This window comes from Christiangramia aquimixticola, from assembly GCF_048285835.1.
GTDB classification, from domain to species: domain Bacteria; phylum Bacteroidota; class Bacteroidia; order Flavobacteriales; family Flavobacteriaceae; genus Christiangramia; species Christiangramia aquimixticola.
Genome location: NZ_JBLVTL010000004.1, coordinates 65,160 through 122,582 on the forward strand (window position 1 = coordinate 65,160; position 57,423 = coordinate 122,582).

Annotated in this window: 58 protein-coding genes and 1 pseudogene (1 of these 59 cut by a window edge); 39 read left to right on the plus strand and 20 right to left on the minus strand. The window is 37.7% G+C overall.

The genetic code is table 11. The features are described from left to right. From ACNKXV_RS09495 to ACNKXV_RS09535, 9 genes are all read left to right on the plus strand, one after another. The coding region (locus tag ACNKXV_RS09495) for an acyl-CoA dehydrogenase family protein (protein WP_417907489.1) at positions 1-1,202 on the plus strand (1,202 nt) is incomplete at its 5' end. 20 nt (positions 1,203-1,222) lie between these two features. Next, the gene (locus tag ACNKXV_RS09500; RefSeq protein WP_417907490.1) at positions 1,223-2,152 is read left to right on the plus strand and encodes a 2-hydroxyacid dehydrogenase; all 930 of its coding nucleotides are present in this window, start codon (positions 1,223-1,225) and stop codon (positions 2,150-2,152) included. A 16-nt stretch (positions 2,153-2,168) separates the two neighbouring features. Next, the gene (locus tag ACNKXV_RS09505) at positions 2,169-2,615 is read left to right on the plus strand and encodes a universal stress protein (RefSeq protein ID WP_417907491.1); all 447 of its coding nucleotides are present in this window, start codon (positions 2,169-2,171) and stop codon (positions 2,613-2,615) included. A 75-nt stretch (positions 2,616-2,690) separates the two neighbouring features. Further along, on the plus strand, positions 2,691-3,611 hold the full coding sequence (locus ACNKXV_RS09510; protein ID WP_417907748.1) for a threonine ammonia-lyase: 921 nt from the start codon (positions 2,691-2,693) through the stop codon (positions 3,609-3,611). Between the two features lie 215 nt (positions 3,612-3,826). Continuing rightward, complete coding sequence (locus ACNKXV_RS09515) at positions 3,827-5,632, plus strand: SLC13 family permease (protein WP_417907492.1); 1,806 nt, start codon at positions 3,827-3,829, stop codon at positions 5,630-5,632. Between the two features lie 2 nt (positions 5,633-5,634). Next, positions 5,635-5,970, plus strand: coding sequence for a DUF202 domain-containing protein (locus ACNKXV_RS09520; protein WP_417907493.1), 336 nt, complete (start codon positions 5,635-5,637; stop codon positions 5,968-5,970). Positions 5,971-5,973: 3 nt separating this feature from the next. After that, on the plus strand, positions 5,974-6,327 hold the full coding sequence (locus ACNKXV_RS09525; RefSeq protein ID WP_417907494.1) for a DUF6122 family protein: 354 nt from the start codon (positions 5,974-5,976) through the stop codon (positions 6,325-6,327). Positions 6,328-6,531: 204 nt separating this feature from the next. Then, positions 6,532-7,146 carry a deoxynucleoside kinase gene (locus ACNKXV_RS09530; RefSeq protein WP_417907495.1) on the plus strand — a complete coding sequence of 205 codons (615 nt, stop codon included), beginning with the start codon at positions 6,532-6,534 and terminating at the stop codon, positions 7,144-7,146. 13 nt (positions 7,147-7,159) lie between these two features. Further along, positions 7,160-7,828 carry a sterol desaturase family protein gene (locus ACNKXV_RS09535; RefSeq protein WP_417907496.1) on the plus strand — a complete coding sequence of 223 codons (669 nt, stop codon included), beginning with the start codon at positions 7,160-7,162 and terminating at the stop codon, positions 7,826-7,828. 58 nt (positions 7,829-7,886) lie between these two features. Here ACNKXV_RS09535 and ACNKXV_RS09540 read toward each other — a convergent pair whose 3' ends face one another. The 4 genes from ACNKXV_RS09540 to ACNKXV_RS09555 form a co-directional block, all read right to left on the minus strand. Beyond that, a complete protein-coding gene (locus ACNKXV_RS09540) occupies positions 7,887-8,924 on the minus strand; it encodes an App1 family protein (RefSeq protein ID WP_417907497.1) in 1,038 nt (345 codons plus the stop codon). Between the two features lie 82 nt (positions 8,925-9,006). Beyond that, positions 9,007-11,427 (minus strand): DNA ligase D, encoded by a 2,421-nt coding sequence (gene ligD / locus ACNKXV_RS09545; RefSeq protein ID WP_417907498.1) that lies wholly within the window; start codon positions 11,425-11,427, stop codon positions 9,007-9,009. Between the two features lie 3 nt (positions 11,428-11,430). Next, positions 11,431-12,207, minus strand: a complete 777-nt coding sequence (gene ku / locus ACNKXV_RS09550) for a non-homologous end joining protein Ku (protein WP_417907499.1) — start codon at positions 12,205-12,207, stop codon at positions 11,431-11,433. A gap of 1 nt (position 12,208) precedes the next feature. Then, positions 12,209-12,457 carry a DUF7218 family protein gene (locus tag ACNKXV_RS09555; RefSeq protein ID WP_417907500.1) on the minus strand — a complete coding sequence of 83 codons (249 nt, stop codon included), beginning with the start codon at positions 12,455-12,457 and terminating at the stop codon, positions 12,209-12,211. A gap of 253 nt (positions 12,458-12,710) precedes the next feature. Between ACNKXV_RS09555 and ACNKXV_RS09560 the strand changes: the two genes are divergently transcribed. Further along, positions 12,711-13,178: a hypothetical protein gene (locus ACNKXV_RS09560; protein ID WP_417907501.1), complete on the plus strand. Its 468-nt coding sequence runs from the start codon at positions 12,711-12,713 to the stop codon at positions 13,176-13,178. Positions 13,179-13,218: 40 nt separating this feature from the next. Here the strand turns inward: ACNKXV_RS09560 and ACNKXV_RS09565 are convergent, their stop codons facing one another. From ACNKXV_RS09565 to ACNKXV_RS09575, 3 genes are all read right to left on the minus strand, one after another. Continuing rightward, positions 13,219-15,633, minus strand: a complete 2,415-nt coding sequence (locus ACNKXV_RS09565; RefSeq protein WP_417907502.1) for a sodium-translocating pyrophosphatase — start codon at positions 15,631-15,633, stop codon at positions 13,219-13,221. A gap of 132 nt (positions 15,634-15,765) precedes the next feature. Further along, positions 15,766-16,278: an inorganic diphosphatase gene (locus tag ACNKXV_RS09570; RefSeq protein ID WP_417907503.1), complete on the minus strand. Its 513-nt coding sequence runs from the start codon at positions 16,276-16,278 to the stop codon at positions 15,766-15,768. A 296-nt stretch (positions 16,279-16,574) separates the two neighbouring features. Further along, the gene (locus tag ACNKXV_RS09575; RefSeq protein WP_417907504.1) at positions 16,575-17,552 is read right to left on the minus strand and encodes a pyruvate dehydrogenase complex E1 component subunit beta; all 978 of its coding nucleotides are present in this window, start codon (positions 17,550-17,552) and stop codon (positions 16,575-16,577) included. A gap of 304 nt (positions 17,553-17,856) precedes the next feature. Between ACNKXV_RS09575 and ACNKXV_RS09580 the strand changes: the two genes are divergently transcribed. The 5 genes from ACNKXV_RS09580 (at position 17,857) to ACNKXV_RS09600 (ending at position 23,105) form a co-directional block, all read left to right on the plus strand. Then, positions 17,857-18,603: an electron transfer flavoprotein subunit beta/FixA family protein gene (locus ACNKXV_RS09580; RefSeq protein ID WP_417907505.1), complete on the plus strand. Its 747-nt coding sequence runs from the start codon at positions 17,857-17,859 to the stop codon at positions 18,601-18,603. Positions 18,604-18,650: 47 nt separating this feature from the next. After that, positions 18,651-19,619: an electron transfer flavoprotein subunit alpha/FixB family protein gene (locus ACNKXV_RS09585; RefSeq protein ID WP_417907506.1), complete on the plus strand. Its 969-nt coding sequence runs from the start codon at positions 18,651-18,653 to the stop codon at positions 19,617-19,619. An 84-nt stretch (positions 19,620-19,703) separates the two neighbouring features. Next, positions 19,704-20,330, plus strand: a complete 627-nt coding sequence (locus tag ACNKXV_RS09590; protein WP_417907507.1) for a bifunctional nuclease family protein — start codon at positions 19,704-19,706, stop codon at positions 20,328-20,330. Positions 20,331-20,336: 6 nt separating this feature from the next. Beyond that, positions 20,337-22,043, plus strand: a complete 1,707-nt coding sequence (locus ACNKXV_RS09595; protein ID WP_417907508.1) for a NupC/NupG family nucleoside CNT transporter — start codon at positions 20,337-20,339, stop codon at positions 22,041-22,043. 99 nt (positions 22,044-22,142) lie between these two features. Further along, positions 22,143-23,105, plus strand: coding sequence for a YihY/virulence factor BrkB family protein (locus ACNKXV_RS09600; RefSeq protein ID WP_417907509.1), 963 nt, complete (start codon positions 22,143-22,145; stop codon positions 23,103-23,105). 57 nt (positions 23,106-23,162) lie between these two features. On the opposite strand, the gene ACNKXV_RS09605 is transcribed toward ACNKXV_RS09600, so the two are convergent. Then, a complete protein-coding gene (locus ACNKXV_RS09605) occupies positions 23,163-24,914 on the minus strand; it encodes a hypothetical protein (protein ID WP_417907510.1) in 1,752 nt (583 codons plus the stop codon). Between the two features lie 209 nt (positions 24,915-25,123). Here ACNKXV_RS09605 and ACNKXV_RS09610 point away from each other — a divergent pair, with 209 nt between their 5' ends. From ACNKXV_RS09610 to ACNKXV_RS09635, 6 genes are all read left to right on the plus strand, one after another. Next, on the plus strand, positions 25,124-25,948 hold the full coding sequence (locus ACNKXV_RS09610; protein ID WP_417907511.1) for a thymidylate synthase: 825 nt from the start codon (positions 25,124-25,126) through the stop codon (positions 25,946-25,948). Between the two features lie 28 nt (positions 25,949-25,976). Continuing rightward, positions 25,977-26,387: an energy transducer TonB gene (locus tag ACNKXV_RS09615; protein WP_417907512.1), complete on the plus strand. Its 411-nt coding sequence runs from the start codon at positions 25,977-25,979 to the stop codon at positions 26,385-26,387. A gap of 10 nt (positions 26,388-26,397) precedes the next feature. After that, on the plus strand, positions 26,398-27,156 hold the full coding sequence (locus ACNKXV_RS09620; RefSeq protein WP_417907513.1) for a hypothetical protein: 759 nt from the start codon (positions 26,398-26,400) through the stop codon (positions 27,154-27,156). Positions 27,157-27,250: 94 nt separating this feature from the next. Continuing rightward, positions 27,251-28,414: an ergothioneine biosynthesis protein EgtB gene (gene egtB, locus ACNKXV_RS09625; RefSeq protein ID WP_417907514.1), complete on the plus strand. Its 1,164-nt coding sequence runs from the start codon at positions 27,251-27,253 to the stop codon at positions 28,412-28,414. An 8-nt stretch (positions 28,415-28,422) separates the two neighbouring features. After that, positions 28,423-29,391, plus strand: a complete 969-nt coding sequence (locus ACNKXV_RS09630; RefSeq protein ID WP_417907515.1) for an L-histidine N(alpha)-methyltransferase — start codon at positions 28,423-28,425, stop codon at positions 29,389-29,391. Positions 29,392-29,402: 11 nt separating this feature from the next. Beyond that, positions 29,403-29,684: a DUF427 domain-containing protein gene (locus tag ACNKXV_RS09635; RefSeq protein ID WP_417907516.1), complete on the plus strand. Its 282-nt coding sequence runs from the start codon at positions 29,403-29,405 to the stop codon at positions 29,682-29,684. A 12-nt stretch (positions 29,685-29,696) separates the two neighbouring features. On the opposite strand, the gene ACNKXV_RS09640 is transcribed toward ACNKXV_RS09635, so the two are convergent. Together ACNKXV_RS09640 and ACNKXV_RS09645 are read right to left on the minus strand one after the other, a co-directional pair. Continuing rightward, positions 29,697-29,987, minus strand: coding sequence for an isoamylase early set domain-containing protein (locus ACNKXV_RS09640; RefSeq protein ID WP_417907517.1), 291 nt, complete (start codon positions 29,985-29,987; stop codon positions 29,697-29,699). 191 nt (positions 29,988-30,178) lie between these two features. Further along, positions 30,179-31,255: an aminotransferase class V-fold PLP-dependent enzyme gene (locus ACNKXV_RS09645; protein ID WP_417907518.1), complete on the minus strand. Its 1,077-nt coding sequence runs from the start codon at positions 31,253-31,255 to the stop codon at positions 30,179-30,181. 62 nt (positions 31,256-31,317) lie between these two features. Here ACNKXV_RS09645 and ACNKXV_RS09650 point away from each other — a divergent pair, with 62 nt between their 5' ends. The 5 genes from ACNKXV_RS09650 to fabD all read left to right on the plus strand — a co-directional run bounded on the left by ACNKXV_RS09650 (position 31,318) and on the right by fabD (position 34,689). Beyond that, positions 31,318-31,785: a 2TM domain-containing protein gene (locus tag ACNKXV_RS09650; protein WP_417907519.1), complete on the plus strand. Its 468-nt coding sequence runs from the start codon at positions 31,318-31,320 to the stop codon at positions 31,783-31,785. 6 nt (positions 31,786-31,791) lie between these two features. After that, positions 31,792-32,280, plus strand: a complete 489-nt coding sequence (locus ACNKXV_RS09655; protein ID WP_417907520.1) for a dihydrofolate reductase — start codon at positions 31,792-31,794, stop codon at positions 32,278-32,280. Then, entirely contained in the window at positions 32,261-33,118 is an 858-nt protein-coding gene (locus tag ACNKXV_RS09660) for a fructosamine kinase family protein (RefSeq protein WP_417907521.1), read from the plus strand. The genes ACNKXV_RS09655 and ACNKXV_RS09660 overlap by 20 nt, the downstream gene beginning before the upstream one ends. Before the next feature lie 97 nt (positions 33,119-33,215). After that, positions 33,216-33,716 carry a pyridoxamine 5'-phosphate oxidase family protein gene (locus ACNKXV_RS09665; protein WP_417907522.1) on the plus strand — a complete coding sequence of 167 codons (501 nt, stop codon included), beginning with the start codon at positions 33,216-33,218 and terminating at the stop codon, positions 33,714-33,716. A gap of 91 nt (positions 33,717-33,807) precedes the next feature. Further along, on the plus strand, positions 33,808-34,689 hold the full coding sequence (gene fabD, locus ACNKXV_RS09670) for an ACP S-malonyltransferase (protein WP_417907523.1): 882 nt from the start codon (positions 33,808-33,810) through the stop codon (positions 34,687-34,689). An 81-nt stretch (positions 34,690-34,770) separates the two neighbouring features. Here the strand turns inward: fabD and ACNKXV_RS09675 are convergent, their stop codons facing one another. Then, a complete protein-coding gene (locus ACNKXV_RS09675) occupies positions 34,771-36,054 on the minus strand; it encodes a metal-dependent hydrolase family protein (RefSeq protein ID WP_417907524.1) in 1,284 nt (427 codons plus the stop codon). Positions 36,055-36,057: 3 nt separating this feature from the next. Continuing rightward, positions 36,058-37,191, minus strand: coding sequence for a DegT/DnrJ/EryC1/StrS family aminotransferase (locus tag ACNKXV_RS09680; protein WP_417907525.1), 1,134 nt, complete (start codon positions 37,189-37,191; stop codon positions 36,058-36,060). 98 nt (positions 37,192-37,289) lie between these two features. Between ACNKXV_RS09680 and ACNKXV_RS09685 the strand changes: the two genes are divergently transcribed. The 3 genes from ACNKXV_RS09685 to ACNKXV_RS09695 all read left to right on the plus strand — a co-directional run bounded on the left by ACNKXV_RS09685 (position 37,290) and on the right by ACNKXV_RS09695 (position 39,193). Then, a complete protein-coding gene (locus tag ACNKXV_RS09685; protein ID WP_417907526.1) occupies positions 37,290-38,534 on the plus strand; it encodes a 3-deoxy-D-manno-octulosonic acid transferase in 1,245 nt (414 codons plus the stop codon). A gap of 87 nt (positions 38,535-38,621) precedes the next feature. Beyond that, positions 38,622-38,861, plus strand: coding sequence for a hypothetical protein (locus ACNKXV_RS09690; protein WP_417907527.1), 240 nt, complete (start codon positions 38,622-38,624; stop codon positions 38,859-38,861). A 50-nt stretch (positions 38,862-38,911) separates the two neighbouring features. After that, positions 38,912-39,193, plus strand: a complete 282-nt coding sequence (locus ACNKXV_RS09695) for a hypothetical protein (protein WP_417907528.1) — start codon at positions 38,912-38,914, stop codon at positions 39,191-39,193. A gap of 49 nt (positions 39,194-39,242) precedes the next feature. Here the strand turns inward: ACNKXV_RS09695 and ACNKXV_RS09700 are convergent, their stop codons facing one another. From ACNKXV_RS09700 to ACNKXV_RS09715, 4 genes and pseudogenes are all read right to left on the minus strand, one after another. Next, positions 39,243-40,010: a LexA family transcriptional regulator gene (locus ACNKXV_RS09700; RefSeq protein WP_417907529.1), complete on the minus strand. Its 768-nt coding sequence runs from the start codon at positions 40,008-40,010 to the stop codon at positions 39,243-39,245. Between the two features lie 92 nt (positions 40,011-40,102). Beyond that, positions 40,103-42,082, minus strand: coding sequence for a heavy metal translocating P-type ATPase (locus tag ACNKXV_RS09705; RefSeq protein WP_417907530.1), 1,980 nt, complete (start codon positions 42,080-42,082; stop codon positions 40,103-40,105). A gap of 71 nt (positions 42,083-42,153) precedes the next feature. After that, a pseudogene (locus tag ACNKXV_RS09710) lies at positions 42,154-42,571 on the minus strand (Fur family transcriptional regulator). A gap of 368 nt (positions 42,572-42,939) precedes the next feature. Further along, entirely contained in the window at positions 42,940-43,281 is a 342-nt protein-coding gene (locus ACNKXV_RS09715) for a hypothetical protein (protein ID WP_417907531.1), read from the minus strand. 303 nt (positions 43,282-43,584) lie between these two features. Between ACNKXV_RS09715 and ACNKXV_RS09720 the strand changes: the two genes are divergently transcribed. After that, the gene (locus ACNKXV_RS09720) at positions 43,585-43,962 is read left to right on the plus strand and encodes a hypothetical protein (protein ID WP_417907532.1); all 378 of its coding nucleotides are present in this window, start codon (positions 43,585-43,587) and stop codon (positions 43,960-43,962) included. Between the two features lie 78 nt (positions 43,963-44,040). On the opposite strand, the gene ACNKXV_RS09725 is transcribed toward ACNKXV_RS09720, so the two are convergent. Continuing rightward, a complete protein-coding gene (locus ACNKXV_RS09725) occupies positions 44,041-46,479 on the minus strand; it encodes a zinc-dependent metalloprotease (protein WP_417907533.1) in 2,439 nt (812 codons plus the stop codon). 169 nt (positions 46,480-46,648) lie between these two features. Beyond that, positions 46,649-47,440, minus strand: a complete 792-nt coding sequence (locus ACNKXV_RS09730; protein ID WP_417907534.1) for a DUF3575 domain-containing protein — start codon at positions 47,438-47,440, stop codon at positions 46,649-46,651. 508 nt (positions 47,441-47,948) lie between these two features. On the opposite strand from ACNKXV_RS09730, the gene ACNKXV_RS09735 reads away from it, so the two are divergent. The 9 genes from ACNKXV_RS09735 to ACNKXV_RS09775 all read left to right on the plus strand — a co-directional run bounded on the left by ACNKXV_RS09735 (position 47,949) and on the right by ACNKXV_RS09775 (position 54,088). Then, a complete protein-coding gene (locus tag ACNKXV_RS09735) occupies positions 47,949-49,226 on the plus strand; it encodes a phage integrase SAM-like domain-containing protein (RefSeq protein WP_417907535.1) in 1,278 nt (425 codons plus the stop codon). 3 nt (positions 49,227-49,229) lie between these two features. Continuing rightward, the gene (locus ACNKXV_RS09740) at positions 49,230-49,919 is read left to right on the plus strand and encodes a hypothetical protein (protein WP_417907536.1); all 690 of its coding nucleotides are present in this window, start codon (positions 49,230-49,232) and stop codon (positions 49,917-49,919) included. An 88-nt stretch (positions 49,920-50,007) separates the two neighbouring features. Next, positions 50,008-50,274 carry a helix-turn-helix domain-containing protein gene (locus ACNKXV_RS09745; protein ID WP_417907537.1) on the plus strand — a complete coding sequence of 89 codons (267 nt, stop codon included), beginning with the start codon at positions 50,008-50,010 and terminating at the stop codon, positions 50,272-50,274. A 2-nt stretch (positions 50,275-50,276) separates the two neighbouring features. Then, a complete protein-coding gene (locus tag ACNKXV_RS09750) occupies positions 50,277-51,059 on the plus strand; it encodes a hypothetical protein (RefSeq protein WP_417907538.1) in 783 nt (260 codons plus the stop codon). Beyond that, positions 51,052-51,732, plus strand: coding sequence for a P-loop NTPase family protein (locus tag ACNKXV_RS09755; protein ID WP_417907539.1), 681 nt, complete (start codon positions 51,052-51,054; stop codon positions 51,730-51,732). Before ACNKXV_RS09750 ends, ACNKXV_RS09755 begins: the two co-directional genes overlap by 8 nt. 66 nt (positions 51,733-51,798) lie before the next feature. Next, positions 51,799-52,251 (plus strand): SprT family zinc-dependent metalloprotease, encoded by a 453-nt coding sequence (locus tag ACNKXV_RS09760; RefSeq protein WP_417907540.1) that lies wholly within the window; start codon positions 51,799-51,801, stop codon positions 52,249-52,251. After that, complete coding sequence (locus ACNKXV_RS09765) at positions 52,229-52,519, plus strand: helix-turn-helix domain-containing protein (RefSeq protein WP_417907541.1); 291 nt, start codon at positions 52,229-52,231, stop codon at positions 52,517-52,519. Before ACNKXV_RS09760 ends, ACNKXV_RS09765 begins: the two co-directional genes overlap by 23 nt. A 161-nt stretch (positions 52,520-52,680) precedes the next feature. Further along, complete coding sequence (locus ACNKXV_RS09770) at positions 52,681-53,178, plus strand: hypothetical protein (protein WP_417907542.1); 498 nt, start codon at positions 52,681-52,683, stop codon at positions 53,176-53,178. A gap of 19 nt (positions 53,179-53,197) precedes the next feature. Continuing rightward, on the plus strand, positions 53,198-54,088 hold the full coding sequence (locus tag ACNKXV_RS09775; protein WP_417907543.1) for a DUF6602 domain-containing protein: 891 nt from the start codon (positions 53,198-53,200) through the stop codon (positions 54,086-54,088). 89 nt (positions 54,089-54,177) lie between these two features. Here the strand turns inward: ACNKXV_RS09775 and ACNKXV_RS09780 are convergent, their stop codons facing one another. Further along, complete coding sequence (locus tag ACNKXV_RS09780) at positions 54,178-56,754, minus strand: DEAD/DEAH box helicase (protein ID WP_417907544.1); 2,577 nt, start codon at positions 56,752-56,754, stop codon at positions 54,178-54,180. Positions 56,755-56,819: 65 nt separating this feature from the next. Continuing rightward, positions 56,820-57,423 carry the 3' portion of a M48 family metallopeptidase gene (locus ACNKXV_RS09785; RefSeq protein WP_417907545.1) on the minus strand. Its footprint extends 80 nt past the window's final position, so the window shows 604 of its 684 coding nt (coding positions 81-684); its start codon lies off the right edge, out of view; its stop codon occupies positions 56,820-56,822.

The following is a 57,423-nucleotide window of genomic DNA, read 5'->3' on the forward strand; positions in this document are numbered from 1 at the left end:
CAAAACGGAAAAAGGGTCAACATGACCTCCCTCCCATCGACGGTGATTTTTATAATTTAGACCTTAAGCTAACTCCAAAGCAACGCGAAATCCAGTTAAAAGTCCGCAATTTCATGGAAGATGAAATTCGACCTCTGGTTAACGAATACTGGAAAAAAGACCAGTTCCCTTTTGAGGTCATTGAAAAATTCCGTGATCTTAATATTGTAGGAGTACCTTATGAAGGTTACGGCTGCCCTAATCTTCCATTTTTGATGGAAGGTATCATCGCTCAGGAAATAGCCCGGGTAGATGTTTCTATCTCTACTTTCTTTGGGGTGCATAGTGGTTTAGCTATGGGTTCCATTTATTTATGCGGAAGTGAGGAACAAAAACAGGAATGGCTTCCAAAAATGCAACAGATGGAGAAAATCGGTGCCTTTGGCCTTACCGAACCTAATGTAGGTTCTGGAGTAGCCGGCGGGATGGAAACCACCTGCAAATTTGATGGAGAGAACTGGGTTATTAACGGCCAGAAAAAATGGATAGGAAATGCCACTTTTGCCGATGTTACCATTATATGGGCACGCGATGAAGATTCAAACAGGGTTAAAGGATTTTTAGTTAGAAAAGAAAATCCCGGTTTTAAGACCGAGAAGATCAAAGATAAGATGGCACTAAGAATAGTGCAGAATGCCATAATCACTCTTACCGACTGTAAAGTCCCGGAAAGCGACAGGTTACAAAACGCAAATTCGTTTAAAGATACCGCCAATGTATTGCGCATGACCCGTGCAGGCGTTGCCTGGCAGGCCGTTGGCTGTGCGAGGGGAGCTTATGAAAGTGCCCTGAAATACACTAAAAAAAGGGAACAATTTGGCAGACCTATAGCCTCATTTCAGTTGATCCAGGATCATTTAGTGGAAATGCTTTCAAACTTAACTGCAATGCAAACTCTTTGTTTCAGGCTTTCTGAAATGCAGGACGAAAACATGCTTACAGATGAGCATGCCAGCCTGGCCAAGGTTTATTGCAGCATGAGAATGCGGGATGTGGTAAGCCGCGCCCGGGAGGTTTTAGGCGGTAATGGAATCTTGCTTGAATACGATGTAGCCCGCTTTGTGGCAGATGCTGAAGCGATCTACAGTTATGAAGGAACAAAAGAAATAAACTCACTAATCGTTGGCCGGGCCATTACCGGATACAGCGCTTTTGTGAATTAATAAATGAAAAAGAAAAATTTATGTCAGTACTAATTGTGTCTCCGGAAAGAGATCCGGAGAATTGGGTAAAAGCTTTAAGAAACAGACATCCCGGGATGAACATTTATGTTTATCCTGAACCTCATGATCAGGAAGAAGTAGAATTCGTAGTTTCCTGGAATCACCCCCGGGGATTATTTAAAAACTACCCGAATGTAAAAGTTATCGCCAGTATGGGTGCAGGAGTGGATCACATTTTGAGTGATGAAGCTCTCCCGGAAGGAGTAAAAGTCACCAAAGTGATCGACGACACACTTACTGAAGATATGGGAGACTTCGTACTGAGTCAGGTAATGAACCATATTAGAGGATTACATCATTATGTAAAAAGCCAGAAGAGAAAGGAATGGGATAAGTTTCAATACAAACGCCCGCAAGACACCAAAGTTGGAATTATGGGACTTGGAGTGCTTGGAAATGCCGTGGCAGAGAAACTCCATAAAAACTTTTTCAAAGTTTACGGATGGTCCAGAACCCGTAAGGATTCAGACAATATCACTAATTATCATGGCAAAGATCAGTTAGAAGAATTTTTAAGTAACTCAGAAATCCTGGTTTGTTTATTACCTTTAACTGAGGATACTGAAAATATCCTGAATGCCGATTTATTCGACATGCTTCCTGAAGGAGCCTATGTTATTAATGTCGCCAGAGGCCAGCATCTTGTGGAACATGACCTTATGGAAATGATCGATAACGGCCATTTATCTGGTGCTTCTTTAGATGTGTTCAGGGAAGAACCATTACCAGATGAGCATCCTTTCTGGGAACATGATAAAATTAATATTACCCCTCATATCGCCAGTGTAACCAAACCCGAATCTGTAGTTCCGCAAATTGCCGAGAACTATGACCGGATGATGGAAAATGAACCTTTGCTTAATGTTGTGGAAAAAGACAAGGGTTATTGATTTAAAATAAAACGGGATGGATACATTTAAAAACATCATGGTAGCTGTAGATTTTAATGACAGCATAGGAGAGTTAATGTTATTTGCAGACAGTCTGGCGCAAAAATTCGAATCTAAGGTTTGGGTATTGCATGTAGCCGATCCTGAACCGGATTTCGTTGGCTATGAGCCTGGACCACAATATATACGGGATATTAAAGCCGAAGAATACCGGGAAGAGCACAGAAATTTACAGGAAATTTGCAAGAATTTCATAAGCAAGGAAATTCACGCAGAAGCATTGCTTATCCAAGGCTCTACTGTAGAAACCGTTTTGGAAGAAGCTCAGAAATTACATATCGATTTGCTAATTGTGGGAACTCATAAACACAGTTTTCTGCATAATCTACTCAACGAGAATGTTTCCATGGAACTGCTGAAAAAAGCAGATATCCCCATGCTTACCGTCCCTATAGAAGATTAAAATAAATTCCCCGTTCTCCCGGGGAATTTTTATTTTAGATCAAAATATTCAGATTTGCAGATAACCAAAGTTTACATGGAGGAGCTTTTAGACCAGATCTCCCCTTTTATTCATCGCACGCCAATTTTAAGTTCCGGTCTTATTAATAAGATGGCTGGTTGTGAAATTCATTTTAAATGTGAGAATTTTCAAAAAATGGGTGCATTTAAAATGCGTGGTGCCCTTAGTGCAATTAAGAATCTGAATGAAAGCGAAAGGAAAAAAGGGGTGGTTACTCATTCCTCCGGTAATTTCGCTCAGGCACTGTCTTTAGCAGCAAAATCCCTTAACGTTCCAGCCTATATAGTTATGCCAGATACCGCTCCGGAGGTAAAAAAAGCAGCAGTTAGGTCGTATGGCGGAATTATCACTGAATGCCCTTCCACTTTAAAAGACAGAGAATATCAAGCTGAGAAGATAGTTAAGGAAAAAGGAGCAAACCTTATCCATCCTTCTAATGATCTGGATGTTATTCTGGGTCAGGGAACAGCGGCGATGGAATTATTACAGGATCTCCCAGATCTTGACCATGTGGTCTGCCCCGTGGGAGGCGGCGGTCTCATTGCCGGATCTTCGCTTGCTGTAAAATTTTTCGGAAATCAGTGCACCTGTATAGGCGGTGAACCATTACAGGCAGATGATGCCTGGAAATCCTTACAGTCAGGTAAAATTGAAAATAACGAGACGGCAAATACCATCGCTGATGGTTTGAAAACACAATTGGGAGATATCAATTTTCCCATAATTCAGGAAAATGTATCTGAAATAATCAGGGTAACCGAATCTGAGATCATAACTTCCATGAAACTAATCTGGGAACGCATGAAAATTATTGTGGAACCATCCAGTGCGGTTGCTCTAGCCGCAGTTCTGAAAAAACCTGAAAACTTCAAAAATAAAAAAGTTGGAATTATAATTTCAGGAGGAAATGTAGACCTTTCCAATTTACCATTTTGAGGTAAAATTTATTCCTGATCGATTAATATTTAAATAGACTACCATCGTCTTTCCATTTTTAAAAATACCCTTTCCCAGTCATGGGTTAGGGCTTGAATTTCCATCTCTCAAACTTCTACCCACTTTCCCAAGGGAAATCAATTCTAAAACATATACAAAAGAAATGCTATATTTAAGAAGGTCAATACATTAACTAACCCGAAACAAGATTCCCTATGGAATTGTATTTAACTGTTGCCATCATAGTAATAGGGATCATCCTTTTTGTTCGGGATTATTTTTCCATTGACACTACCTCCATTATTATAATGGCCCTGTTTATTGTTTCAGGAGTTTTAAGTCCGGAAGAAGGTTTTTCAGGGTTTAATCACCCGGCTACTATTACCCTGGGATGTATGTTTGTAGTTAGTGCTGCTGTTTTTAAATCTGGAGTAATTGATGGTTTAAGCGCTAAACTTATAAAAATTGCCAGGATCAATTACTTTTTCGCACTGGTCTCTTTATGTACCACGGCAGCTGTATTATCTGCATTTATCAATGATTCGGCAGTTGTTGCGATCCTTATCCCTGTTGCACTTTTAGTTTGCCGGGAAGCGAATATAAGTCCGTCCCGATTATTGATTCCCATATCTTTTTCGGCATTATTTGGAGGAACCTGCACCCTGATAGGAACTTCTACTAATATCCTTGTAAGCAGTTATGCTGAAAAACTTGGATCTGAACCCTTCGGGATGTTCGAGTTCACCATGGCAGCTCTTTGCTTACTTGCTATTGGCCTTACCTACATTTTTCTGCTGGGTCCCATTCTTTTACCCAAAAGAGAGCAAACCGAAGAGTTCGGTTTAAAAAAACAGGCAGAGAAATACATGGCGGAGATCGAGCTGCATACCAACAGCCCGGATGCCGATGTCACTATAGCCGAATCTAAACTGGTAAACGATTTTAAAGTTCAGATTCTTCGAATTAAAAGAAAACACTATCGCGTTTATGAAATTAACGGAGAAACGGTGCTTAGAGAACACGACCGCATCAGGATCCTTGTGGATCCCGTAAGTCTCTCGAAATTGAAGGTACGCAAAGGAATTTCGGTTAGAGGAGATAAGGAAACCATTCAGGAAAGTGTTGATGAAGAAGGAAAAACCAGCAAGACCGGCGATCTTGGGGAGCATAAAAAAATATATGAAGTCATGATCCCCTACGGTTCTGAGCTGGCGGGAAAATCTATCGAGCAACTTAACTTTAGAAGCACCTACTACGCTTCAGTACTTGCAATACGACATAGAAAAGAAACAATTACTGAAGATGTTTCAAAAGTGGTCCTTCGGGAAGGCGATATGATGTTATTATTCGCATCAGTAAAAGCGATCTCATTACTTACTTCAGAAAAACTAATAGTAACTCTTTCTGAATACCAGGGCCGGAGAGTAGATTACAAGAAGGCCATTCCGGCAATTTTGATCGTGGTTGGAGTGGTAATGGCTGCAGCTTTTAATATTACCTCTATTTTAATAAGTTCCATGGTGGGAAGTTTGCTGCTGGTCACCCTAACTATTTTAAAACCACAGGAGGCATATGAAGCGATTCAATGGAAAGTGATTTTCATGATCGCGGGTGTTCTTTCTATGGGAAAAGCGCTGGAAAAAACAGGAGGATCGGATATTATTTCTCAATATATCTACGAAACACTGGGTGATATGGATCCGCGCTGGACGCTAAGTTTTATTTTCCTCTTCACCTTTTTATCCACCAATGTGTTATCCAGCAAGGCTGCGGCTGCGCTAATGACGCCCATTGTTATAAGTCTTGCCAGTGCCATGCAAATAAGTGAAAAACCTTTTTTAATAGGGGTGATGTTCGCCTGTTCCCTAACTTTTATGACTCCGGTAAGTTATCCCGTAAATACAATGGTATATGCCCCGGGAAATTATAGGTTCAGAGATTTTTTAAAGTTCGGAACTCCGCTTAACTTTATCATCTGGATCGCAGCATCCTTTTTAATCCCTAAATTTTTTCCATTCTAACTATGAGAAGAGTAAAACTTCATAACCCTTTTAAGACAAGAATCATTGATGAAAAGCTCTTAAGGGAACACCTCGCGCTGGAAAGAACCAAACTGGCAAATGAAAGAACTTTGCTCTCTTATATACGGGCATCGTTATATCTACTAATAAGCGGTCTGGCAATTTTGCAAATAAAGGAATATCAAGGAATAAGTCTTATGTATGTTGGTTACCTTTCGTTGTTTATTTGCGTAATGTTTCTCATAGTAGGTATTTCGAGATATGTTGCCCTGGAAAGAAAGCTCAACAAACTATTACGGGATGATGAGTCAAACTCTCATAATAAAGGAGAGAAATAGCGAATGGAACAGTCTATAGTTCATTATTCATTACATTTTTTGGTAATTGGCGGAATCGCCTACCTCTACGACAAGAAAAACTGGTTAAAATACTGGCTCATCCTTGCCGCTACCATGTTAGTTGATCTGGATCATCTGCTCGCCACGCCAATTTTCGATCCCGATCGCTGCGGAATTGGATTTCATCCGCTTCACTCTGAACTGGCAATTACTGCTTATATTCTTGGAATGATTTTCTTCAAACACAAAATTCTACGATTAATTGCCATCGGGTTGTTCTTCCATATGTTTACAGATTTTGTGGATTGCATCTGGACCTATGCCAAATGTGCTACCTGCATGCAGGGCATTTTTTAAATTAACATCTTTTTAGATTCAGTAAAAAGTCGCCGAATAGCAGAAAATGAGGGCTTCAAAATCTTTTAAGAACTGAAGAGAATTCAATTCTTTAATGGGAAATGCAGTGGTTGAAAAAAATATTAGTACTCCTGCCGACTAAAGGATCTTTTTAGCGCATTTATTTTATATTTACAATCCTTAATTCAGCCTAAGAAATCAATTATGCATGTAGCCATAGCAGGAAACATTGGTGCAGGAAAAACAACCCTTACCAGATTACTCGCTAAACATTATAACTGGGAGCCCCAGTTTGAAGACGTTCTTGAAAACCCCTATCTGGAGGATTTCTATAATAAAATGGAACGCTGGTCGTTCAATTTACAGATTTACTTTCTTAACAGCAGGTTTCGACAAATTCTGCAAATAAGAGAAAGTGGTCGCAAGATCATTCAGGACAGGACAATTTATGAGGATGCGTATATATTCGCGCCCAACCTGCACGCAATGGGTCTTATGACCAACAGGGATTTTGAAAATTATAAATCTTTGTTTGACTTAATGGAAAGTGTAGTTCAGGGACCAGATCTTTTGATCTATTTACGCAGTAGTATTCCCAACCTGGTAAAACAGATTCACAGCCGAGGGAGAGACTATGAAAATTCTATCTCGATAGATTATCTAAGTAGGCTGAATGAAAGATACGAAGCCTGGGTTCATGATTACACTAAAGGGAATTTACTTATAATTGATGTAGATAATATCGATTTTGTAAATAATCCCGAAGATCTTGGAGGTATTATTAACCGTATAGATGGAGAATTACACGGACTTTTTTAAATGAGAATGAATTATGGAATCTACTAAGCTAAAAAGACCTAAACATAAGGGATCGCCAAAGTTATTTGACAACCCTTTTCTGGAAAAATTGACCCACACGCATATTTCCATTCCTCTGATTATTTTTGGAGTAATTGCAGCGGCGCTGGTATATTATGGAATTATTGAAAAAGGTTTTGAGGTTCCTTCCATGATCCTGCTTTTTATTGCGGGCCTAATGTTCTTTACATTTATCGAGTACGTAATGCACAGATATTTATATCATATCCCTGCAACTACTCCTCGAAAACAAAAATTAAGTTACACCATGCACGGGGTGCATCATGATTATCCAAAAGATAAATCACGACTGGCCATGCCACCGGTACTTAGTCTTGTAATAGCTACAGTTCTTTTCATTATTTACAGGGCTGTACTTGGAGATTATGTATTTGGCTTTTTAGCCGGATTCCTAATAGGATATGCGGGTTATCTTGCAGTACACTATTCGGTTCACGCTTTTAAGGTGCCAAATAACTTTTTAAAGGTGCTATGGCACCACCACAGTATTCATCATTACAGAGAACCGGACAGGGCTTTTGGAGTTTCCTCTCCATTCTGGGATCATGTTTTTAGAACCATGCCAAGAAAATCTCCTGTACAGGAACGAGCGGCGGTTGGAACCAGTATAGATCCAAGCTAAAAAACAGCAGTTATAAAATTAAAAATCCCGGTTAACCGGGATTTTTTTATTTCAGGAATCATATAATAAATCCGCTTTCACGGGCGTGTTCCACAGCTTCATCTGAATCTCCAACCATCAACACGGGAACAGTATCAAATTCGTCTATTAAACTCTGAACCCTCCTCATTTGTTTTTTATGCTTTACGCTTCTTAAGTAAATAGCCAGGATCCTGTCTGAAAACTGCGCGGCGATCTCTGTATAAATACTCGCATCATGTTCTCCACTATCTCCTATAAGGATAAATTTAAGATCGGGATAGGTCTTCAGGATATTGATTATTTCCTTCTGTTTATGAGGTTTTTCAGGCTTTACCGTACTTTCAAAAGGAGTTCTGAGATCCCGAAGTAAGATCGGCCCCTTGGGAAACTCATTATAATCCAGAAACAGGGTCAAATATTCGTACATGTTCCACGGACTATTGCTTAAATAGAACATTGGGTTCTTGTTCTTTCCGCTATTTCCAAGGTGCAGTTTTTTATAAAAATCCGGTGCATCCTTTAAAGGAATGCGCTTATAAGCATTGGTAAGCAAGCTGTTTTTAAGCAACCTCCATTTTAAGAAAGAGGTAACTCCGGTATGCATAATGGTATCATCAATGTCGCTAATCACCCCAAATTCGGCATCTACCTGTGGAACCAGAAATTCTCCTCGCGCCGGGTTATTGAGCATTTTAGTGCGTGGTTTCACTTTATTCCGGAAATAAACCTCAAACTCTACCCAACCTTCATCTGAAGCATGTTCAGACAAATTCTCATTCAGAGTCTTTTCAAAAAGAAAATATCCCTCATCATTGGTAATTGTTCTTAGATTGATCTTGTCCGGAACAATCAGTTCCATCTCGGCATCAGGAATTTCAAAACTATCAAATTGTTTGTAGGTATTTTTAATGGTCCTGTAAACCGACTGATCCTTGACGATCTTAAGAGGTTCATTATCCAGTGCCCGGCCTTTGACATAAAGGTGAGAATAGGTTCCATAACTGCGGTAAGGCACCACATAAACCTGATCCAGATTACGATATCTTCCTATTAATTTTTTAAATCGTTTTATCATTCAACTGAGGTTTGACCTCAAGTTAGGGCATATTCTCAAAAGCCCTGTAAATAGGACAAAGTTTTATAAATTTTTTAATATTTTAAAGCTTTTCGAGGCGTTCGAGAGCCTTCTGGATATCAATTTTTTCGGTCAAAACTTCCGAGAAAAGGTCACCTTTTTTCTTTATTCTTTCAGACATATTCTGAATATTAAAATTGGTTATCCTTAAGCCTTTTTTTAATTCCTCCCACTCCAGCGGAGCTGAAACAGGTGCTCCTTTTTTAGGCCGAACGCAATATGCTGAAGCAAGAGTTTGACCTTTCCTGTTTTGAAGATAATCCAGGTAAATTTTACCCTTTCTGCTTTTTACAGCCCTTTCCATACTGGTAAGCCCAGCTGTTCTTTCATGAATATAATAACATAACAACTTGGTGAAATCCCGGGCTTCTTCATGCGTATACTGTGCCCCAAGAGGAATATAAATATGAAGCCCGCTGGATCCTGAAGTCTTCAAATATGCTGAAATCTTAGTTTCATCCAGTATCTCTCTGGCGATCTGAGCTACTTCAATTACCTCCTCAAAAGTGTTTTTATCTGATGGGTCCAGATCAATTACACAATAATCGGGTTTATCCAGATCGGTTATCCTCGCATTCCACGGATTTATTTCTATACAACCAAGATTCGCCATATAAATTAAGGTTGGCTCATCCTGACATAGCAGATATTCAATCTTCTTATCCCCGGATTTTGAGTAAATGCGGGTAGTTTCTATCCATTTTTCCAAAAGACCTTCATTGTCCTTTTGATAAAATCCTTGTTTATGAATTCCGTTGGGGTGTCTATGCAAATTTTGTGGGCGGTCTTTTAAATAAGGCAGGATCACCTCAGAAACCTGAATATAATAATCGATAAGATCATATTTTCTCAATCCTGAATCTGGCCAGTATATTTTGTCCAGGTTAGTAACTTTCACCTGTCGGCCACCAATTTCAAGGTTGTTTGAGGAATCTTTATTTTGGGAGACCTGTTTAGTGGGTTTAGTTTGTGTAACATTCACCTCTACCGGCATCTTATCTGTTCGAAGATGTTTAAATACAGGATGTCGCAACTTGCCGGCTTTTGTCCATTCTGAAAATTTGACTTCACAAATAAATTCCGGAATTAACCAGTTGGCTGTTCTTCCCTTTAAATTGGGTTTTTTTTCAAAAGGAATCTCCTCCGTTTTAAGAGGTTGCATTAGTTTGAGAAGCTCCTTTTGGGTAGCTGACGAGAAACCTGTACCGCAATTACCTACATAAACCAATTCTCCCTCCTTCATCATTCCCAAAATGAGTGATCCAAAAACTGAACCTTCAGAGTTGGTATACCCACAAATTATAGCCTCCACACTATTATGAGGTTTGATTTTTAACCAGTTCTCAGTCCTGTAACCCGGAGAATATGTTGAATCAGCTTTCTTGGCCATTACGCCTTCCATTCCGGCTGCTACAGCTTTTTGATAAAACGCGGTCCCCATCCCTTCTATATGATCGCAATATGTGGCAACCTGAGTCCCTTCCAGAACCTCCTCGATCAAACTTTTGCGTTCCAGTAGCTTTAGGTCCAACATTTCATGCCCGTTCAAATAAAGCATGTCAAACACATAATATCTTAAAGTTCCTTTAGTGGCAGCACTATAATTCTGAAGTTTTTGGAAGTCGGGAACCCCATCCTCGTTCAGGATAACGACTTCTCCATCAAGTATCGCTTCATGTTCAATATTTTCAAGGTCTTTAACCAGTTCAGGGAATTTATTATTGTAGGAGATCCCATTTCTGGAATGAATGTTTACTTCTCCATTTTCTACATGAGCGATTATGCGATATCCGTCCCATTTCAACTCATAGATCCAATCCGGCTTATTAAAAATTTTACCGGCAGATGTTGCCAGCATTGGCTTGACAATATCCTTGAAATTAAGCTCCCTAAGCTTCCCTGTTTTCTCTGTACTTTCTGCATTTAAAGGCGATAAGTCTTCCGCATCATAATTGAGGTCGGTTGAAAATTTATCTTTTTTCTTTATTAGCAACCACTGGTTTTGCTGGTCTCCTCTTTTAGTTCGTACCAGGGCAAACTCCCCCCTGATCTTTTTTCCATGAAAATTGAGCTTAAGATTCCCGGCATTTAATTGTTCAAGGAGATCCTTTCCTATGGCAGATTCAAAATAGCCTTCATCCCAGATATGCATCACCCCCGCACCATAATTCCCTTTAGGGATTGTCCCCTGGAAGCTTAAATATTTTATAGGATGATCCTCGGTTTGTATTGCCAGCCGTTTATGTGAAGGATTCATGGAAGGACCTTTGGGAACTGCCCAGCTTTTTAGAACTCCTTCAAGTTCCAGCCGCAAATCGTAATGCAGTCTGGACGCCTGATGTCGTTGAATAACAAAACGTTGTTTATTTTCGGCTGAAAATTCCCCTTCAGGCTCCGGAGTATCATTAAAATTCCTTTTTTTGATGTAATCGTCAAGACCCATGCTTTAAGAGGCTTTTCCCTTCTTCTTTTTATCAAGACTGGCTTTTAGCTGAGCCATCAAATCTTTTGCAGGAGTTGGTTTACTATCAAAATCTTCGCTTTTAACTTTCTTCCCGGTAGCTTTTGAATCGATGATCTTTAATAATTGATCATTATAAACATCCTTGTATTTACTGAAGTCAAATTTGGACGTGTATTGCTCGATTAAAGAAACTGCCATATCCACTTCATTCTTTTTGACCGTGGCCTTGGACATCTTTAACTCTGAAGGATCTCTGATTTCATCTGTAAATCGAATTACATGTAACACGAGAATCTTTTTATAAACTCCAATTAACGAAAGATGTTCTTTTTGTCTCATCACAAAAGTCGCCACTCCCAGTTTCCCGGTTTTTTTTAAGGCATCGCGTAAGAGATTGTAAGATTTACCACCTTCCTTTTGGGGTTCCAGGAAATAAGGTTTTTTGAAAAGAACATCTGCAACCTCTGTCTCATCAATAAATTCTTCAATATCGATGGTTTTACTCTTTTTGATATTGGCTTTTTCAAAATCTTCTTTTTCCAGGATCACATATCCATCCTCTTTTTTATAGCCCTTAACGATATCCTTCCACTCTACTTCTTTCCCGGTGTCTTCATTCACACGTTTATATCTAATGCGGGCATTATCATGCTTGTCCAGCATATCGAGGTCGAGCTTGCGATCCTCGGAACCTGAATATAGCTTAACGGGGATGGAGACCAACCCAAAACTTATGGAACCATTCCAGATAGATCTCATATTAGTGGTTTCTCAGGGCTTTAATTAATTCATCTTTACTCATATCACTCCGGCCTTCTATGCCTACTTTCTTTGCCTGTTCATAAAGTTCTTCTTTACTCCGGTCTTCATATTGCTCTGCCTTTCCACCCTTTTCCCCGGAATTTGGAGTATTGGCAATTCTGGCAGCTTTTTCCTTACTCATTCCTTCGTCGCGAAGCTTTTCATATTTCTCATCATTCTTCACTGAAGGTCTTTTGTCTTCTGGCATAATTATAAATTTTGATGTTTACTTAAAGCTACGAATAATGCAATAATGCCTGAAGTTTTAAAATACTGATTAACCATAGTTTAACTCATTTTTACAAGGATTTTAATGAAGTTCCCTTTTTCTAAAATAAATAATAAAAAGAAGTTAATTAAGTTAATTAACGGTGAGGGTTATACCTTGAAAATTACTTTTACAGAAACTAGATTTTATCCATTTTTTTAATAAACCTTAAAGAGTCAAGGGAGGGAGAGTTATGAATTTGATTGACAAGAAAAGAACAATTAAAGAACTAGAAAAAATTAGAGTTAGAAACAAGAAAAGTGCATTCCTTTTCGAAATTGCGATGAGGAATGAAAAAAGGTTAGTCCTTAGAAATCTGTATCGGAGCCTTTACGAACAGAAAATCAAATTCCTAAAGGAAATAGAAGAGAAAATTGAACAGGTGAAACGGGAGATCTCTCCGCTACAGGATCCAAAATTACTTTCATTTTATAAGCGTAAAAGATGCAAATTATCCAGCCTTTACCTTAAATATAAAATGAAACGCAGGTTTACAGATCTCTATAAGAGAGAATTGAAAAGTTATTACAAATACCAGAAATGCCTTTCAAAAACAAATCATGCCAGGGTTAGAGAAATTCTTTTAGCACATAAACACAAGATCTCCACTAATCTTTCTGAAATGAATAAAACCGGGTTGATGAAATTTCCGGTTACTTAAAAAAAAATCTCCGTTGGTTGAACGGAGATTTTTTTATTAGCTATTGCAAGTCTTCTATCTTCTGTTGGACTTCCTCTTCAGTCCCTTCAAAATTATAGGTTTTAACAACTTCTTCGCCGTTGGTATTGCGAGTAATTGTCACCTTAGCGGTCACCGCATCTCCTTCAGCAAACTTTTCGATTTTTACATCTTTTATTACCTCTTGCTGGTTATTTATAGGACTACTATTAATAACCTGATCCTGATTAGGTACATCGTCTACGGTATGCCCACCCAGTATAGGTGCGATTACCAAACCAATCAAACAGGTAAGCTTTATAAGAATGTTCATAGACGGCCCTGAAGTATCTTTAAAAGGATCACCAACCGTATCACCTGTAACTGCTGCTTTATGAGCATCAGATCCCTTATACGTCATTTCTCCATTGATCATCACCCCGGCTTCAAAAGATTTCTTTGCGTTATCCCAGGCACCTCCTGCATTATTTTGGAAAATTGCCCATAATACACCGCTAACCGTTACTCCTGCCATATAACCTCCCAGCATTTCGGCAATCAACAAATTATCATATCCAAATAGCATAGGAAGGAAGGCGATTACAATTGGAAAACCAATGGTGATCACTCCGGGTAATAACATTTCTTTTAAGGCGGCTTCGGTAGAAATAGCCACACATTTATCATATTCAGGTTTTCCCGTTCCTTCCATGATTCCCGGAATCTCCTTGAATTGTCTTCTCACTTCTCTAACCATTTGCATGGCTGCTTTCCCAACCGAGCTCATCGCTAAGGCTGAAAAAACCACAGGCACCATTCCACCAACAAATAACATTGCCAAAACTGGAGCTTTAAAGATATTGATCCCATCAATCCCGGTAAAGGTGACATATGCTGCAAATAGAGCTAAAGAGGTCAAAGCAGCCGATGCAATTGCAAAACCTTTTCCGGTTGCTGCAGTTGTGTTCCCTACAGAATCCAGGATGTCTGTTCTTTCACGAACTTCAGAAGGTAATTCACTCATTTCAGCGATACCTCCGGCATTATCGGCAATTGGTCCAAAAGCATCTATGGCAAGCTGCATGGCCGTAGTTGCCATCATAGCTGAAGCCGCAAGAGCAACCCCATAGAAACCTGCGAATGCATAAGAGGCCCAGATAGCAGCAGCGAATAATAATATAGATGCGAAAGTAGAGATCATTCCGGTAGATAATCCCGCAATGATATTGGTAGCTGCTCCTGTACTTGAATTCTGGACAATACTCATCACCGGTTTTTTACCTAACCCGGTATAATGTTCTGTCACTGCAGAGATGACACCACCTACAATAAGTCCAACCAAAGTCGCATAAAATACGCGCATTGAACTTATGGAAGTCATTTCAAAACCTTCAGCTCCCCCCACAAAGAATCCCATGGTCATGGAATCTGCAGGTAACATCCAGTTTACAAGAAAATAACAAGATACCGCAACTAATAAGATCGATACCCAGTTTCCAATATTAAGTGCTCTTTGTACCTCAGCTTCTTTGGCTGAATTGGAAGATATTTTTACAAGCAAGGTTCCAATAATAGATATAATGATCCCTACACCTGCAATTGCCATAGGTAAAAGAATAGGCCCAATTCCACCAAAGCCTTCGTTGGTGATATCACCGCCCATATCTTCTATGATATAGTTTCCAAGAACCATTGCCGCAAGCACCGTTGCAACATAACTTCCAAAAAGATCGGCTCCCATCCCGGCAACATCTCCCACATTGTCCCCAACGTTATCTGCGATGGTGGCTGGGTTACGCGGATCATCTTCCGGAATACCGGCTTCCACTTTCCCTACCAGGTCGGCTCCAACATCGGCAGCTTTGGTATATATTCCTCCACCTACACGGGCAAAAAGAGCAATAGATTCCGCTCCTAATGAAAATCCCGCCAGGGTTTCCAATACTATGGTCATTTGACCTGTATTGGTCCATTCTCCATTCATAAAATAATGGAAGAAAAAGATAAAGAATCCGGTAAGCCCCAAAACGGCAAGCCCGGCTACGCCGAGTCCCATAACTGTACCACCTCCAAAAGAAATATTCAGGGCTTTAGGCAAACTTGTTCTTGCTGCCTGAGTTGTTCTAACATTGGTTTGTGTAGCGATCTTCATCCCGATATTTCCAGCAAAAGCTGAGAAAATAGCCCCAAAAATAAAGGCTACGATAATCAGGTAATGAGTGGTTGGAACAAAGTATGCAATGGCTGCAAGCGACATACTTGCTCCAATCACGAAAATGGTCAATAATTTATATTCTGCTTTGAGAAAGGCAAGAGCGCCTTCGTAGATGTGAGCTGAAATTTCTTTCATTTTTCCGTCTCCGGAGTCCTGTTTCAACACCCAGGATCTTTTGACCCACATATAAATGAGTCCGATAATTGCCAGCACTGCAGGCATATAAATTATTGTTGCTTCCATATTTAGCTTGGTTAAGTTTGTTAATAAAATATTAATGCCAGCTAATGTAGTAAAACAACATAAATTAAAAAAGCAATAACTTTTTAGGGTTATTGCTTTAAATATGATAATATAATAAGGAGTTTTTTGAGATTATATCCCGAATCTCGACTTATCTCCTTCATAATTCTCAAAACGCTCGATACATTGTCTAATGATCTCTCTTGCTTCACTTGCATCTCCAAAATCACCAGTATCTACTTTTTTCTTCTCAAGATCCTTATAAACTTTAAAGAAATGTTCGATCTCTTTGATCATATGTCCATTAAGCTCCTTAAGATCTGTTAATCTATTCCAGATAGGATCTGAAACCGGTACACAGATGATCTTTTCATCAGGTCCTTTTTCATCAGCCATATGGAAAACTCCAATAGGTCTAACTTCCATTACGATTCCCGGGAATGTAGGCTCTGTTACCAATACCAAAACATCCAGTGGATCTTCATCCAAAGCAAGAGTATTAGGAATAAAACCGTAATCTGCAGGATACATCATCGAAGAGAAGATCATTCGGTCATAACGAACCTTCTTCAGTTTAAAATCATATTCGTATTTGTTTCTACTCCCTTTTGGGATTTCGATCAATACATCAAAAGTATCAGACATTTTAATTTATTTTACTTCATTAATTAAGGGCTGCAAATATAGTTAATTCTGATCTTTAAAACATTAACTAAAAGTGAAATCCGAAATCAATTATAATTAGCAATTATTTGATGGCGTGAAAATGGAAAAACAAACCTGTTTTGTACTCCCCAACCTGAAAAATTTCAGAATTTTTTAAGTTCATATTTGTTATCCTCACCAGAATAGAACTGCGTTATTCTTTCAGCTTCATTTTCAGACCAAAAAAAACTCCATCGTGAAGATGAAGTTTTAATTATATATCAAAAAAGGAATGATTACTTATACATTACCTTTTTTACAGCTTTTACAACATCCTTGCTATTTGGCAACCATTCTTCCAGAAGAACAGGTGAATAAGGAGCAGGAGTATCTGCCGTATTGATTTTTTCTATTGGAGCGTCCAGATAATCAAAAGCTTTGGACTGTACCTGATAAGTAATTTCTGTAGCAACATTTCCAAATGGCCATGCTTCTTCAAGAATTACAAGTCGGTTTGTTTTCTTAACAGATTCAAGAATAGTATCGTGATCCATTGGACGAACCGTTCTAAGATCAATAATCTCGCAGGAAATATTTTCTTCAGCTAATTCATCAGCTGCTTTGTATGCTTCTTTGATGATTTTTCCGAAGGATACGATAGTAACATCTGTTCCTTCTCTCTTAATATCGGCTTTTCCAATTTCGATAAGGTATTCCTCTTCCGGCACCTCACCTTTATCACCATACATTTGCTCGCTTTCCATAAAGATCACCGGATCGTCATCACGAATCGCAGCTTTAAGCAAACCTTTTGCATCATAAGGATTAGATGGTACGATCACTTTTAATCCCGGAGTATTCGCATACCAGCTCTCGAATGCCTGTGAGTGAGTTGCTCCTAATTGACCTGCAGATCCAGTTGGACCACGAAATACAATTGGAATATTGAACTGCCCGCCACTCATCTGGCGCATTTTTGCAGCGTTGTTTATAATCTGGTCAATCCCAACCAATGAGAAGTTAAAGGTCATGAATTCAATGATTGGACGGTTACCATTCATGGCAGATCCTACTCCAATCCCGGCAAATCCAAGTTCAGCAATTGGTGTATCTATAACTCTCTCCGGACCAAATTCGTCAAGCATTCCTTTGGAAGCCTTATAAGCACCATTATATTCGGCAACTTCTTCTCCCATTAAATAGATGCTGTCGTCGCGACGCATTTCTTCGCTCATCGCCTCGGCAACGGCTTCTCTAAATTGAATTGTCCTCATTATATATAATCTTATTTTTATTCCTGCACGGCAAAAATAGTAATTCAATAAGGTATATACCATATTTGCCAATTAAAATTTTGTTTTGGCAATCCATTCGATATTTTCCTGCTGCTGAAGTAGAGATATAACAGCTTTTTGGTTTTATTATTACACATTCTTCACCAGCCTCCTTATAGAATTTATAATTCCCTAAAAAGCTTCACATATTCACATAATTTTACTATGCATGCATAGCATTTTTTGATTTAAAATACTTACCTTCGTCAACGAAAACGTTTTATTAAAATAAAGAACCTTATATATGAAAATCTTAGTTTGTATTAGTCATGTACCTGACACTACATCCAAAATCAATTTTACTGAAGGAGATACCAAGTTTGATACAAACGGTGTGCAGTTTGTTATTAATCCTAATGATGAATTTGGATTGACAAGAGCAATGTGGTTTAAGGAAAAGCAAGGTGCAAGTGTTGACGTTGTGAATGTTGGAGGAGCAGAAACTGAGCCTACCCTTAGAAAGGCTTTGGCTATTGGTGCAGATACGGCTTTAAGAGTAAACACTCCGGCAACTGATGGATATCAGGTAGCTAAAGAACTGGCAAAAGTTGTTCAGGATGGAGGTTACGATCTTGTGATTGCAGGTAGAGAATCTATTGATTATAATGGCGGAATGGTACCGGGAATGTTAGCCGGTCTATTAAAAGCTAATTTTATAAATAACTGTATTAGTCTTGAAGTTGATGGCGATAAAGCGAAAGCGGTTCGTGAGATCGACGGTGGAAAAGAAACCCTTACAGCTTCCCTTCCTTTAGTGATTGGAGGTCAAAAAGGCCTGGTAGAAGAATCAGACCTTCGTATTCCAAACATGAGAGGAATTATGCAGGCGCGTAAAAAACCTTTAAATGTTCTTGAACCTGCCGAAACTTCTGTAAAAACAGAAGCTATTAAGTTTGAAAAACCAGCTCCTAAAGGAGATGTGAAACTTATTGATCCGGATAACCTTGATGAATTGATCGACCTGCTTCATAACGAAGCGAAGGCGATTTAAGCCGCCAGCGGATCGGTAAATTATTTCAAAACCTAAAAAATTAAAAAATGTCAGTTTTAGTATATATAGAATCAGAAGAAGGAAAATTTAAAAAAGCTTCCTACGAAGTTGCTTCCTACGCCAAAGAGGTAGCAGGAATGATGGGAACAAGTGTTACTGCAATTACTTTTAATGCTGAAGATGTTTCAGAATTAGGAAACTATGGTGTAGACAAGGTTTTAAAAGTAAGCAATGACAAACTTAAAAACTTTAATGCTGAAGCTTATGCCGATGCTATTAAACAGGCTGCTGAAAAAGAAGGCACCAAAGTAGTTGTGGTAAGCCAGAGCGCAAACAGCAAATATCTTGCTCCATTACTGGCGGTACAACTTGAAGCCGGATATGCTTCAAATGTAGTTTCAGTTCCAACTTCTACAGATCCTTTTACAGTAAAAAGAACAGCTTTTACAAACAAAGCTTTCAGTTTTACCAAAATCGATACAGATGTTAAGATCATAGGGCTTTCAAAGAACGCTTTCGGACTTAAAGAAGTTCAGGGCGACGCTACGGCAGAAGAATTTAGCCCAAGCCTTTCTTCAGAAGATTTTTCAGTAAACGTTGAATCTGTGGATAAAGCTACCAACAAAGTAACTATTGCAGATGCTGAAGTAGTTGTTTCTGGTGGACGTGGATTAAAAGGTCCTGAGAACTGGGGAATGATCGAGGAAATGGCAGAAATTCTTGGTGCAGCAACTGCTTGTTCCAAGCCTGTTAGTGATATGGGCTGGAGACCTCATAGTGAACACGTAGGTCAAACCGGAAAGCCTGTAGCTTCTAACCTATACATTGCCGTTGGTATTTCAGGAGCTATTCAACACCTTGCCGGAATTAACGCCGCAAAAACTAAAGTGGTGATCAACAACGATCCGGAAGCTCCTTTCTTTAAGGCTGCAGATTACGGAGTAGTTGGGGACGCTTTTGAGATAGTTCCTAAGCTAAATGAAAAATTGAGGGAATTTAAAGAGAAAAACGCATAATTTTCCTAAATTGCGACCCATAAAAGGGCTGTCTAAATCCGGTAAAACACCCTTATTTAGACAGCCTTTTTAATTTCTTGTTATATGAGTTTAGTGCGACTGAATATTAAAGGGATATCTTATAGTCAAACACAAAACGGAGCTTACGCATTGATTCTCAATGAAGTTGGGGGTGAAAGAAAGTTACCTATTGTGATAGGTGCTTTTGAAGCACAATCCATTGCAATAGCTTTGGAAAAAGAAATTAAACCTCCCCGACCCCTAACCCACGATCTATTCAAAAACTTTTCTGATAGGTTTGGGATCGTAGTAAAGCAGGTAATTATTCACAAATTGGTTGATGGTGTATTCTATTCCAGTCTTATTTGCGAAAGCGATGGGATTGAAGAGATTATTGATGCGCGTACCAGTGATGCCATTGCCCTTGCCTTGCGTTTTAATGCTCCAATATTTACTTACAAAAACATTCTTGATAAAGCCGGGATTTATCTTAAAGCTGATGAAAAGCAGCGTGAACAGGTTAAAGATGAAGAAGAAGGGATTATAGAAGAAGAACTTCTAAAAGAGGAAATTCAATTACAACCTGATGATTCATCAGATTATAAGAAAATGTCTCTTGAAGAGTTAAACGAACTTTTAACCCAGGCAGTTAATCAGGAAGATTATGAAAAAGCGGCCCGTTTAAGGGACGAGATCTCCAAAAGAAAATAATCTGAAATGAACAAAATCTGGTGTTGCCTATTCCTGATCGTTTTATCTTTTACATCAGTCAACGCACAAACTATTTCCAAATCCTGGCAGCTAAAGGTTAACAGTGATTCACTGGCTCAGGCTACACCTTTTGGAAATGCAACCAAGCTAAATTTTAACGAGGGCCAGTTTCAGTTCCTTGATGAAGCAGGAAAAGACACCCTTGCTTCCGGAGATTATCTCTATCAGAATAAACTACTGGTTTTATTCTACAATACTCCTAAAGACACCATTCAAAATATAAGAGTTGGAGCTTTAACAGACTCTAAGCTTTCGCTTACCTCCAATGGCAATTTATACGAACTAACCGCCAGAAACCAGTCTGCAGAAGAAGTTATTCCGGTTTCAACGGCTAAAAAAATGATCCCAAGCCAGGGAATCACTACGTCCAGCCTTATTAGAGGTTTTATTGGAATGGCCGTATTATTGGTAATCGCATTTCTATTTAGCAGCAATAGAAAAGCTATTAACTGGAAAACAGTTGGATTAGGTTTAGCCGCACAACTGTTACTGGCCGTGGGTGTTTTAAAAATTACCATTGTTCAGAATATATTTGAATTCGTAGGGAAAATGTTCGTCTACATCCTTGACTTTACCGCAGCCGGAAGTGAATTTTTACTAGGCGGAATGATGGATGTAGATAGTTTTGGATTTATTTTCCTTTTCCAGGTTCTACCAACCATCATCTTTTTTTCAGCTCTTACTTCGGTACTTTTTTATCTTGGAGTTATCCAGATCGTAGTAAAAGGAATGGCATGGGTGCTTACCAAACTTCTAGGAATTTCAGGTCCTGAAAGTTTAAGTGTCGCCGGAAATATTTTTCTTGGACAAACCGAAGCTCCTTTAATGATCAAAGCCTATCTGGAAAGAATGACCAGATCTGAAATCTTGCTTGTAATGATTGGCGGAATGGCCACTGTTGCCGGTGGAGTTCTTGCTGCCTATATAGGATTTCTTGGAGGAGATGACCCCGCCATGAGATTACAATTTGCGAAACACTTACTGGCCGCATCTGTAATGGCTGCACCCGGAGCAATCGTTATTTCCAAATTACTATACCCACAACAAGAACCTTTTGATGAAAATGTAGAAGTTTCTTCAGAGAAAATTGGGTCGAATATTCTGGATGCCATCGCGAATGGTACTACAGAAGGACTAAAACTTGCAGCCAATGTAGCGGCAATGTTACTTGTTTTTATCGCCTTTATCGCGATGATAAACTTTATCCTTGCCAAAGTTGGAAGTGTCACTCACCTGAATATTTTAATGGCAGATTATACACCTTATTCCAAGTTTTCTCTGGAATCTATCTTAGGACTTATTTTCGCCCCATTAATGTGGGTAATTGGAGTTGCCAAGGAAGACATGATGCTAATGGGACAGTTATTAGGGATCAAGCTTGCAGCCAGTGAGTTTGTAGGCTATGTACAATTGGCTGAATTAAAGAATCCGGCAAATGCCCTGAGTTTAAATTATGAGAAGTCTGTTATCATGGCCACCTATATGTTATGCGGATTCGCCAATTTTGCTTCCATTGGGATCCAAATTGGAGGAATAGGATCGCTGGCACCCGGACAACGTAAAACTCTTTCTGAATTTGGAATGAAAGCATTGCTTGGGGGAACCCTTGCCTCGTTGCTTTCTGCTACTATCGCCGGAATGATAATTGGATAAATAAACATCTCTTAAACTTTTCTGAAAATATTCGGCGGAATAGTGCTTATCGTGCCTTTTTATTTTAATCTTCTTATATTCTGATTAAAATAAAAATCTATGAGCATACAAACCAATACTAAAGGACAAAGAGCAAAAAAACCCCGGGAAATTCCGGCTAAAGGCTGGAAAGAAATTGGAAAACGTACGCTTTCCCAGATATCAGACGATCATATCCAGATCGTTTCCGCCGGAATCGCATTTTATTTTTTCCTGGCGCTGTTCCCGGCAATTATTGCCGCGATAAATATATACAGTCTTATTATCGAACCCTCGCAAATAGAGGAACAATTCTCTGCTCTGCAAGGTTTTCTACCCTCACAGGCATTTGAAATTGTTACCGGAATTCTGGAACCAATCCTTAATAAGCCAAATTCAACCCTGGGATGGAGTTTGGCAATAAGTATCCTGGTAAGTTTATGGAGTGCAAATAAGGGAACTTCTGCCTTATTTGAAGGCATTAATATCGCTTATGATGAAACGGATGAACGTGGTTTTATCAAGAAAACTGGCCTCACCTTTGCATTTACTATAGGTGCCATTTTTTTGGGACTTTTAAGTATGATGCTGTTAATCTTCTATCCTGCCTTCATTGATAAACTAGGATTACCATCCGGGATGGAATCATTTATCACCTATGGACGTTGGTTTCTTGTCGCTTTTCTATTCATTTTTGGTCTTGGCTTACTATATCGAAAAGCTCCGGATAGAGATGACCCGGAAACCAAATGGGTAACCTGGGGAGCTATTGCCAGCACAATACTCTGGATAGTGGGTTCTCTTTTATTTTCCTGGTATGTAGCAAATTTTGGAAGCTATGATAAGGTCTACGGAAGTTTTGCCGCTGTAATTGTATTGATGCTATGGCTTTTTTTAACTGCTTTTATAATTCTTCTTGGCGCTGAAGTAAACAGTGAAATGGAACACCAAACGCGTAAAGACACAACCGTTGGCGCGGATGAACCCATGGGACAAAGAGATGCCTATCATGCCGATCATGTTGCAAGCAAAAACAATAAATAATAAAAAGGCTGTCGAAAGACAGCCTTTTTATTTTAAGTTAAGTTAAGTTATCCTATCTTAAAATACAGTAAGCATACTACCCGCAATCGCTGCTCCGGCAGATACTACTGCACTAACTACTAACCACCATGCTGCAGATGCTGCAGTCTTTCTGGTATGTTCAGCTTTAATAACAGCTTTTCTTTCAATGGTTGCAAGTTTTGCTTTGGCTGAATTTTCGATCTTATCGATCTTCTTCAGTGCCTTATTCTTAGAGTCTTCAATAGTATCAACAACCTTATCGATATCTTTTCTATCAATTCTAGTATTGTTGGTTACGGTAGCAATAATCTGCTCACGATCATAGTTCTTCAATCGTTGTTTCATAGTTGAAAGATTACCCTTCTGGCTCTCTAATTTCGCCTGAAGCATACTTCCCAGTCCCGAAAAATCCTGTGTTGATTCACCATTACTACTTCCAATTCCGGAAATTAGTTTTTGAACCTGAGCCTTTAGATCATCTAACATAGAATCATTAGTATTACCGCTAAGTTCAATTTGAATGGTTCTAACCACTTTCTCCACTTTATCGGCATACTTTTCAATTTCCATTCTACTTAGAGAGGTATTGCTGGACAGGAAGCTTATAACTTCATTTCTATCAAGTTCTCCCAGTTTTCCACCAAGTTTTTGAGCTTCTACTTTAGGATCTTTGATGATCTCATTAATCCTGTTTTTAAGATCACTTTCGCTCATGGAAGAAGACCCGTTAGAAGACAACATATCTTTAATCTTAGTCATATACTCTCCCACCTGCTCTTCTTCAGCCGGCGTAAGTTTTGCAATAACTTTTTTAGCCTTCTCCTCGTTTGTATCACCTTCTGCATAAGCTTCCTTCAATTCCTTCTGAAGTTGCTTTAACTGCTCTGTCTTCCCTTTACCTTCAGGTGAAGAATCTTTCGAAGAACTATCAATTGCAGTACTAATTACATTTTGTACAGCCATCCACTTCATTGGACTTGAACCTCCAGAATTATTTTGATTCGAATTCTCATTCGATTTCTCTACAGAATTATTTACGATCTCTTCTATATCCTGTTTCACCTTCTGGTAATCAGGCATTTTTTGATCAAATCTGGTAAAGAAATCATCGATAGACCTATGAATGGAATCCTCATCTATAGGACTCTGAAATTCTTCTCTAACCTTCTCAATGGTATGGTCTGCCATATTCTGAATCTTCTTCTCCTTAGAAGTAGCAAACATTCCTTTTACAGCTTCAGCTGAAGATCTTAATCCGGCAGTTGCAGTATTGATCAATCCTCCTACTAGAGTATTTACAACCTTACTTTCCAGATAAAACAACAGTATGAAAAAAGTTGCCCAAATTACAAGTGCTAGGGTGATCCCAACCATTGTATTGGCGATCATGCTTAAATTAAGCGCAAGTGCTGTAGCCGCAAATAGGGAAATAGCTACAGTTATGGTACTCCAAATTCCAAAGCCGGCTGTAACTTTTACTGCGGTACTTCCGCTATTACTATCGTCATCATCGTCACCGGAATCATCTCCAAAAGAATGTTTTCCTGCCGTATGATTTTTGCCCTGCACATAAGACTTTTTTACATCTCCTATGGCACTAATCCCTGTAGCAACAGAGAGAGCAGTTAGAATAAACTGAAATCCAAGAGCAAGAATCACTCCGGCAATAACTGTGATAAAAAACTGGGGAGTGATGATTGCCTCCGTCAAATAGCCCGTTTCTACTTCCTGAGCCTGTAACCCATAACTGAATAACAGTAAAGCAGATAACAATGTCATTTTTCTCATATTTCCTTAGTTTTTAATTTTTGGTTTTTTTCCAAGTTACAATGGGAGATATGGAGACTTTCTTTAAGCTTCGTTAATTAACAGGATTTTTATATCTGTTCAGCCATTCTACAACCGGTTTTAATAAAATCTTTAGAAAATTGGCTATGCTTCAAACTGTCGAATGAGTGGAATTTAGTATTTTAGGCCTTTTGACCACCGTTTAGAATATGAAACAATATCACGAGCTACTTCAGCATATATTAAAAGAGGGAAACCTTAAAGGTGACCGTACAGGGACCGGAACTAAAAGTGTTTTTGGCTATCAAATGAGATTTGATCTAAGCGAAGGTTTTCCCATGGTTACCACCAAAAAGCTTCATTTAAAATCTATTATTTACGAACTATTATGGTTCCTTAATGGTGATACAAATATTAAATATTTACAGGAGAATGGGGTTCGTATATGGAATGAGTGGGCAGATGAAAATGGCGACCTTGGCCCGGTATACGGCCACCAATGGAGAAACTGGAATAGTGAAGAAATAGATCAAATAAAAGAGATCGTAGAAACCCTTAAAAAAAATCCGGATAGCCGGCGTATGTTGGTTTCTGCCTGGAATCCTTCGGTTTTACCGGACACTTCGGTTTCGTTTTCAGAAAATGTTGCGAATGGAAAAGCTGCTTTACCGCCCTGCCATGCTTTTTTTCAATTCTATGTAGCCAATGGCAAGCTATCCTGTCAACTATACCAGCGAAGCGCCGATGCATTTCTAGGGGTACCTTTTAATATTGCATCTTATGCACTTCTTACCATCATGATGGCACAGGTTTGTGGTTATGAGGCCGGGGACTTTGTACATACCTTTGGAGATGCTCATATTTACAGCAACCATATGGAGCAGGTGGAACTCCAGTTAAGCAGGGATCCACGACCATTACCTACGATGAAGCTTAATCCGGACGTAAAAGATATTTTCGATTTTAAATTTGAAGATTTTAAACTGGAAAACTACGATCCGCACCCGGCGATCAAAGGAAAAGTTGCCGTATAATCGATATATCATTAAAAGTAAAATTACTATGAAGAAATTAGTATTGTTCATCTTTCTACTAGGCGGAATAAATGCGTTTGCACAGCAAGACGTTAATGTAAAAGGTAATAAAGTTACCATGAAAGGAACAGCTCCTGTATGGAAAGGCTGTGAAAGCGAAAAAGACCAAAAAGCCTGTTTTAATAAAATGCTGATGCAGCATATCAAACAAAATTACAAATACCCTAAAAACGAAAAAGGGGAATACATTCGTGGGAAGGCCACTGTTTCAATTTTAGTAGATGAAAAGGGAAAGGTGGTAGTTACTAAAGTTGATGGAGCTCATCCACAAATAAATACAGAAGCGAAACGGATGTTAGAAGCTATCCCGCAAATGACACCGGGCAAATTGGGAGGAAAACCGAAAGCTATTAAATATACCATCCCTCTTAATTTTTAAATTTTCCATATTGTATAAGTTTATAATTTTTCTTCTATTTCCCGTTATCTGTTTTTCTCAGGAATCCCGGATCTTTAAATATGAGGAAATCGAAGTTCCGCCTGTTCACCTGGATTGTGAGAACGCAGAAGACTACAGCTGTAGCCTTAATAAAATAGGAAGCTTTCTTCAGAAAAATTTTAATAAGGAAATATTCGAAGAGAATGAGTTAATGATAAATTTCAAACTGAAGTTTATCATGGATAATTCTGGTGAGGTAAAATGGGCGAAAGCAATTACTAAAAATACCAAAGCTGGCAAAGAAGCTGAAGCTCTCATAAAAACTCTCCCTCAATTTATACCGGGCACCCTTAACGATGAAGAGGTATCTGTCATGTATACTATGCCGGTTAGCATCCGCAATTTTAAAAAATTCCCGGGCACCTTCGAAATTAGTGAGGTTGACACGCCGCCGGTATCATCAGCCTGTAAAACGAAGGAGGATCAGGCAGAGTGTCTCGCCAGTACAATAGCCAGGCGCATTAATCTAAAAACCAAAACACATTCTCTGGATTTTGGTTTTTATGAAGCGATTATCAATTTAGAGATTAATAAACAAGGGGAGATTTCAAATTACCAGGTGATCTCAAATAGCAAGGATTTAAGCGAAGTCCTTTATAAGGTCAAGAAACATCTTCCTGAAGTCTTTTTACCGGCTTCATTAAACGGAGAAAATGTTGGAGTTTCTATGCATATTCCGGTTAGCTTAAGTGTTAGTTCGCCACAATAGGTTCAAGTTTAACTTGACCTTAACGACTGACTATCCCGGTCATTTTCAAAAAATTGTAAATTTGAGTGATACCTAAACGTATCACTTTTTTTATATGCTTTCACAACAGGAGTTAATCAACTTATTTAGGGAAACCCGGGAAAAATCTGAAGAGATATGCTCTTTTCTGGAAACTGAAGATTATGTGGTTCAACCCATAGAAAACGTTTCCCCTCCCAAATGGCATCTTGGGCATACTACCTGGTTCTTTGAAGAATTCGTATTAAAAAAGTATGCAGAAGGCCATCAACTCTATGATAAGAATACGGCTTATGTATTTAACAGCTATTACGAAAGCGTAGGCGAAAAGGTTATAAGAACCAATCGTGGAAATCTTTCCAGACCAACAGTGAGCTGGATCTATGATTTCAGAAAATATGTTACCAAACAAGTCCTGAACCTATTGGAAAATAATAGTCTAAGCGATGAAGCACTCAGCGTGATAGAAATAGGTTGTCATCATGAAAAGCAGCATCAGGAATTACTGTATACAGACATAAAATACATTCTGGGTAATAATCCATTGTTCCCGGTTTATAACGATCAATTCAGAGAAAATCCCGTGCAGGACTTTGATCAGGAATGGATAAATATTGAGGAAGGAATTTATGAAATTGGCCACAAAACCAATGACTTTTGTTACGATAATGAACAGGGAGTGCACAAAACCTATCTGCATGATTTCTCCATTTCCAACAAACTGGTGACCAACCGGGAATATCTCGAATTCATGGAATCCGGAGGTTATGATGATGTTTTGCTATGGCATGCCGAGGGCTGGGACTGGATAAAGGAAAATAATATTCAGGCTCCATTCTACTGGCACAAAATCGAAAATACCTGGCATCAATATACCTTAAATGGACTTTCAAAATTATCGCTGGACGCTCCTATTACTCATATTTCGTATTATGAGGCTTTTGCTTTTGCTGAATGGAAAGGAATGCGATTACCAACCGAAAAAGAATGGGAAGTTGCTCAATCCAAATTTGAATGGGGAACCCGATGGGAATGGACTGAAAGTGCTTATTCTCCCTATCCCGGTTATAAAAAACCAGACGGCGCATTAGGGGAATACAACGGAAAATTTATGGTAAACCAAAAGGTGCTGAGAGGAGCATCTGTGGCTACCTCAAAAAATCATACACGATATACGTACAGGAATTTCTTCCATCCGCAATTAAGATGGCAATTCACTGGTTTCCGACTCGTAAAATAAAAGCATCTATGAAAAATCAATCAGAAACCATGTTTGAATCTGCTTTTGCTGAAGACACTTATAAAGGACTCACTCAGGATCCAAAATATTTGCTTTCAAAATATATTTATGATAAAAATGGGGACCTCCTGTTCCAGCGTATCATGAATATGCCGGAATATTACCTTACTTCCTGTGAGTTTGATATTCTGGAAAAGAACAAGAAAGATATAGCAGCCTCCTTTAAAGATGAATCAGGTTTTGATTTGATTGAACTGGGAGCGGGCGATGGAAAAAAGACCAAAGTTCTTTTAAAGGAATTTGTCGCACAAAAATTCAACTTTAATTACCTCCCTGTAGATATTAGTGCAAATGTTTTGGAAGGACTGGAGGAATCAGTTAAAAAAGAAATTCCGGAAGTTAATATTAAGGTGCAACAGGGAACTTATTTTAATACTCTGGAGAAACTTGCAGAATATAATACCCGCAAAAAAGTGATCCTTGTACTTGGCAGTAATATTGGAAATCTCTCGCATCCGCAAGCGGTAGGTTTTTTGAAGAATATTGCGCAGGCGATGAGCAAAAATGATATGCTGTTCATGGGTTTCGATCAAAAGAAGGATCCGCAGAAAATCTTAAATGCTTATAGTGACAAGCAAGGGATAACAGAACAATTCAACAAAAATATTCTGGTAAGAATTAACAGGGAGCTTGGAGGAAATTTTGAACCCGATAATTTTATGCATTGGGAAACATATAATCCTGAAACCGGCACCGCCAAAAGTTATCTGGTAAGTAAAAAGGATCAAAAGGTCGAGATCCGGAACCTGAACTTAAAAGTCTCATTCTCCACCTGGGAAACCATACATACAGAAATTTCTCAGAAATATGACGATAGCATTGTAAACTGGCTTGCAGAGGAAGCCGGTTTAACGGTAGAACATGCCTTTACAGATCAGGAAAATTGCTATAAAAATTATATATTTAAGAGCAAATAAGACCGTAAATTATGAAAGCCATTTGGAATAATACAGTGATCGCCGAAAGTTCCAATACCAGAATTGTAGAGAGCAATCATTATTTTCCACCGGAAGACATCAAAACCGAATATCTAAAACCCAGCGACCATCATTCACGTTGTCCCTGGAAAGGCAAAGCATCTTATTATCATGTCCAGGTGAATGGTGAGATCAATAAGGATGCTGCATGGTATTACCCCTCGGCAAGCCATGCCGCTAAACCCATTGAAAATTATATCGCTTTCTGGAATGGTGTGAAGATTACAGAATAGACCTGTAAAAGTTTAAACTACCACTACCGCATTCTCTGTTGCAGCAAACTCATTCCATTTGTAATTGTCTGCTTCAGTCTCATTGGTCCACTGCCCGTCAATCACATATCTAAACTGATATTCCTTATCTACCGGCAAATTGTATTGCGCCTTGAAGTTTCCGTTTTTATATTTTTTAAGTTCGGTTAATTTCCAGTTATTGAAATCTCCGGCTACTTCTACTTTATTAGCTTCTTTTGCAGAAACACAGAAAGTTATCTTACATTCAGGCTTCGACTTTAAATATTGTTTGGTAATAGACATATCGTTGTTGTTTTAATTGACGATTTAATAATCAAATTAAAACAATTAAAACTCATAAAACAATAACTGTCAATTAGTTAACCTCATTTTTCTGATATTCGTAATAGAATGATCTTATTTGGCTTCTCAAGGAATTACGAAAACGTTTTTGACTAAGAATTCTCTAATAAATTATACAGGAAGATTAATTCTTATATCTTCAAAACATTGAATAAATGACCAAGATCAGTTTCATTATTAAAATAATGAAGGCTAATTCTTATACCCTCGCCACGCAAAGAAGTAATTATTCCTTCTGCTCTTAGTTTTTGATACAAGTCTTCATTCCCGCAAATATTAAATATTGGAGAAATGGAATCTCGTTCCAGGATCCAATTATCTATCAAACCCGCATTGGCAAATTTAAGTTTCGCAAAATCCTTCAGTTCTGTAATCCTTGCTTCTATTTCGCTTAAACCAATTTCCTTTATAAGATCTATGGCCACCTTAAGGCTTCCAAAATTCAGGGTATCATAATGACCCGGTTCAAAGCTTCCTAAAAAGTTTCCTTCGTGTGCTTTATATTTACCTTGCAGGCTACCAAATCCTACATGCTTCGGTTTCAGTTTTCCTTCCACCCTTTCATTAAAAAGAATGAATCCGTTACCATAACCTGCATTCATCCACTTATAGCAACTTGCCAGGGCAATGTCAATTCCTGAATCATCAAAATCAAAGGCTTCGGTTCCAAAATACTGGGTTCCATCAGCAATAAGTACCAAATCTGGAAACTTCGATTTTAGTTCTTTTAAAAATGAAATATTCAATTTTATCCCGCTTATATACTGAATAAGACTGAATGCAAAAAAATCCGGTTTCTCATTTTCAATCTGCTTCAGAATATTTTCCTCCAGATTCTCATTTATTTCAGCATACACCACCTCAAAATTTCTTGACTCCACCGGCCAGTTTACAGAAGGATAATCTCCAGATAACAACAGAAATTTTTGAGGTTTATCAATACTTTCAAGTATACTATTCATGCCATAGGAGAAATTAGGAATAAGGGCCACACGGTTAGGCTGGCATATAAATAGCGATCCTATACTCTCTCTAACTTTGGTGAGCATATCCCCCATATTCTCCTTTAGAAGGCTGGCTTTAAGCAAAAAATCCAGGTCATGATCCTGCCTGAATTCCCAAACTTTCTCGGGCAATAATCCGGAAGCGGCTGTATTTAGGTAGGTATATTGCTCTAAGACCGGAAATCCTTTTCTTAAATTATGCATAAGCTATGGGAAGTTCTTTTGATAAAATGTAAATTTGATACTACACTAATGTAATTTTAAATATGTTTTCTAAAAAGAAAAATGAACCCAAAATAGATTACGAACAAAGAGAGCTTTACGAAAATGCCCGGCAAAGGGCTAAACAGAAAAAACGCCTTTTCCAACATTTTGTAGTGTTTCTCATTGGGGCGGTTTTCCTTATAATTCTAAACGTTGTAATAGGCTTTAAAGAAGATTTCCAGCCTCTTGGATATAACTGGTTCGTTTGGGCCGTACTTCTCTGGACCTTATTGTTTGTTATCCATTTTATAAATGTTTTTATAGTAAACAGTTTTATGGGTAAAGACTGGGAAGCACAACAGGTAGACCGGCTGGTTAAAAAACAGAAAGAAAAGATCGCTTCTTTAAAACAGAAAGTAGAAATGGAGCATCCTCTTCCTGGTTCTAATCAACCAGTTTCAAGCCCAAAGGTTGATCCATCTATAAAAAGAATAAATCCGGAAGATCCTAACAAACCAATTAACAGCTAAATCTTTATGATAACTATGATCGCTGCGGCAGCAGAAAATAATGCATTGGGAAAAGACAATGATCTGGTATGGCATTTACCCGATGATTTTAAAAGATTTAAACGTTTAACCTCCGGTCATTATATAATCATGGGTCGTAAAACTTTTGAATCTTTCCCCAAGTTATTGCCTAATCGAACTCATGTTATCATTACCCGTAACAAGGATTACAATCCCGAGGGAACCATCGTGGTTCATTCCATAGAAGAAGCTCTTAAGGTTTGTAAATCTGACGAACAACCTTTTATTATTGGTGGCGGAGAGATTTATAAAATGGGAATGGAATATGCCGATAGAATCGAACTCACCAGAGTCCACTCTCAATTTGACGCAGATACTTATTTCCCTGAAATTAATGAAAGCGACTGGGAGATCGTAAAAGAGGAGTTCCACGATAAGGATGAAAAACACGATGAATCCTTTACTTACTTAACTTATGAGCGCCGGGACAAGTGATTTACTTTTTAAAGTCGCGCAACAAAATATTCTTAGTCTAGAAAAATATTCTGCCTTAAGCGGCGGAGATATCAATCAGGTTTATTTGTTGGAATGCCAGGAGGGGCGGTTCGTGGTTAAACTGAACCACACCAATAAATTTCCCGGCATGTTCCACGCTGAACAAAGCGGCCTGCAGCAACTTGCGGAACCCGGCGTTATAGACATTCCAAAAATCATTGCTACCGGTGAAATTATAAATCAATCATATCTCCTGCTTGAATACAAACCAGAAGGCAAAAAATCTTCAAAATTCTGGTCAGATTTCGGAGAACAGCTGGCCCGGCTTCATAAATGTACCTCTGCCAGCTTTGGGTTAGATTCTAACAATTATATAGGCAGCCTTCCGCAGTATAACGATTACAGGGAAAATGCAGCCGATTTTTACCTGGAGATGAGATTTGAACCCCAGCTTAAAATGGCCATTGATAATGGATTCAATTTAGAAATTCCGGAGACTTTTTTTGAAACCATCCGTAATATAATTCCACAGGAAGCTCCTTCATTAATTCATGGAGACCTGTGGAGCGGAAACTTCCTTGTAAATTCTGAAGGTGCACCCTGCCTTATCGATCCCGCCGTTGCCTTTGCATCCAGAGAAATGGATCTGGCCATGATGAAACTTTTTGGTGGTTTCGACCAGGAACTTTTTAATGTTTATAACGAAGTTTTCCCCCTGGAAAAAGGCTGGCAGGACCGGATCCTTCTCTGGCAACTTTATTATTTAATGGTACACTTAAATATTTTTGGAACGCCATATAAAGAGCGGGTGGAATCTATAATAAAACATTATTCCTGATTTTACATTTCTTAACAGCCACCCTACTTTTTTTAGCAGTTCCTTAGCGCATAATGCTTTATATCCAAAGTATCTTGAAATCAAACAAAAATTGATTATGAGTACGAAAAATTTATACGACGATAAAGCAAGAGAAAAGATTAAAGAAATTGCCAAAGATGTAGATTACTGCATGCTTGTGACTAATATGGATCAAAAACCACTTAGCGCAATCCCTATGGCCACAAAGGATGTGGATGACCATGGCGCAATCTGGTTCCTAAGCAAAGGAGATAGCGAACACAATAGAAATATTGAAAAGGACAAGGACGTTCAATTGCTATATAGCGGAACTTCAGAAAAAGAGTTTTTAAGTGTGTATGGAGAAGCATTTATTGAAACCAACCGGGAGGTTATAAAAGAATTGTATTCTAAAGTAGATAACGCCTGGTTCGATGGTGATAATGATCCAAATATCACAGCAATAAAAGTAAATCCTGTAGAAGCTTATTACTGGGACAATAAGGACAATAAAATGGTAACCATGTTTAAATTGAGCATGGCTGCGGTGACGGGAAAAAATCAGGATATAGGTGAAAAAGGAAAATTAAACGTCTAATTGACTGAATTTTTAAGGAAAGACCTCATAGCAAATCTTTGTTATGAGGTCTTTTTATTTATACCTATTTTAGCACCCCTAAACCAATATTATGAAAGCATATGTATTTCCGGGTCAGGGAGCCCAGTTTTCAGGAATGGGTCTTGATCTTTTTGAAAAATCTGCCGAGGCACAGGAACTATTTAAACAGGCGAATGAGATCCTTGGATTTTCTATCACAGATATTATGTTCGAAGGTTCTGCAGAGGACCTGAAACAAACAAAAGTTACACAACCTGCTATTTTTATACATTCAGTTATTTTAAGTAAAATGTTAGGTGAAGATTTTAAGCCTGATATGGTTGCGGGTCATTCACTTGGAGAATTTTCAGCTCTGGTTGCTAATGGAACATTAAGTTTTGAAGATGGGTTGAGGCTGGTATCACAAAGAGCTCAGGCCATGCAAAAGGCATGTGAACTGGAACCTTCTACAATGGCGGCAGTACTTGGATTAGAAGATGAGATGGTTGAAGCTGTTTGTAGTGAGACCGAAGGTGTGGTGGTAGCTGCAAATTATAACTGTCCCGGGCAGCTGGTGATTTCCGGTGCTTATGAAGCTGTAGAAAAAGCTTGTGAGAACATGAAAGAAAGAGGTGCTAAAAGAGCGTTGATACTTCCGGTTGGAGGTGCCTTCCACTCTCCCCTAATGGAGCCCGCAAGAAAAGATCTGGCAGCAGCCATTGAGAACACTCATTTCTCTCAACCAATCTGCCCAATTTATCAGAACGTAAGCACTTTTGCAGTAAATGATCCGGCAGAAATCAGGAAGAATCTTGTATTCCAGTTAACCGCACCGGTAAAATGGACTCAGTCGGTACAAAATATGATCAAAGACGGAGCTACAGAATTTATTGAAGTTGGTCCCGGAAAAGTATTGCAGGGTCTGGTAAAAAAGATCGATAGAAGCATGACTACTTCTTCTGCCAGTATTTAATTGTTGATACTAATATAGAATAAAAAAAGCCCGATCTGCAGATCGGGCTTTTTTATGAGGTCGTTCTTTAAAGTAAAAATCTTACCGGTTCTTATATACCTTCCCTTCTTTCATTACGAATTTCACTTCCTGAAGAGTTTTGATATTCTTGGTTGGATCTTCGTCAACTGCGATAATATCGGCAAAAAAGTCTTTGGCTATTTGTCCGCTTTCATTTTCCATATTAAGAATTTTAGCGGGTTCAATGGTAGCGCTTTGGATCGCCTTCATTTCAGGCATTCCAGCTTCAACCATATACTCAAATTCGCGGGCATTTTCTCCATGTTTAAAAACCCCGGCATCTGTTCCAAATGCAATTGGCACTCCCCGCTTATAGGCTTTGGAAAAAGTATTCTGAATTTTTGGTCCAATTTCTCTGGCTTTAGGTACAACTAGTTCAGGATAATATCCTTCGATCTCTGCTTTTTCGGTCACTTCTTTTCCGGCGGTTATGGTAGGAACCAAATAAGCATTCATCTTTTTCATTAGGTCCATGGTCTCTTCACTCATTAAAGTACCATGCTCTATGGTTTTAACCCCGGCTCTCACCGCTCTTTGCATTCCTTCGTCCCCGTGGGCATGGGCAGCAACATGAAATCCATAGTCCCTGGCTGTTTTAACGATCTCTTCGATCTCTTCATGAAAAAACTGAGGATTGGAACTACTCTTTGCTACACTTAAAACTCCCCCGGTAGAGGTTATTTTTATTAGGTCGGCTCCATTCTTATAACGTTGTCTAACCGCTTTACGCGCATCTTCCACTCCATTTACCACGCCGTGTTTTGGTCCCGGATCACCCTTCATCGCATTGTTCATCCCATTAGTTGGATCTGCATGTCCTCCGGTAGTAGCCAGAGATTTTCCAGCGGTAAAAACCCGCGGACCTGCTATTTTCCCGGCTTCGATCGCATTTCTTAATGATATGTTCACCCCCGAGCCTCCAAGATCCCGAACAGTTGTAAAGCCGGCCATCAAAGTCTTTTCAGCAAATCCAACCGAATTGAAAGCATCGTCTGCCGGGTTATTGGTGAATCTTTGAAGATATTTTGAAGGATTGGTTTCACTTTCCATATGTACATGCATATCAGTTAAACCGGGTAATACTGTTTTATCCTTCAGGTCTATAATTTTAGCTGAATCAGATTCAGGATTCACATAACCCTTCTTAACTTCTTTGATCCTTTTTCCGGATACAATGATGGTTCTTTCTTTTAAAATTTCACCAGATTTTGTGTCTACCAGTTTTCCGGCATGGATATAGGTTTCCTGTGCCATCATATTTGTAAAAAATACCATGGCGAATAAAAAGGCAAGTAAGTTTTTCATGAATTATTTTTTAAGAAAATCGATTAGCGCAGACGTAATATATTCAATTTGTTCATCATCCAGTTCAGAATGCATTGGTAATGAAATCACTTCCTTTACCAATTGGTTAGTAACCGGGAAATCTGCTTCATTATACCTTTCATCTGCATATGCTTTTTGAAGGTGCAGGGGAATTGGGTAGTAAATCCCGAAAGGAATTCCCTTTTCCTGTAAATGTTTGGCCAGGCCATCTCTTTTCCCATTTTTGATCTTCAGGGTATATTGATGATAGACATGAGAATCCTGCTCACCTATGAGAACTGGTGTTTCTAAATTCTCTATATTTTTTAATGCTGAAGTATATTTTGCGGCAGAACTTCTTCTTGCGGCATTATAACCATTCAGTTTAGGAAGCTTAGCTCTTAATACTGCGGCCTGAAAACTGTCCAGTCTGGAATTTACTCCAACCACATCATGGTGATAACGCTCATACATTCCATGATTCACAATCCCACGAATGGTATGTGCGAGTTCATCATTATTGGTGAAAATAGCCCCTCCATCTCCATAACAACCAAGATTTTTGGATGGAAAAAATGAAGTTGCCGCAATATCACCCATAGTTCCGGCCTTTAGAGTACCCATTTTATCTGAATGATAATTGGCACCTATCGCCTGTGCATTATCTTCGATTACATAAAGATCATGTTCCTTAGCAATTTGCATGATCTCATCCATATTTGCTACCTGACCAAACAGGTGGACAGGAACAATAGCTTTTGTTTTAGGAGTAATGGCATCCTTGATCTTTTGAGGATCAATATTGAAGGTTTCAGGATCCACATCTACGAGAACAGGAGTCAACTGTAATAATGCGATCACCTCTACGGTAGCTGCAAATGTAAAGTCGGCAGTGATCACCTCATCACCCGGTTTCAAACCGAGTCCCATCATAGCGATTTGTAAAGCATCAGTACCATTGGCACAAGGGATCACATGTTTAACATTCAGATACTCTTCCAGTTCTTTTTGAAACCCATGAACATGTGGACCATTGATAAAAGAAGTTTCTTCGATTATCTCCTGAAAGGAACTGTTTACCTGCTCCTTTATACCATCATACTGACCTTTAAGGTCTACCATCTGAATCTTTCTCATTTGCAATATTTTTACGGTTCACGAAAATACGAAATATAGACCCTTCTAACAATTGGTTTCTATGGAAAGGCCTATTTTTACACTATTAAGTTTTAGAGATGGAGGGTATTTACAATGTACTTACGAGCATAAGTGGAAGTGTGATTAAAGTTGCTGGAAATTTTAGTCCGAAGCTGAAGGATTTTAGCCGGGGAAGAAAAGATTTATTTTCGCGGCTTGAAAATGCTGTGGAGCCGGGTCTTAAGTATTTCTGGGTACATGCCGCTTCTTTAGGTGAATTTGAAATGGCCGTTCCAATTCTGGAACTACTAAAGAAAAAATATCCGGATCATAAGATCGTGGTTAGTTTTTTCTCTCCTTCCGGATTTAATAATAAAAAACAGCATCCATTAGTAGATCTATTTACTTATCTGCCTTTGGATACAAAGAAAAATGCCAGCAGGTTTATTAAAATTATAAACCCCGAGATGGTTTTCTTTATTAAATATGACTTCTGGCCCAATTATCTTCACCAATTAAAAAACCGAAAAATCCGGACTTTTTTAATATCCGGAATATTTAGAGAAGATCAGGCGTTTTTCAAATTCTATGGAAACTGGATGAGAAAATCGCTTAAGGCTTTTGAACACTTCTTTGTGCAGGATAAGAAATCTCTGGAATTATTAAAGTCTATAGGTCTCAAAAATTCCACGCTGGCCGGAGATACCAGGTTTGACCGGGTCGCTTCACAAATAGCTTCAGATAATAAGCTGGAGTTTCTGGAAAGATTTAAGGACGGTCAGATATTAACTGTTTTTGGAAGTACCTGGCCAGATGATGAAAAATTAATTCTGGACTTCATTAATGGCTCCTCCAGTGTTAAATTCGTAATTGCTCCACACGAGATCAAACCCGAAAAAATAAAACATCTGGAAAAATCCATTAACATCCCTGTGACCAGATATTCAGAAATGGGAGATCAAGATCTTTCCCAATACCGGGTTTTAATTATGGACACTATAGGTTTATTAGGCCGGGCATATAGTTATGCAAATATCGCCTATGTGGGAGGTGCTGCGGGAACTACAGGTTTGCATAACATCCTGGAACCTGCCACCTTTGGGATTCCAATTGTGATAGGAGAAAACTTCTCAAAATTTCCTGAAGCAGAAAAACTTCAGAAGCTGGCGGGATTATTTTCTGTTAAAAATTCAACAGAATTTTCGGCTATTATGACCAAACTTCACACCAATAAAGCTTTCCGCGAAAAAGCCGGAATGGTTGCAGGTCACTTTATTAACAGTAATACCGGCACAACGGAAATCCTGGAAACTTACCTCGATTCTCACCCTTTAAAGTTTTAACAAACAGTGCTAAAATAAAGTAAAATAAATTCGAGGAAACGCAATTAGTTGTAATTTCGATCCATAGAAACAAATAAAACTGTACTAATGAGACGTTTAACATTCCTAACGGGTACAATTTTGACATTTTCAGTATTTCTTACTTCATGTAGGGATACCGCTGAAAAAGAGGTGATCGTAAAGGAAGTCGAAGTTAAAGAACAAGTTCGTACTCCTGAAGAAGCCCAGGAAAAAGAAGGAATCCTTGAAAGAACCGCTAAAAAGGTGGACAAGGAGGTTAATAAAGAAATTGATGAAGAAATTGAGAAAATAGGAGATGACAATTAAGAAGTTCAACTCCGGGAAAAATTAAATTCTAACTACTAAATATTCAAATCATGAAAAAACCAATTTTAATGCTTGCCCTTGCACTGGCAACTAGTTTTACCTTTACTTCATGTAGAGAAACTGCAGAGGACCACGATACAGACGACATGGAACAAATGGAATCTGACGATATGGATGATGTAAATGATGATATGGACGATGTGGGAGACGACATTGAAGAAGCAGCAAATGATGCCGGAGATGCAGTAAAAAATGCAGCGAACGAAACCAGTGATGCTGTAAAAGGTGCCGCTAACGAAGTTGAAAATGAAGTAGACAACGACGACTACTAATTTTCAATAAAACGATAATTTCAGGCCTTTTTCTTCGGGAAAAGGCCTTTTATTTTTTAAAAGATCTAAGTTCTCTTTTCAATTCGTTCATAGACTGTTGTAACTCCTGGAATAAACCGCTATTGGTTGGATTGTCCAGATTAAAGGTAAGTTTGGAATTTACCTGCCAGATTTCCTGAATATCGTGAACATTTATCTCCAGAGGTAAATATTCCTCATTTAAAGAAATAAGGAGAACCTTTGAAGGATCAGGCATTTTCTGCAATTTTTTCACCAGTACAGAATCGTACATTACCACTACATATACCTTATTGTTACTTGCTTCCTCGATACTGGAAACAGCCTTCCCCATCACCCATTCCCCGGGACGATAATCTGGTAACATACTGTCTCCTTCAATTTGAAATCCACGATATGATGCATTTCTAAATTCGGGAAGCGGAATGTCGAAAGCCGGTAATTGATTATACCATTCCACATCCTGAACGTTATGTGGATACCCGGCGGCAGCTTTTTGATTTACCAGAACAATGTTCTCGTTATCTGAATTATCAACGGTTATCACCTTTGGGCTTACATCACCTTTACTTATTTTTAGGTACTTCTGCCCACTATGCCCAAAGAGCCATAAAGGATTAATTCCAAATTGTCTTAAAAGTTCAGCCACTACTATCCCGGAAAGTTTTGTACGACCACGTTCAATGTCTGCAGTGGAATTTTTAATACCCAGCAAACTTGCAAATTCAGTTTGAGTATAATTATTTTCTTCCCTTACTTCTTTAAAGTGCTTAATTTCAATACTTCCAGGTGTGCCCATATTTCAGTTAATTAGGAATATTTCCAATATTCATTCAAAAATATTGGATTAAATCCTATTTAACTAATAAAGACTGAAAAATTTTAACCGAATTAAGATTTTCCGTTATAAGCCAGTAATCTCAGGGCATTCAGGACCACAACCACGGTAGATCCCTCATGAAAAACCACGGCTACTCCAATGTTGGCCCACCCAAAGATGGTGGCCGGGAGGAGCAAAGCAACCACTCCAAGGCTAATCCACAGGTTTTGTTTGATTATTCGCTGTGCCTTTCTACTTAAGCCAATGGCAAAGGGTAAAATTTCAAGCTTATCGGCCATAAGGGCAATATCTGCTGTTTCCAGAGCAACATCACTCCCGGCTGCTCCCATGGCGATACCTACCGTACTGTTCGCCATGGCAGGGGCATCATTTACTCCATCCCCAATCATGGCAATCTTGGATTCTTCCCTCTCCAGCTGTTGAATTCGTTCTACTTTTTCTTCGGGTAACAACCCGCCATAGGCATCGGTTAATCCAATCTCGGCGGCTACGGCATTCGCTACTTCCTGATTATCTCCCGTAAGCATGATCATTTTCCTGATCCCTACTTTCTTAAGTCTGGCCAGGGTCTCTTTTGCAGCTTTTCTGGGCGTATCCATAAGGCCAATGATCCCGCTGAATTCATTATTAGTTCTAACCAGCATTACCGTTTTCCCCTGTTTTTCCAGATTCTTCACCTGTTCTGAAACCGGAGCCGGCACACCGCCCAAATCTTCGTATAATTCCAGATTCCCAATTTCCACATTAGTATTTTCAACGACTCCTTTTATTCCTTTCCCCTGTATAGCTTCTGAAGAACTTACTTTAGGCAGGCCGTTAAGATGTTCCATTCTTGATCTCCCGTCCCGCACCACTGCTTTCGCCAGGGGATGGTTACTGGAACTTTCCAGAGCGATCACCTGTCTTAAAAACTGATCCTTAGATAAGCCATTCAGCAGTACCACATCTGTAAGCTTTGGTTTCCCTTCAGTAAGAGTTCCTGTTTTATCGAAAGCCAAAGCAGTCAATGTTCCCAGATCTTCCAGGGGTTTTCCTCCTTTAATAAGCACTCCACCTTTTGCTGCCCGCGCAATTCCGCTAAGCACGGCAGAAGGAGTTGAAATCGCAAGAGCACAGGGGCTGGCTGCAACAAGGGCCGCCATCGATCTGTAAAAACTATCGGCCCAGGCTTCATCTACTACCAGAAATGCAAAATTTAAAAGCACGATCAAAATCAGAACTGCCGGCACATAGTATTTCTCGAATTTATCTGTTAACAGCTGGGTAGGTGATTTTTTATCCTGTGCTTCCTGTACCATGGTGATAAGCCTGGAGAGGGTCGAATCCTGAGCTTTCTTAATTACCTTAATTATAATGGCATTATCCCCATTGATGGTTCCCGCAAACACTCTGCTTTTTTCAGGAATTTGATCTTCAGGCTGGTAACTTATATCAGGATTTTCCACGGGTATTTTATCCACAGGGATACTTTCTCCAGTAATTGGCGCCTGATTAATACTTGTTCTACCACTTATTAAAACACCATCTGCACTTATCGTGGTATTGGGCCGGATACGAATAAGATCTCCCACTTCCAGATCTTCAATGGGAACTTCTACAAATTCTTCTCCTTTTTTCTTTAAAGCTACTTTTGGGGATAGATTGGTAAGGGCTTCTATAGACTTCCGGGCTTTTGTCATAGCCATATGCTCCAGGGAATGCCCCAGACTAAAAAGGAATAACAGCAAAGCCCCTTCTGCCCACTTATCCAACACGGCAGCACCCACAGCCGCCACCAGCATGAGGAAATCGATCTCAAACCTTCCCTTGGAAATTTCTTCAACAGCTTCCTTTAAAGTATAGTATCCTCCAAAAAAATAAGAGAAAAGGAAAGGGATAAGCGCATATATAAAGCTTAATGCGGAAAACTCATAGTTAAGAAATCCTATTAAAAGAAATATTCCGCTTAAGATGGCGAAAATAAGTTCTGTTCTCTCTCCAAAGATTCCATTATTATGTGGTTTACAACAACCATGGTTATGTCCGGACATTATTCAGGTTTTTTAAGATTGATTCTAAAATCAGCTCTAAGATAATCTGAATATAATGCAATAGGATTGCATTATCGTGAATTGCATTTGTCACAAACCCCTTTTAACAAAAGATTAATTTCTTCGGTAATATAGCCTTCCGGAAGATGGATATTTGGGATTTTATGATCTGTAAGGCAAACGGTGGGAATCACAGTTATTGCAATGAAAATGAAGATGAAGATTTTGAGTATTTCCCTGTTTAATTTGGGAATCGTCCAGAGCATACTTGGCAATCCCGCTACCATCGTCTACCTGGTGTACGATACCTTCCTTTTCAAAAGTTTTAATGGTACGATAGAGAGTGGTACGATCGGCTTTATCCAGCCCGGTTTCGATTTCGTTCAGGCTCAAGGCCGCTTCTTTTGCCTTTAGAAAGCGATATATCAACAACCTGTTTGCGGTAGGTCTAATGTTATATAATCGCAAGATCTTTTCAATCTCTTCCATGAAATTGAAATTAATCATAATTATTTTGAAATCCCTACATGGAGATTGAACTTACGGAGTTAACAAGCAAATAAATAGAAGTTCTATTCGCAACACTTGCAAACATCCGGGTTTGTGATTTGAAAATTTTCTTTGGCAGATTCGACAGCAAGCATGCCATTAGAGAAAATACCCAGATAAACACGGCCTACAATATGTGGAAGATTCCGGCAATTGTCTGCGTGAATAGTGACCACACCTTTTTGATTCGGGTGTTTATTTGAATAGTAAAATTTCATGCCGCAATTTATGGGCAGGAAAATGTAGTTAATATTACTTTTCAGTAAATTATTACGGTTTTTACTAAAGGAAATTTATGTTTGAGAAACTTAAATAGTTTCCAACTGGAAAGCCCAGAAACATATAATAAGTAAAAGGGAGATGATCATTCCACCGAATATGAGTAATAAACCGCGCTGTTCGATTTTCATACTCAGGATCTCTTCATCCAGAAATTCTTTCTCGACCTTTTCCAGTCTCAGGTAGTTATCTACACCCATTTTGGTCGCAATACGACCTTTTTCAGTGAGGCGGATTTCGCCTTTTTGATCAATTTGTATTAAATTGTGTTGACGCAGGGTATTAATAAAATTAATGGAGGTATTCTGTCTTAGATCAGCCACCCTCATCCCTTCCTCAAATCTTCCTTCAGTTCTCAATCTCAAATCCATATTAACATTTTATTAACTTTTACATAACACTAATTAACAACATATAATTCTGTTTTCAAAGTTAATTAAGTGGGTTTTTATCAACATTTTACCCCTGCGACTGTCTAATAATCAGACTGTTATTCAAAACATATATTAATTTTCGCTGTTATAAATTGTAAATCAGACATTTAAAAAATATTATTATAACACAACAAATTGAAAATTAAATATTTAGCACACCTAACCGTAAAAAATATTTAAAAACTTTAACACTTGGAATAGTCTTTGTGAATATTAAGTTGAATCTAAATTAACTTAATTATGAAAAACTTTTTACTTCTCGCAGTCCTCGGACTATTATTAACCGCCTGCTCCGGGACTGGACAAATTACCGAAGAGAATTCCCAATTAACCGATGAAACTGCCACCCGGCGCATTACCGAAAGAGTTGTAGTGGTAGAATCTAATCCCGAGGGAACAATTTTATCAACGGGCAGATACGGTGACTGGTATAGAGTAGATGGTAACCTAACTGAGCGAATGTATTATGATGTAACCATGGAGGTTCCAAGACAAAAATCCAAGAGTTTTATTGTGAATGCCCGCCTTATCGATTTTACACCCGGCGAATTCCTTCAGAAGGATCTAATGGCAAAATATGATATGGCGTATGCTCAAATAAGAACTGGAACTCAATAATATTTTTCAGATAGGCCAAAATAAAAAGCGATCATCCTAAAATGATCGCTTTTTTTATCCTGATATTTTCGGAATGAATTATGAAGGATTCATTAATAACACAGCATCAATCCTTGCAACAAGATCTTCCCAATGATATCTGGTCAGGGCATGTCGTATATTATATTTTCGCCCATTTAAATCCTTCTTTAAATGGCTAAGTTCTCCACGCATCAATGGCATGATATCAGATTTTAAAATTTCTCTGTCCTTGCCGTTTTCAAGCTCTTCAAGATAAGAAGCAGCAATATCTACGTAAGATCTTTGTAAATTTCTTCTAAATGCATCGGTTTGCTTAGAGGTATAAAGCTCCTTGAAAATCCCCTTTCTCAGATCTCTCATCATTTCTACCACCGCATAGGATTCTTTTGTATTGCTTTCTTCATTATTCACCATCCTCTTTAATCTGTCTTTGTTCAAAAGGTTTTCCAAAGCTCTGGTTTGTAATGATTGAATCCTGTCTACAACTTTAGTAGATTCTATTTTCCCAAGTAGATTTTCATCCAGCATCCATTGCGGAGTGGTAAAAGCTTCCTTATTCAAAAAACTCACGGCCTGCTTTTGGATATTTTTAGGAACAGGTTCATAAACACTTCCACCCTGATCGGCAGTTTTACGGGTTTCGTAAATCCCGCCAACATTGGTGATCACATGAGAAATATAACCCCTCCACATATACTGAAGTTCCCTGTAGACTTCATCCAGTTCTTCATAACCATATCCATCTCTGGAAGTCCATTCTACAAGTTGCGGGACAACTTTTTTGAGGTTCTTTATTCCATACTCACTGGCTTTTACCTGATCGTCACCTAAACTTTCCCTTTGTGACTGGGGATCTGCTCCAGAATATCCATCACCAAATTCATAAACAGGATCTCCAGCTTTTTCCAGGATCCATTTATCAAGAGTACTTTTTTCTTCCAGTGGCGAATTAGCTTCAGGTAAGTAACGATAACCCCAGTTAATGGCATAAAGGTCATACGGTCCCATCATTCTAATGTATCTAACCCCTTTATCTTCCGGCTGCGCCACATAGTTAACCCGCGCATAATCCATAATGGACGGAGTAAGTCCATATTTTTGGGTAAAATCTGCACTCCTTAAAGAATCTGTAGGATAAGCCGAACTCGCTTTCATATTATGAGGCAGCCCTAAAGCATGACCCACTTCATGAGCTATCACCATTCGCATCATTTCCCCAATTTCAGCTTCCGGAGTATTTAATGTACGGGCATTGGGATTCTGAGCGCCGGCTTCGATCATAAATCTGTTTCTATAGGAACGCAAATGATTGTGGTACCAGATGATATCACTCTCAATGATCTCTCCGGTACGAGGATCGGTAACAGATGGTCCCATGGCATTTCTGGTAGTACTCGCCACATAACGAACTACAGAATAACGAACATCTTCCGGACTAAATTCCGGGTCCTCTTCTTTGGTAGGTGGATCTTTGGCTATAATGGCATTCTTAAATCCGGCTTTTTCGAAAGCAACATTCCAGTCCTCTATTCCTTTTCGAAAGTAAGGTCTCCATTTTTCAGGAGTAGCCGGATCCAGATAATAAACAATAGGTTCAACCGGTTCTACCAGTTCTCCCCGTTTATATGCTTCAATATCTTTCGGGATCAATTTCCATCGCCTGATGATCTTATAATTATCGGCTTTTAATTCCTCGGAATCATAATTATATTTTTCTATAGTAAACCAACCTACCCGAACATCTGCCAGCCTTGGTTGCATTCTATTTTCAGGTAAAAGGATCATGGATTGATTGAGAAGCATGGATATAGTCCCCGCCTGATCGCGTTCCGGCGGAGTTTCTGCTTCATAGGTCATTACATGTTTGATCTCGATGTTCTTTGGGAAAGATCTTGCCGACTCGATATATGACCTGCTTTTATCCAGTTTCTTTACTTTATATTGCTTTCTAAGTCTGGAAGAAATCCCGTTTATGGCGTTTACTTCGGTCTCGAACAATGGCCCCGCTTCTATAACCACACTACTGGAATCTTTACTCCAGGCCTCGATTTTAGTACTGTACAGAATTGGGAAGAAATTATTAGCCTGCACAGACTTATAGATTGGTGAATTCTCATCACTTTGATTTTCAAAACTAATCACCTTCATATCCACATTTCCATCCCTTTTCACCCAGCGAACCACCTGCTCGTTAACCTTGGAACCGGCATTTACATAGCCTCCGCCAAATCCTGATGGAATTCCTGCAATTCGGCTTACCAGAAGCATGTCTTTTTCAAAATGCTCCACCGGGATTTCGAAATATAATTTATCATCTACAAAATGAGTGGTAAAGAGTCCATCATCACTTTTAGCTTCAGAAGTAATTATACTGGAATAATCTTTTAAGGACGATTTCTTTTTTTCCGGTTTTGGTGCCGGTTCGGGGAGTTGAGAGGTCTTACAGCCAACACTAAAAACTGCAAGGGTTCCCAATACAAGGATTTTTTTGATCATGAAAATAATTTTGCTTTCCAAGATACACAAAGCTGAATTATCACAAAAAGAATGGCATGCATAGATGATTAAAAAAGTCCAAATTAGAAAACCCTGATAATCGGGAGATTAAAAGGGTTTCCAGAATTGAAATAGAAATGGCTGGTTAGAAATTATTGGTTATATCTTACTAAAAGCGATAACCCAGTGCTAGTCCCGCCCTGATCCCGGCCCAGGGTCCTTCAATTTTTACAACAGCTCCTTTGGAATTAACTTCATTGGAGAATTCACCTAATGGAAAATCAATTTCGTTTAAGGTATTTCTTAAGGATTGTTGTTCAGTTTCAGATAAAGTTCCGGCAGTAGTTCCTGCAAGATCCCCATTCCCCGATCCATAATGGGGGCCTATTATAAACCAATCCAGAATAAGCCGTGATCCTAAATTAAACTGACTCCCAATTTGCAATCCAAAAGTATTACTGGATAAGTCACCTTTTGTTGCCAGGTTTTCTTCAAAACCCTCATCTGTATCGTAGTAAAAATTTATATTATCCAGTGTATAACTGGTGTGCCTGTAAAATGGTGCGAGGTAAAAACCTTTACCATAACCCTTTCCTACATAAAATCGAACTTCAGGGGTAAAGCTGGAATATTTGAGGGAAGCATTTCCAATATACCGGCTAATATCATCCTCACTACTTGCAGAGTTAATAATGGTTTCTCTGAAAGGAAAATCCCCTTCCGGGATCATGGAATACGCAAGTCCTGCGGAAAATTTTCTGTTTAACACCCGTTCATACTGAAGCTGAATATTCCTAAATACAAGACTGGTAAATGAAAACTTGGGAATATTCTTTCTTGATTCCCAATTGGATTTTTTTAAAGACTGAAGCTGCTCAGAATCTGATTCTAAGTTTACTTCCTGGGCCAGACTTAAATTGGTGGCAAGAATGACCATTACGAAAGTGGTGATAATCTTCATAATTAAATAATTAGTGAATAAATGACTGAAACATTTGCGCTTACCGCATATTAAAATTCACTAGAATAAGTAACGATCAGGAAAAGATCTGGGGAAGAAAAATTGTTTTTAAAACACTGATTTAAAGTTAGTTATATCAACTAAATATCACAATACCCCAAATGAGGTATATTTAGAATTTAACGTTTATTGAATGGCTGATCTTATGGCAATTAAACTAATTCAATGGGTAAGAATTTGGATTAGTTTGCAGAGTTATAAAAACAAAAAACCCTCAAAATCAAAAGATTAAGAGGGTCTTTGGTACTCGGAGCGGGATTCGAATCCTCTCCATTGAAATAGATTGAATTAAATTGTATAAATCCTTATACAACCCTTAATTAAAAGGGACTTCAGAACATTTCTATCCCAATTCAATCTAATACAATTTTATTCAACTCAACTAAATTTTCAAATTGTGGGGATTATGTGGGGATATTTAATATGTTTGTTCCTACAAAACATCATAATGGCAACAATCAATTTTTTTTTAAAATATAAAAAAGATCCTACAGCAGTTTATGTTCGATTTAAACATGGCCGAAAATTCGACATTACAAAAAGCACCCACAAATTAATTTCTCCAAAAGATTGGAGCGGGACAAAAAAAGCCCCACATCCGCGTGATGAAAACTTAAAAAAGCTAGCTATAAGTTTGAAAAAACTGGAAAAAGAAATTGAAACATCTTTTAATGACACAGATATTTCAAACATTGATTCTGAATGGTTGGAAACCGTTATCAAAAAGCATAATAAAGACCATTCATTTAAGTCTGATGAAGGAAATAAAACTGTAAATGACAGTATTGTCGAAAACATACAGCATTTAATAGATACAGCCGCCGTAAGGCCTAATAGCAAAGGAACTTTAGGGCTTTCTACAAGCCGAGTTAATAGTTATAAAAATCTTCTCAGAATAATTAAAGAGTATCAAGGTAAAAAAAGACTTAAAGTAAAAGATGTAGATATTCAATTCGGCAGAAAATTTCTATCATGGATGCTTAATAGAAAAAAGTATGCTGAGAGCTACGCACTAAAGAAAATTGATGATCTTAAAACAGTTTGTAGAGAAGCACAGGTAAATGGATTGGAGGTCAGCACACAGTTACCTAAAGTTAAAGGTGGCAAATCAAAAAACAAATACATTCTCTATTTGACTCCTGAGGAACTCAAGAAAATTGAAGAAACAGAATTTGAGCAAGCCTATTTACTCAATGCAAAAAAGTGGCTATTATTGGGATGTCATATAGGACAAAGAGTAAGTGATCTTCTTGAGATAACTGAAGAAAACTTCGTTACTAGAAACGGACTTGAAGTTATAGAATTGAAACAGAAGAAAACAGGATCATTGGCCACCATACCCATTCTCCCTAAAACAAGAGAAATAATTGCAGGCGGACTACCTACGAAAATCAGTTCTCAGAATTTTAATAAATATATTAAGCTTGTTTGCAAAGAAGCTCAAATAAATCAATATATAGAAGGTAGTCTAATTCCAAAAGAGGAGGGTAAAAAAACAAGCAATACAGAAAAACGAAAAGTTGAAGGCCAATATCAAAAATGGAAACTCATTACCTCTCATATTTGCAGAAGAACCTTCGCGACTAACAACTACGGAGTAATCCCTACCCCCTTGTTAATGAAAATAACCGCTCATTCCACTGAAAGAATGTTTTTAAATTATATTGGCAAAAACTCATTTGATTATGCTGAAATGATGGCTAATCTATATAAAGAACAGAAATAAATAATGAAGATTAAATCTGACCAAGACCTAATTAGAAAAGGATTTAAAGGTAAACTTGCTCTCACTGAAGTTAGTCAATATTTAGAAGATAAGTACGGTAAGGACCCTGGCAGTTTAGAATTATTGAAGGCAGAATTATTAAGATTTAAGATGGAAAAGGCTGTTAAAAAAGTAGACGACCTTTCTCAAGATCCCAAGTTCATAACAATCAGGCTAAACTGGGAGAAATATGGAAAGAAGATGCCTTTTGTATCATATATGTTAGAACCTAAAGATGAAAGTTTATCTGAGATTGAACATTATGAATTAATGCAGGAGGAATTAGAAAGTTTTATTAATGAATTCTTACCTACTTACTTTATAGGGTTGACTAGTATTGAAGTCGCAATCGAAAGTATGTCGAAAAGAAATGTTGAACCTCCACAAAAGGCCACTCAAAACATTGGAAAAATTCCTTCAGTAAAATGGAACGGCAACCAAGTTAATTTTTATGAGATATTAAAAGGACTAATTGAAACTGGACTTATAACCATAAAAGGAAACGAGGAAGAGACCTTTGAAAATCTTCAAAAAGTATTTGGTTTAGAATCATTCAATCTTAGGGGTGCTCGTCAGAGTAGTAAAAAAAGATTAGATGATAAAAATATCTATGATTCCATTAGCTACCAATTAGAAATCTGGCGTAAAAGTTAAAGTTAAGGTATACCTCTGTTCGGTATACCAATAGTATACCATGTCATGTAGTTGTTTTGCATTGTTATTAACCGAAAAAACAATTAAAATGACAAAAGAAATTAAGTTTCTAGTAGACTCTATAAATGAGTTAAAAGATGAAGTTTCACAACTTCGAAATACAAATTATCCATTATCGAAAGATGAATTGATGACCCGTCAGGAAGTCGCCAATTTCTTCAAAATTGATCTATCTACATTACATCACTGGACAAAGAAAGGTAAATTAACCCGGTATGGACTGGGAAAGCGTATTTACTTCAAAAGAAGCGAGATTGAACAAGCCTTAGTTGAACTCGAACCATTAAACCATTAATCATGACAGGTTACGAGATCACGAGAAAATGGTTTGATTTTAGTTTTGATAACCCTGACAAGGTTAAGCCCAGGCATACAGCTTTATATCTTTATAGTGCAGACCTATGCAACAGGTTAGGCTGGAAAAGGAAATTTGGGCTACCAACCGCAACCACTATGGAAGCCACCGGTATAGGAAACTATAATACGTACAAAAAAACATTTGATGACCTAGTAGACTGGGGGTTTATTGAATTGATACTGAAAAGTAAAAATCAACATTCATCTAATGTGATAGCCCTATGCAAAAATGCAGAAGCAAAGAACAAAGCACTGGATAAAGCTGTAATGAATCAGAGTAGAAGCACTGTTGGCATAGATAAACCACAAACTCTTAAAACCATAAACAACAAAAAGATATCTGAAATTGAAATTTCAGAAGTCCCTCAAGAAGAGAAAGAATTATTTAAATATGGTATCAATCTTCACCAAGTAATTCTCAAGAACGCAAATCAAAAAAATGTTCCGCTAAAAAAAGTTGAAAATGTGACTTACCATTCGTGGATTAATCCTTTAAAGTTAATGCTTGAAATAGACAGTATTTCGCTGAAACATCTTAAAAAGATCATCGAATACTTAAAAAATCCTGAAAACGAATTCTGGTGCAAAATAATTTTAGATACTAAAGGACTCCGCAAGAATTCTTCTAAAATTCTCACGGAGATTAATTCCTCTAGTAAACCTTCTATTAGCAAAGTTCGAACGGATGATTTTTTAACCTCAAAACTTGAAAGCTATGAATAGTTTACAAATAGGAAATTCATTAAAGATTATAGGTAAATGTCGTACAAGGAAACCTATTTATGCAATTGATGGGAAAGAAATGGAAGACTATAAAAACTATATCTGGAAATTATTTAATCATTTGAAGCCTGAAGGATATAGCCTAAACGAAGCTAATGAAAAGATAATACTGACACTCCTTCCCTATTTTGTAAAATTACCGACTTTTAATAGGCATAAATTGATAAAAAATGACGCTAGTCTGGAAAAAGGAATATTACTCTATGGTAATTTAGGAGTGGGAAAAAGTATGTTGTTTGAAATCTTCTATGGAATGGGAAAATATCTTTACAACTTAAACAACACAGATTTTTGGTTTCCAAAAATATCTACAGGATCATTTGTCGATCAATATATGAATTCACTTAAAGAAAATTCAAGCACATTTAATTTAGATGCATATAGACGAGGGAGTCTATACATTGATGATCTAGGCTTTGAGAAAAAAGCGTTTAATAATCATGAATTGATAGGAGAACTATTATTTGAAAGATATCGAAATAATGCGCTAACATTTGTAACGACGAATCACAGTCCCAAGGAGATTTCTAGAAGATACGGGGCAAGAATCGGAGATCGTTTACCAGAGATGTTCAATATTATCAAATGGGAAGGCGAAAGCTTAAGGCAATAAACCACAACTAAATCTTAAAAATCATTGAAGTTATCCGTAAGGGTAACGTTATACTAACGGAAAAACATGGACAATCATCTATATATCTGCAATTATTGCGGTGAAGAATACAAACCAAAGAAGAGGGGAACACAAAAGTTCTGCAAAACAAGTTGTAGAGTAAACTCTCACAAACTAAAGAAAAAAATTGAGAATATACCCGCACCTCAATTACCTAATCCTGAAAATAATACTGGTAACAGTTATGAGGAAACTGTTAATGCTGCTGGCGTGATTAACTCAGCTTTAGGAAACGGTTTGGCCAATGGAATTCAAGCAGTATTTACCAAAAATGAAAACCAACCGGCAACAAAGAAGGATATCCAAAATCTACTTACTCAAATACAGGAGAGATACAAACCAATAAAGAATATGAGACCTAACCCAGATAGCACTATGCCTTTTTATGATATGGTCCAAAAGATGGTTTTATATTTACCGGTGAAAAACACTCCTAATGGAACTAATTGTACTTACTAAGGATCAACTTGATTCAATAATTCGATCATCCATTACCACAGCCCTAGATGAATATATTGAGAAGGAGATTCGAGAAAAAGCCAAACCAGATTTTTATACAATTAAAGAGGCTGCCGAGAAATTAAAAGTAACAGAAACTACTATTCGTAACTATATAAAAAAGGGATTAATAGCTGCAGAAAAAATAGGTGGGAGAATCCGTATAGAACGATCAAATATAGAAAGTGCATTGAAAGAAGTAAAAAGTTTAAAGTATAGAAGGTTGTAATTTCTGCCGTAATTGTACTCATTAGGTTTACTAATTTATTTACTTTCACGAAAGTGTTATTAATAGGTCTTTGGAAGAATGGAATTGATTTCCCTCACTTTGTATTAATATTATACTAATTGATATTTGCATCTCATATCACTCAGTAATAGTCATGTAAAATGGAAGAAAAAAAGTTCGAAGATATATTCGACGAATATAATTACACAGAGCGTTTGGAAAATTCCCTTCAGAATTACCTAAACTGGTTATTAGGAATAAGTATAGGTTTAGGAGCGGTTACTTTTTCAGCAATGGATAACTTAAATGACAACTACCTTTATTCTATATTGACATTTATTTTTATCCTTTTCGGAATTCTATTTAATGGAATAGTAAAGTTTCTTATTCATAGGAGAGAAATTAAAATGAATATAGCTTTTGGGGAACTAAAAAAAATAAAAATTTTAAGGGAAGCCAATAAGGAAATTAGGAAGACAGGGAATAATTTGGAGGATGTGAAAAAGTGGGAAAAAAGCTTTTCAAAATATACATTAGAAAATAATAAGATAATTTATATAGCTAAGTTGATTAACTTGAGTTCTATCATAACCTTTTTCAATGTTATTAACACAGGAGTTTTTATCACTTATCTATTTATAATCTCTTGCTTGTATTAGAAACTGAATTAAATAAATTATGACTACTAAAGGCAAAAGGGTTAGAGAACTTTTTAACTCTGAGGCAGAACAATTACTATCAATATATAAAAATATAGAGAAATTAATTCCAAATGAAAAAACTTCTGGATCTGCCCACCATGGAGAAGAAGGTAGATATATTGAATACCTGATAAGAGATTTTTTAAACAAACATTTGCCTCAACAGTTAGAGGCATTTACTGGTTTCATACACAGACCTGCAACCAAAACAGGAGATGGTGATAGGACTAGAAGAAGGAAGGAATTCGACAAACATTCAGCACAAATAGATATTATAGTGTATGATAAAGCAAATTATCCAATATTTGAAAGATTTGAAGAGTTTGTAGTTGTACCACCAGAGGGAGTAATAGGAATTATTTCAATAAAGAAAGCATTACGAACAAGCGAGCTAGAAAAAGAAATTAAAAGCTTAATTAATGCTGTTTCATTATGCAGGCATTATGATAGAAATGGAAAAGTTGTAAGAGGACCTTCAACTACCATTTTCACATTTAAAAATATGATTTGCCCTAATTCAAGTTTTGAAAAAAGGATGCGGACGATATATAAAAAAATAGAGAACTCGCATAAAGATATCACCTTTGACCAATGTATTGGACAAATTATAGCTCTTGACTCTTATTCCCTATTTAAAAGAAGACCGAATGATGAGGAAAGTTTTGATAAAAATGCAAATTATATTGCCTTTAATAACTCGAAAAATGAATACTATCATTTTCCATTACAATTCTTACTTACTTCAATTTTAAGTTCTTTTTATCATCAAACGCGGACTCCGATCCACCGCCCGGGATTTACTAGTTTCCCAACTGATAAAAAACACGATATCGATCTTGGAATCTTAAAAGTGACTAGACTTAGATAAAGTGTTGAAAATAGCCTAATCTAAGTCTAGATGAAAAAAAATTATAATTTATTCTGTAACCTGGAATCTAGACTTGTTGTCCCCCATGTCTACTGATTTTTTTGTTTTAAAGTTTTCAATCCACCAAGGAGTTCTTTTGGAGATATTTTTTTCTTGGAAAATTCATCAATAAAATATTCTTTCCATTGTGCATCATTCTCCCCTCCGTAAAATTTGTGGTAATCCCTTGCCAAGGAAATAATATTACGACTGAAATTAGCAAATTCTGAATAGTCCCAATGTAGTAAATCGCCACCGATATCCAGTCCTTCTTTACTCACCTCCACTCTATTACTTATAATAACCGTCTTAATCTCAACATCCGGGTTTATAGTTTTCAAATTATTTTTAATCCAAATATGGTGAGATGCAGCTTGTCTAATATCAGTCACACCTATTTCTCCTTTTTCTGATTCATAAAATTTATCCTCAAAAACTATTATATAGTTATTATCAGATCTCCAAAATGGGTCAGGAGTTGCATTACCAGTAGGATTTTCAGATTCAAATCCCAATAATCGGCCTATATGTAAATTGAGGTTCTCTAAGTCTTTTTGTTCAATATAGTTTTCTATTGATTTTAAATAGTTGAAATATTTTTTCCTATTAGTAACTCTAATTTCGCTTAAATAATTCTGGAGCCGCTCTATATTCCAAATTAGATTGGCATTATTAGAACCTGATTCTGATTTGGATTCACCAAGTGTTCGACACCAAGTAGCTGATGGGCAAATTTTATCAAGTTTTTCAAAAAACTCATCGGAATTTCTCTGAAATATTTCTTTTCCTGATTCTTTATAGAGAATATTTGAGATTACTCCGGCTTGATAATTCCAAAAAGCTCGATAACCTTTTAATTCTGGTCCACCTGCTAATTTTGAAATGATTTCAGTTACTATTTCAAAAGCTTCTTCATATTTATTATTCCACAGAGCATACTGAAATTCTACTTCTAAATTAGCTGTTACTGACAATTCATCAGCGCCAGGAAAAACCTCCTGATTTTTTGAATTCCTTAACTCAATTATCTCATTATCTGCAGCCTGCCAATCGGAGGTTTGATTTATAAATTCCTTGAAATTGTGGACAAAATCTTCTACTTCAACTTCTTTACTATTGGTAATTCCAAATTCCAATTCAGCCTGTAGCTCAGGATGTAAAAACTTGTTTTTATCTTTTAAAAGAAGCCATTCAGAAAGATCTCTATCTCCTACAACGCATATTGCGGAATAATCTTTTGGCGATCTAGTACAACGCCCAATTGCTTGAATCAATCTCGTTCTATTTCGGTCATAAAATATAACAGACGCATTCATTCTAGATTGGAGAAATTTCTCTTGAAGATTAGAAGCATATGGTATGCTCATTAAAAAAAGTAGTCGGCATTGATCGCCAGCAAAATCTATCCCATCAAAACGATTAGCCAATACCATTGCTGCGTTTTCCGAATTCACAAAATCCTTTTTTGACACCTCAATATCCTTTGCAGTGAAAAAATCCATTTCTGGATGATTATTCTTTATCTCTGAACGAAAGCCGTCTATTTCTTCATCACTCGATACTAGAATAACAGATCTTTTAGTACTCTCTAATAACTTACTACACAATTCGCCAGTTTTTTCCTGATCAAGGGATAAATTAGGAAATATGAAAAACCTTCTTCCTATACCTTGTTTTTCCCAGCCTTTCGGAATAGGTATCTTAAAAAACTCCTTAATTCCCGTTATCCTTTCTAAATCTCCGCCTTGACCCAGGGTCGCAGACATCAAAATGCGCTGCTTTGCATAACGGAATTGATTATTACTTAAAGATGGAGGCACCAATGGTCGAATCAATATTTCATTCCATGAGTAATAGAGTTGGCAAGCTTCTAAATGATTTTTAATCATAGACCAGCTATACTTTAAATCGCGATGATCATTTAAATATTCTGATAATACATCGAATAACAACTCTTTAATTTCATATAGTTTTTGCCCAGGATATTTTTCTATAATCTTTTTGTCTAAATTATCAATAGAGTCTTCTATCATTCGATTATAAACAGAATACGGAATTGAGTCTTTCAAGATATCAATTACTGCTCTATATGTATCTTTTTCATCATAACGTGATATTGAAAGAGCCCAATTGGAGGCAATATAGTTTTCAGAAGTATGGGCATCATCCAGAATTATTAAGTCTGGTTCTTCGAACCATGGGTTTGTATTAAATAATGATGAATATGTCGAAACAGCAACAGCCTCTCCATTTTTATACTTGAACTTATCACTATCTTCATAATTTCTATGTGATCCCGTAAAAGCAATAGTATTGATCCCATAGTTATTATTGGAAATTTCTACAACTTGATTTACCAGTTGTCTGGTTGGACATAAATAAAGTACTTTCTCCCCTAATGCTCTTCTTCTAAATTCTGCAATTAATAACCCCACTAATGTTTTTCCACTTCCAGTGGGCAATTCAATTGCTACATTGGCCTTTTCGTATGATCTTTCTTGATAATATCTTATTATATCCGCTTGATGAGAATACAGCGATTCTATTCCTTTAGTTGGTAGATCACGAAATAAAGATTCAATATCTGAATAAACTTTTTCCGCCTTTTTAACTGATTTAAATGCCATTGATATATTTTAATTTTTAAAGAATTGTAAAAGCAAATTCTTTCTTTCAAATAAGTTCTATTTTTTTACAAATCCATCCCCGCTCCATTAAGCTTCAGCCAGGCCTTTCTTTGAACGTAATCTGGCATTATTTTATCAAGTTCGTTCCAAAAGGCATCCGAATGATTGGGGTGGATTAAGTGGGTTAATTCGTGGGCTATTATATAATCTATGATGGTCAATGGTGCCATCATTGTTTTCCAATGGAAGTTCACATTTCCTTTTGGTGTCCAGGATCCCCACCGATTTTGTAAATCCATAATTTTTATTTCATTGGGTTCTACATCGAGAAGCTTTCGAAAATATTCGACCCGATCCAAAATTCTTTTCCTTCCTTTTTCTTTATAGAATTCCACGAAAGCTTCTTTTGCTCTGGGTAGATTCTTCTTCCGAAGTCTGAAACATCCGTTTTTCAACTTAAGGGGAACTTCCTGATTGGTGACAATCTCAAGTTTATAATTTCTACCGAGGTAATAAAAACCTTCTCCATTTACGAATTCACGGTAAACCCTTTTAGTATTGGCATCTTCCCACTGTGCCAGATGAGAGTAAATTTGATAGCGTTTTTGTTCTATCATCGCTTCAATTTCCTTTTCGCTCAATTGCTGGGGAACGAGCACAGAAATGCTC

Coding starts and splice junctions, on each gene's coding strand:
- ACNKXV_RS09585 (WP_417907506.1), top strand. CDS start 18,651: ATGTCAGTTTTAGTATATATAGAATCAGAAGAAGGAAAATTTAAAAAA.
- ACNKXV_RS09665 (WP_417907522.1), top strand. CDS start 33,216: ATGAGTACGAAAAATTTATACGACGATAAAGCAAGAGAAAAGATTAAA.
- ACNKXV_RS09630 (WP_417907515.1), top strand. CDS start 28,423: ATGAAAAATCAATCAGAAACCATGTTTGAATCTGCTTTTGCTGAAGAC.
- ACNKXV_RS09555 (WP_417907500.1), bottom strand. CDS start 12,457: ATGCCAGAAGACAAAAGACCTTCAGTGAAGAATGATGAGAAATATGAA.
- ACNKXV_RS09635 (WP_417907516.1), top strand. CDS start 29,403: ATGAAAGCCATTTGGAATAATACAGTGATCGCCGAAAGTTCCAATACC.
- ACNKXV_RS09700 (WP_417907529.1), bottom strand. CDS start 40,010: ATGGGCACACCTGGAAGTATTGAAATTAAGCACTTTAAAGAAGTAAGG.
- ACNKXV_RS09705 (WP_417907530.1), bottom strand. CDS start 42,082: ATGTCCGGACATAACCATGGTTGTTGTAAACCACATAATAATGGAATC.
- ACNKXV_RS09725 (WP_417907533.1), bottom strand. CDS start 46,479: ATGATCAAAAAAATCCTTGTATTGGGAACCCTTGCAGTTTTTAGTGTT.
- ACNKXV_RS09660 (WP_417907521.1), top strand. CDS start 32,261: ATGAGCGCCGGGACAAGTGATTTACTTTTTAAAGTCGCGCAACAAAAT.
- ACNKXV_RS09540 (WP_417907497.1), bottom strand. CDS start 8,924: ATGATAAAACGATTTAAAAAATTAATAGGAAGATATCGTAATCTGGAT.
- ACNKXV_RS09735 (WP_417907535.1), top strand. CDS start 47,949: ATGGCAACAATCAATTTTTTTTTAAAATATAAAAAAGATCCTACAGCA.
- ACNKXV_RS09575 (WP_417907504.1), bottom strand. CDS start 17,552: ATGAGGACAATTCAATTTAGAGAAGCCGTTGCCGAGGCGATGAGCGAA.
- ACNKXV_RS09560 (WP_417907501.1), top strand. CDS start 12,711: ATGAATTTGATTGACAAGAAAAGAACAATTAAAGAACTAGAAAAAATT.
- ACNKXV_RS09680 (WP_417907525.1), bottom strand. CDS start 37,191: ATGAGAAAGATTCAGATGGTAGACCTTAAAGGTCAGTATGATGGTATA.
- ku (WP_417907499.1), bottom strand. CDS start 12,207: ATGAGATCTATCTGGAATGGTTCCATAAGTTTTGGGTTGGTCTCCATC.
- ACNKXV_RS09760 (WP_417907540.1), top strand. CDS start 51,799: ATGGACAATCATCTATATATCTGCAATTATTGCGGTGAAGAATACAAA.
- ligD (WP_417907498.1), bottom strand. CDS start 11,427: ATGGGTCTTGACGATTACATCAAAAAAAGGAATTTTAATGATACTCCG.
- ACNKXV_RS09515 (WP_417907492.1), top strand. CDS start 3,827: ATGGAATTGTATTTAACTGTTGCCATCATAGTAATAGGGATCATCCTT.
- ACNKXV_RS09615 (WP_417907512.1), top strand. CDS start 25,977: ATGAAGAAATTAGTATTGTTCATCTTTCTACTAGGCGGAATAAATGCG.
- fabD (WP_417907523.1), top strand. CDS start 33,808: ATGAAAGCATATGTATTTCCGGGTCAGGGAGCCCAGTTTTCAGGAATG.
- ACNKXV_RS09745 (WP_417907537.1), top strand. CDS start 50,008: ATGACAAAAGAAATTAAGTTTCTAGTAGACTCTATAAATGAGTTAAAA.
- ACNKXV_RS09655 (WP_417907520.1), top strand. CDS start 31,792: ATGATAACTATGATCGCTGCGGCAGCAGAAAATAATGCATTGGGAAAA.
- ACNKXV_RS09755 (WP_417907539.1), top strand. CDS start 51,052: ATGAATAGTTTACAAATAGGAAATTCATTAAAGATTATAGGTAAATGT.
- ACNKXV_RS09605 (WP_417907510.1), bottom strand. CDS start 24,914: ATGAGAAAAATGACATTGTTATCTGCTTTACTGTTATTCAGTTATGGG.
- ACNKXV_RS09530 (WP_417907495.1), top strand. CDS start 6,532: ATGCATGTAGCCATAGCAGGAAACATTGGTGCAGGAAAAACAACCCTT.
- ACNKXV_RS09600 (WP_417907509.1), top strand. CDS start 22,143: ATGAGCATACAAACCAATACTAAAGGACAAAGAGCAAAAAAACCCCGG.
- ACNKXV_RS09690 (WP_417907527.1), top strand. CDS start 38,622: ATGAGACGTTTAACATTCCTAACGGGTACAATTTTGACATTTTCAGTA.
- ACNKXV_RS09570 (WP_417907503.1), bottom strand. CDS start 16,278: ATGTCTGATACTTTTGATGTATTGATCGAAATCCCAAAAGGGAGTAGA.
- ACNKXV_RS09640 (WP_417907517.1), bottom strand. CDS start 29,987: ATGTCTATTACCAAACAATATTTAAAGTCGAAGCCTGAATGTAAGATA.
- ACNKXV_RS09500 (WP_417907490.1), top strand. CDS start 1,223: ATGTCAGTACTAATTGTGTCTCCGGAAAGAGATCCGGAGAATTGGGTA.
- ACNKXV_RS09645 (WP_417907518.1), bottom strand. CDS start 31,255: ATGCATAATTTAAGAAAAGGATTTCCGGTCTTAGAGCAATATACCTAC.
- ACNKXV_RS09650 (WP_417907519.1), top strand. CDS start 31,318: ATGTTTTCTAAAAAGAAAAATGAACCCAAAATAGATTACGAACAAAGA.
- ACNKXV_RS09765 (WP_417907541.1), top strand. CDS start 52,229: ATGGAACTAATTGTACTTACTAAGGATCAACTTGATTCAATAATTCGA.
- ACNKXV_RS09715 (WP_417907531.1), bottom strand. CDS start 43,281: ATGGATTTGAGATTGAGAACTGAAGGAAGATTTGAGGAAGGGATGAGG.
- ACNKXV_RS09565 (WP_417907502.1), bottom strand. CDS start 15,633: ATGGAAGCAACAATAATTTATATGCCTGCAGTGCTGGCAATTATCGGA.
- ACNKXV_RS09730 (WP_417907534.1), bottom strand. CDS start 47,440: ATGAAGATTATCACCACTTTCGTAATGGTCATTCTTGCCACCAATTTA.
- ACNKXV_RS09520 (WP_417907493.1), top strand. CDS start 5,635: ATGAGAAGAGTAAAACTTCATAACCCTTTTAAGACAAGAATCATTGAT.
- egtB (WP_417907514.1), top strand. CDS start 27,251: ATGCTTTCACAACAGGAGTTAATCAACTTATTTAGGGAAACCCGGGAA.
- ACNKXV_RS09535 (WP_417907496.1), top strand. CDS start 7,160: ATGGAATCTACTAAGCTAAAAAGACCTAAACATAAGGGATCGCCAAAG.
- ACNKXV_RS09505 (WP_417907491.1), top strand. CDS start 2,169: ATGGATACATTTAAAAACATCATGGTAGCTGTAGATTTTAATGACAGC.
- ACNKXV_RS09580 (WP_417907505.1), top strand. CDS start 17,857: ATGAAAATCTTAGTTTGTATTAGTCATGTACCTGACACTACATCCAAA.
- ACNKXV_RS09595 (WP_417907508.1), top strand. CDS start 20,337: ATGAACAAAATCTGGTGTTGCCTATTCCTGATCGTTTTATCTTTTACA.
- ACNKXV_RS09770 (WP_417907542.1), top strand. CDS start 52,681: ATGGAAGAAAAAAAGTTCGAAGATATATTCGACGAATATAATTACACA.
- ACNKXV_RS09740 (WP_417907536.1), top strand. CDS start 49,230: ATGAAGATTAAATCTGACCAAGACCTAATTAGAAAAGGATTTAAAGGT.
- ACNKXV_RS09685 (WP_417907526.1), top strand. CDS start 37,290: ATGGAGGGTATTTACAATGTACTTACGAGCATAAGTGGAAGTGTGATT.
- ACNKXV_RS09525 (WP_417907494.1), top strand. CDS start 5,974: ATGGAACAGTCTATAGTTCATTATTCATTACATTTTTTGGTAATTGGC.
- ACNKXV_RS09775 (WP_417907543.1), top strand. CDS start 53,198: ATGACTACTAAAGGCAAAAGGGTTAGAGAACTTTTTAACTCTGAGGCA.
- ACNKXV_RS09590 (WP_417907507.1), top strand. CDS start 19,704: ATGAGTTTAGTGCGACTGAATATTAAAGGGATATCTTATAGTCAAACA.
- ACNKXV_RS09720 (WP_417907532.1), top strand. CDS start 43,585: ATGAAAAACTTTTTACTTCTCGCAGTCCTCGGACTATTATTAACCGCC.
- ACNKXV_RS09780 (WP_417907544.1), bottom strand. CDS start 56,754: ATGGCATTTAAATCAGTTAAAAAGGCGGAAAAAGTTTATTCAGATATT.
- ACNKXV_RS09675 (WP_417907524.1), bottom strand. CDS start 36,054: ATGAAAAACTTACTTGCCTTTTTATTCGCCATGGTATTTTTTACAAAT.
- ACNKXV_RS09750 (WP_417907538.1), top strand. CDS start 50,277: ATGACAGGTTACGAGATCACGAGAAAATGGTTTGATTTTAGTTTTGAT.
- ACNKXV_RS09510 (WP_417907748.1), top strand. CDS start 2,691: ATGGAGGAGCTTTTAGACCAGATCTCCCCTTTTATTCATCGCACGCCA.
- ACNKXV_RS09610 (WP_417907511.1), top strand. CDS start 25,124: ATGAAACAATATCACGAGCTACTTCAGCATATATTAAAAGAGGGAAAC.
- ACNKXV_RS09695 (WP_417907528.1), top strand. CDS start 38,912: ATGAAAAAACCAATTTTAATGCTTGCCCTTGCACTGGCAACTAGTTTT.